The sequence below is a fragment of the Desulfoplanes formicivorans genome (genome assembly GCF_001748225.1).
Taxonomy (GTDB): domain Bacteria; phylum Desulfobacterota; class Desulfovibrionia; order Desulfovibrionales; family Desulfomicrobiaceae; genus Desulfoplanes; species Desulfoplanes formicivorans.
The window spans coordinates 303,941-361,447 of record NZ_BDFE01000020.1; the positions used below are offsets into that span (position 1 = coordinate 303,941).

54 protein-coding genes and 1 pseudogene (2 of these 55 only partly in view) are annotated in these 57,507 nt (G+C 54.9%); 32 read left to right on the forward strand and 23 right to left on the reverse strand.

Going from position 1 to position 57,507, the window contains the following annotated elements; all coding sequences use genetic code 11:
- A protein-coding gene (locus DPF_RS12940; protein WP_069860080.1) for a hydrogenase small subunit crosses the window boundary here: on the reverse strand, window positions 1-228 show its start. Its footprint begins 726 nt before the window's first position; 228 of the gene's 954 nt are visible here — the first part of the coding sequence; its start codon is at window positions 226-228; the stop codon falls past the left edge of the window.
- Window positions 229-1,086: 858 nt separating this feature from the next.
- Between DPF_RS12940 and DPF_RS12945 the strand changes: the two genes are divergently transcribed.
- On the forward strand, window positions 1,087-1,713 hold the full coding sequence (locus DPF_RS12945) for an OmpA family protein (protein ID WP_176724268.1): 627 nt from the start codon (window positions 1,087-1,089) through the stop codon (window positions 1,711-1,713).
- Between the two features lie 83 nt (window positions 1,714-1,796).
- On the opposite strand, the gene DPF_RS12950 is transcribed toward DPF_RS12945, so the two are convergent.
- Window positions 1,797-3,113, reverse strand: coding sequence for an IS5 family transposase (locus DPF_RS12950; RefSeq protein WP_069860082.1), 1,317 nt, complete (start codon window positions 3,111-3,113; stop codon window positions 1,797-1,799).
- Between the two features lie 602 nt (window positions 3,114-3,715).
- On the opposite strand from DPF_RS12950, the gene DPF_RS12955 reads away from it, so the two are divergent.
- From DPF_RS12955 to DPF_RS12975, 5 genes are all read left to right on the forward strand, one after another.
- Complete coding sequence (locus tag DPF_RS12955) at window positions 3,716-4,579, forward strand: substrate-binding periplasmic protein (protein ID WP_176724269.1); 864 nt, start codon at window positions 3,716-3,718, stop codon at window positions 4,577-4,579.
- 66 nt (window positions 4,580-4,645) lie between these two features.
- Complete coding sequence (locus DPF_RS12960; RefSeq protein WP_069860084.1) at window positions 4,646-7,165, forward strand: PAS domain-containing hybrid sensor histidine kinase/response regulator; 2,520 nt, start codon at window positions 4,646-4,648, stop codon at window positions 7,163-7,165.
- Between the two features lie 435 nt (window positions 7,166-7,600).
- Entirely contained in the window at window positions 7,601-8,005 is a 405-nt protein-coding gene (locus DPF_RS12965) for a DUF4332 domain-containing protein (RefSeq protein ID WP_069860085.1), read from the forward strand.
- Between the two features lie 797 nt (window positions 8,006-8,802).
- On the forward strand, window positions 8,803-9,765 hold the full coding sequence (locus DPF_RS12970) for a nuclease-related domain-containing protein (protein WP_069860086.1): 963 nt from the start codon (window positions 8,803-8,805) through the stop codon (window positions 9,763-9,765).
- A 103-nt stretch (window positions 9,766-9,868) separates the two neighbouring features.
- Window positions 9,869-10,564, forward strand: coding sequence for a hypothetical protein (locus tag DPF_RS12975; RefSeq protein ID WP_141721137.1), 696 nt, complete (start codon window positions 9,869-9,871; stop codon window positions 10,562-10,564).
- A gap of 389 nt (window positions 10,565-10,953) precedes the next feature.
- On the opposite strand, the gene DPF_RS12980 is transcribed toward DPF_RS12975, so the two are convergent.
- The 3 genes from DPF_RS12980 to DPF_RS12990 all read right to left on the reverse strand — a co-directional run bounded on the left by DPF_RS12980 (window position 10,954) and on the right by DPF_RS12990 (window position 13,036).
- Window positions 10,954-11,997 carry a fatty acid desaturase gene (locus DPF_RS12980; protein WP_069860088.1) on the reverse strand — a complete coding sequence of 348 codons (1,044 nt, stop codon included), beginning with the start codon at window positions 11,995-11,997 and terminating at the stop codon, window positions 10,954-10,956.
- 438 nt (window positions 11,998-12,435) lie between these two features.
- The gene (locus DPF_RS14175; RefSeq protein WP_176724270.1) at window positions 12,436-12,606 is read right to left on the reverse strand and encodes a hypothetical protein; all 171 of its coding nucleotides are present in this window, start codon (window positions 12,604-12,606) and stop codon (window positions 12,436-12,438) included.
- An 82-nt stretch (window positions 12,607-12,688) separates the two neighbouring features.
- Complete coding sequence (locus DPF_RS12990) at window positions 12,689-13,036, reverse strand: hypothetical protein (protein ID WP_069860090.1); 348 nt, start codon at window positions 13,034-13,036, stop codon at window positions 12,689-12,691.
- A gap of 137 nt (window positions 13,037-13,173) precedes the next feature.
- Between DPF_RS12990 and DPF_RS14180 the strand changes: the two genes are divergently transcribed.
- The 7 genes from DPF_RS14180 (at window position 13,174) to DPF_RS13020 (ending at window position 19,032) form a co-directional block, all read left to right on the forward strand.
- Window positions 13,174-13,347, forward strand: a complete 174-nt coding sequence (locus DPF_RS14180; protein WP_176724271.1) for a hypothetical protein — start codon at window positions 13,174-13,176, stop codon at window positions 13,345-13,347.
- Window positions 13,348-13,417: 70 nt separating this feature from the next.
- Window positions 13,418-14,170, forward strand: a complete 753-nt coding sequence (locus DPF_RS12995; protein ID WP_069860091.1) for a TerC family protein — start codon at window positions 13,418-13,420, stop codon at window positions 14,168-14,170.
- A 229-nt stretch (window positions 14,171-14,399) separates the two neighbouring features.
- A complete protein-coding gene (locus tag DPF_RS13000; RefSeq protein ID WP_069860092.1) occupies window positions 14,400-15,476 on the forward strand; it encodes an LPS O-antigen chain length determinant protein WzzB in 1,077 nt (358 codons plus the stop codon).
- 298 nt (window positions 15,477-15,774) lie between these two features.
- Window positions 15,775-16,467: a Crp/Fnr family transcriptional regulator gene (locus DPF_RS13005; protein WP_069860093.1), complete on the forward strand. Its 693-nt coding sequence runs from the start codon at window positions 15,775-15,777 to the stop codon at window positions 16,465-16,467.
- Between the two features lie 162 nt (window positions 16,468-16,629).
- The gene (locus DPF_RS13010) at window positions 16,630-16,947 is read left to right on the forward strand and encodes a DUF190 domain-containing protein (RefSeq protein ID WP_069860094.1); all 318 of its coding nucleotides are present in this window, start codon (window positions 16,630-16,632) and stop codon (window positions 16,945-16,947) included.
- A 138-nt stretch (window positions 16,948-17,085) separates the two neighbouring features.
- Window positions 17,086-17,799, forward strand: a complete 714-nt coding sequence (locus tag DPF_RS13015; RefSeq protein WP_069860095.1) for a DUF554 domain-containing protein — start codon at window positions 17,086-17,088, stop codon at window positions 17,797-17,799.
- A 117-nt stretch (window positions 17,800-17,916) separates the two neighbouring features.
- The gene (locus tag DPF_RS13020) at window positions 17,917-19,032 is read left to right on the forward strand and encodes a class I SAM-dependent methyltransferase (RefSeq protein ID WP_069860176.1); all 1,116 of its coding nucleotides are present in this window, start codon (window positions 17,917-17,919) and stop codon (window positions 19,030-19,032) included.
- A gap of 44 nt (window positions 19,033-19,076) precedes the next feature.
- Here DPF_RS13020 and DPF_RS13025 read toward each other — a convergent pair whose 3' ends face one another.
- From DPF_RS13025 to DPF_RS13040, 4 genes are all read right to left on the reverse strand, one after another.
- On the reverse strand, window positions 19,077-19,841 hold the full coding sequence (locus tag DPF_RS13025) for a phosphate ABC transporter ATP-binding protein (RefSeq protein ID WP_069860096.1): 765 nt from the start codon (window positions 19,839-19,841) through the stop codon (window positions 19,077-19,079).
- Window positions 19,838-20,704, reverse strand: a complete 867-nt coding sequence (pstA, locus tag DPF_RS13030) for a phosphate ABC transporter permease PstA (RefSeq protein WP_069860097.1) — start codon at window positions 20,702-20,704, stop codon at window positions 19,838-19,840. The genes DPF_RS13025 and pstA overlap by 4 nt, the downstream gene beginning before the upstream one ends.
- 2 nt (window positions 20,705-20,706) lie before the next feature.
- Window positions 20,707-21,603, reverse strand: a complete 897-nt coding sequence (locus DPF_RS13035; protein ID WP_083254721.1) for a PstC family ABC transporter permease — start codon at window positions 21,601-21,603, stop codon at window positions 20,707-20,709.
- An 89-nt stretch (window positions 21,604-21,692) separates the two neighbouring features.
- Window positions 21,693-22,523, reverse strand: coding sequence for a phosphate ABC transporter substrate-binding protein (locus DPF_RS13040; protein ID WP_069860098.1), 831 nt, complete (start codon window positions 22,521-22,523; stop codon window positions 21,693-21,695).
- Between the two features lie 472 nt (window positions 22,524-22,995).
- On the opposite strand from DPF_RS13040, the pseudogene DPF_RS13045 reads away from it, so the two are divergent.
- Both DPF_RS13045 and DPF_RS14340 read left to right on the forward strand, forming a co-directional pair.
- A pseudogene (locus tag DPF_RS13045) lies at window positions 22,996-23,100 on the forward strand (desulfoferrodoxin FeS4 iron-binding domain-containing protein); the annotation flags it as partial.
- Between the two features lie 585 nt (window positions 23,101-23,685).
- Complete coding sequence (locus tag DPF_RS14340; protein WP_141721138.1) at window positions 23,686-26,178, forward strand: methyl-accepting chemotaxis protein; 2,493 nt, start codon at window positions 23,686-23,688, stop codon at window positions 26,176-26,178.
- Between the two features lie 167 nt (window positions 26,179-26,345).
- Here the strand turns inward: DPF_RS14340 and DPF_RS13055 are convergent, their stop codons facing one another.
- Window positions 26,346-27,698 carry a Na+/H+ antiporter NhaC family protein gene (locus DPF_RS13055; RefSeq protein WP_069860178.1) on the reverse strand — a complete coding sequence of 451 codons (1,353 nt, stop codon included), beginning with the start codon at window positions 27,696-27,698 and terminating at the stop codon, window positions 26,346-26,348.
- Window positions 27,699-28,039: 341 nt separating this feature from the next.
- On the opposite strand from DPF_RS13055, the gene DPF_RS13060 reads away from it, so the two are divergent.
- The 9 genes from DPF_RS13060 to DPF_RS13105 all read left to right on the forward strand — a co-directional run bounded on the left by DPF_RS13060 (window position 28,040) and on the right by DPF_RS13105 (window position 37,866).
- Window positions 28,040-29,326: an iron-containing alcohol dehydrogenase gene (locus tag DPF_RS13060; protein WP_069860179.1), complete on the forward strand. Its 1,287-nt coding sequence runs from the start codon at window positions 28,040-28,042 to the stop codon at window positions 29,324-29,326.
- A 244-nt stretch (window positions 29,327-29,570) separates the two neighbouring features.
- The gene (locus DPF_RS13065; RefSeq protein ID WP_069860101.1) at window positions 29,571-30,680 is read left to right on the forward strand and encodes a sigma-54 interaction domain-containing protein; all 1,110 of its coding nucleotides are present in this window, start codon (window positions 29,571-29,573) and stop codon (window positions 30,678-30,680) included.
- 379 nt (window positions 30,681-31,059) lie between these two features.
- A complete protein-coding gene (locus DPF_RS13070) occupies window positions 31,060-32,310 on the forward strand; it encodes a KamA family radical SAM protein (RefSeq protein WP_069860102.1) in 1,251 nt (416 codons plus the stop codon).
- On the forward strand, window positions 32,288-33,271 hold the full coding sequence (locus tag DPF_RS13075) for a D-alanine--D-alanine ligase family protein (RefSeq protein ID WP_069860103.1): 984 nt from the start codon (window positions 32,288-32,290) through the stop codon (window positions 33,269-33,271). Before DPF_RS13070 ends, DPF_RS13075 begins: the two co-directional genes overlap by 23 nt.
- Window positions 33,272-33,343: 72 nt before the next feature.
- Window positions 33,344-33,634, forward strand: coding sequence for a hypothetical protein (locus DPF_RS13080; protein WP_069860104.1), 291 nt, complete (start codon window positions 33,344-33,346; stop codon window positions 33,632-33,634).
- A 456-nt stretch (window positions 33,635-34,090) separates the two neighbouring features.
- Window positions 34,091-35,233, forward strand: coding sequence for a spermidine/putrescine ABC transporter ATP-binding protein PotA (potA, locus tag DPF_RS13090; RefSeq protein WP_069860106.1), 1,143 nt, complete (start codon window positions 34,091-34,093; stop codon window positions 35,231-35,233).
- Window positions 35,223-36,077, forward strand: a complete 855-nt coding sequence (potB, locus tag DPF_RS13095) for a spermidine/putrescine ABC transporter permease PotB (protein WP_069860107.1) — start codon at window positions 35,223-35,225, stop codon at window positions 36,075-36,077. Before potA ends, potB begins: the two co-directional genes overlap by 11 nt.
- Window positions 36,074-36,844: a spermidine/putrescine ABC transporter permease PotC gene (potC, locus tag DPF_RS13100; RefSeq protein ID WP_069860108.1), complete on the forward strand. Its 771-nt coding sequence runs from the start codon at window positions 36,074-36,076 to the stop codon at window positions 36,842-36,844. The genes potB and potC overlap by 4 nt, the downstream gene beginning before the upstream one ends.
- Entirely contained in the window at window positions 36,841-37,866 is a 1,026-nt protein-coding gene (locus tag DPF_RS13105) for an extracellular solute-binding protein (protein ID WP_069860109.1), read from the forward strand. Before potC ends, DPF_RS13105 begins: the two co-directional genes overlap by 4 nt.
- A 95-nt stretch (window positions 37,867-37,961) precedes the next feature.
- On the opposite strand, the gene DPF_RS13110 is transcribed toward DPF_RS13105, so the two are convergent.
- Both DPF_RS13110 and DPF_RS13115 read right to left on the reverse strand, forming a co-directional pair.
- Complete coding sequence (locus DPF_RS13110) at window positions 37,962-38,228, reverse strand: hypothetical protein (protein WP_069860110.1); 267 nt, start codon at window positions 38,226-38,228, stop codon at window positions 37,962-37,964.
- 259 nt (window positions 38,229-38,487) lie between these two features.
- A complete protein-coding gene (locus tag DPF_RS13115) occupies window positions 38,488-38,964 on the reverse strand; it encodes an EF-hand domain-containing protein (RefSeq protein ID WP_069860111.1) in 477 nt (158 codons plus the stop codon).
- A gap of 239 nt (window positions 38,965-39,203) precedes the next feature.
- Between DPF_RS13115 and DPF_RS13120 the strand changes: the two genes are divergently transcribed.
- On the forward strand, window positions 39,204-39,920 hold the full coding sequence (locus DPF_RS13120) for a response regulator transcription factor (protein ID WP_069860112.1): 717 nt from the start codon (window positions 39,204-39,206) through the stop codon (window positions 39,918-39,920).
- Window positions 39,917-41,446, forward strand: coding sequence for a sensor histidine kinase (locus DPF_RS13125; protein ID WP_069860113.1), 1,530 nt, complete (start codon window positions 39,917-39,919; stop codon window positions 41,444-41,446). Before DPF_RS13120 ends, DPF_RS13125 begins: the two co-directional genes overlap by 4 nt.
- Before the next feature lie 157 nt (window positions 41,447-41,603).
- Here DPF_RS13125 and DPF_RS13130 read toward each other — a convergent pair whose 3' ends face one another.
- The 8 genes from DPF_RS13130 to DPF_RS13165 form a co-directional block, all read right to left on the reverse strand.
- Complete coding sequence (locus tag DPF_RS13130) at window positions 41,604-42,305, reverse strand: DUF6515 family protein (protein WP_069860114.1); 702 nt, start codon at window positions 42,303-42,305, stop codon at window positions 41,604-41,606.
- A 19-nt stretch (window positions 42,306-42,324) separates the two neighbouring features.
- Entirely contained in the window at window positions 42,325-44,076 is a 1,752-nt protein-coding gene (locus tag DPF_RS13135; RefSeq protein ID WP_069860115.1) for an FAD-dependent oxidoreductase, read from the reverse strand.
- Between the two features lie 90 nt (window positions 44,077-44,166).
- Window positions 44,167-44,382 carry a 4Fe-4S dicluster domain-containing protein gene (locus tag DPF_RS13140; RefSeq protein ID WP_069860116.1) on the reverse strand — a complete coding sequence of 72 codons (216 nt, stop codon included), beginning with the start codon at window positions 44,380-44,382 and terminating at the stop codon, window positions 44,167-44,169.
- A 242-nt stretch (window positions 44,383-44,624) separates the two neighbouring features.
- Complete coding sequence (locus tag DPF_RS13145) at window positions 44,625-45,041, reverse strand: YidH family protein (RefSeq protein WP_176724273.1); 417 nt, start codon at window positions 45,039-45,041, stop codon at window positions 44,625-44,627.
- A gap of 194 nt (window positions 45,042-45,235) precedes the next feature.
- A complete protein-coding gene (gene nifS / locus DPF_RS13150) occupies window positions 45,236-46,390 on the reverse strand; it encodes a cysteine desulfurase NifS (RefSeq protein WP_069860118.1) in 1,155 nt (384 codons plus the stop codon).
- On the reverse strand, window positions 46,387-47,232 hold the full coding sequence (gene nifU / locus DPF_RS13155; protein ID WP_069860119.1) for a Fe-S cluster assembly protein NifU: 846 nt from the start codon (window positions 47,230-47,232) through the stop codon (window positions 46,387-46,389). The genes nifS and nifU overlap by 4 nt, the downstream gene beginning before the upstream one ends.
- Before the next feature lie 139 nt (window positions 47,233-47,371).
- Window positions 47,372-49,183 (reverse strand): SLC13 family permease, encoded by a 1,812-nt coding sequence (locus DPF_RS13160; protein WP_069860120.1) that lies wholly within the window; start codon window positions 49,181-49,183, stop codon window positions 47,372-47,374.
- A 13-nt stretch (window positions 49,184-49,196) separates the two neighbouring features.
- Window positions 49,197-49,763 carry a hypothetical protein gene (locus DPF_RS13165; protein WP_069860121.1) on the reverse strand — a complete coding sequence of 189 codons (567 nt, stop codon included), beginning with the start codon at window positions 49,761-49,763 and terminating at the stop codon, window positions 49,197-49,199.
- Window positions 49,764-50,464: 701 nt separating this feature from the next.
- On the opposite strand from DPF_RS13165, the gene DPF_RS13170 reads away from it, so the two are divergent.
- The 5 genes from DPF_RS13170 to rlmN all read left to right on the forward strand — a co-directional run bounded on the left by DPF_RS13170 (window position 50,465) and on the right by rlmN (window position 55,749).
- Window positions 50,465-50,758: a putative zinc-binding protein gene (locus tag DPF_RS13170; protein ID WP_269433419.1), complete on the forward strand. Its 294-nt coding sequence runs from the start codon at window positions 50,465-50,467 to the stop codon at window positions 50,756-50,758.
- A 538-nt stretch (window positions 50,759-51,296) separates the two neighbouring features.
- Window positions 51,297-52,964, forward strand: coding sequence for a PAS domain-containing sensor histidine kinase (locus DPF_RS13175; RefSeq protein WP_176724275.1), 1,668 nt, complete (start codon window positions 51,297-51,299; stop codon window positions 52,962-52,964).
- A gap of 70 nt (window positions 52,965-53,034) precedes the next feature.
- Window positions 53,035-53,424 carry a response regulator gene (locus DPF_RS13180; RefSeq protein WP_083254724.1) on the forward strand — a complete coding sequence of 130 codons (390 nt, stop codon included), beginning with the start codon at window positions 53,035-53,037 and terminating at the stop codon, window positions 53,422-53,424.
- 59 nt (window positions 53,425-53,483) lie between these two features.
- A complete protein-coding gene (locus tag DPF_RS13185; protein ID WP_069860181.1) occupies window positions 53,484-54,581 on the forward strand; it encodes a response regulator in 1,098 nt (365 codons plus the stop codon).
- A gap of 55 nt (window positions 54,582-54,636) precedes the next feature.
- Window positions 54,637-55,749 (forward strand): 23S rRNA (adenine(2503)-C(2))-methyltransferase RlmN, encoded by a 1,113-nt coding sequence (gene rlmN / locus DPF_RS13190; protein ID WP_069860124.1) that lies wholly within the window; start codon window positions 54,637-54,639, stop codon window positions 55,747-55,749.
- Here rlmN and DPF_RS14190 read toward each other — a convergent pair.
- On the reverse strand, window positions 55,733-55,894 hold the full coding sequence (locus DPF_RS14190; RefSeq protein WP_176724276.1) for a hypothetical protein: 162 nt from the start codon (window positions 55,892-55,894) through the stop codon (window positions 55,733-55,735). The genes rlmN and DPF_RS14190 overlap by 17 nt on opposite strands.
- 159 nt (window positions 55,895-56,053) lie before the next feature.
- Window positions 56,054-56,713: a LexA family transcriptional regulator gene (locus tag DPF_RS13195; protein ID WP_069860125.1), complete on the reverse strand. Its 660-nt coding sequence runs from the start codon at window positions 56,711-56,713 to the stop codon at window positions 56,054-56,056.
- Window positions 56,714-56,938: 225 nt separating this feature from the next.
- Between DPF_RS13195 and crcB the strand changes: the two genes are divergently transcribed.
- Window positions 56,939-57,310 carry a fluoride efflux transporter CrcB gene (gene crcB, locus DPF_RS13200; RefSeq protein WP_069860126.1) on the forward strand — a complete coding sequence of 124 codons (372 nt, stop codon included), beginning with the start codon at window positions 56,939-56,941 and terminating at the stop codon, window positions 57,308-57,310.
- Between the two features lie 89 nt (window positions 57,311-57,399).
- Here the strand turns inward: crcB and DPF_RS13205 are convergent, their stop codons facing one another.
- Window positions 57,400-57,507: the 3' portion of an HPr family phosphocarrier protein gene (locus DPF_RS13205; protein WP_069860127.1), read on the reverse strand. 195 nt of this gene lie beyond the right edge of the window; the window shows 108 of its 303 coding nt (coding positions 196-303); its start codon lies off the right edge, out of view; it ends in the stop codon at window positions 57,400-57,402.

A 57,507-nucleotide genomic window follows, 5' to 3' on the forward strand; every position in this document is an offset into this window, starting at 1 on the left:
GCGCAAAAGCGCTTCGGAACACCCGGTACATTCGGCGTTGTGCAGATAGACCACCGAAGGCCGTTTTTTCATGGTCAGCGCCTCGGCTACCTGTGGCGCAAAGGAAGCGTCCATTCCCATGACTGCGGCCACAGCGGCACAGAATTTCATGAAATCACGCCGTGAAACCTCTCCATTGGCAAGGTGTGCTTCGGCACATCCCTTTCCAAGCCCGTTGAGACACGTCATTTTTTCCCCCTTGTGTAAGAGTGAGAACATCCTGAAAACAACCGGTCAGAATGCATTGCCCTTTGGGTTGTCCTGTGGGCAAATGCTTCTGGAAACTGCAATAAATCGTGTTTATGACCGATTGTTATGTCAAAGAACACAAAAATGCAATGGGGAACGGCAAAATAAGCTCTGTCAATTGTACGATGCAAATGTATTTGCATTTCCTATGCGTGGTGCCGGCAATGCGTTGTATCCGCATCCCGCTTCTGCCGCATGGATGTCATACGGTGACCGTTTCGCCAGGCTGGAGGGGCTTCGGGATCTGCAGGCCTGGTCGTTGTCCGGAACGCAACAGATGGATCGGATCCACCATGGTATGCCTCTTCGGAATGTTCCGGCCAAGGGCATTGTTCAGTCGGTTGTCATGCCCAACACCGGAAAGTTGGCAGCCATGAGGGGTTCTCGTTGGTCCAGGTGATGCTGGTCAGGATTGGCGGATGCGCTGTTCCCGGGCAACATTGTTTCGAATTGCACAGTTGCATCCATGCGGTTTCCGGGAACCGGGTTCTTTTTTGCTGGTCAGAATATATTTGCTCGTGTACGATAGCAATGCATGACAATCTGCCATGGCATCAACAGATTCACGGGTATGCTTGTTCTTGCCATGTTAGATGGGATGATGGACGTGACAAGCCTTGATGCATGCCCTTGTCATGACGGCACGTGGTGGTGCTTGCGTGCAGGAGACAAATGAGGTGTTTTCTGTTGCTTGTAAAATGCGGAAACGTTCATGGCGGAACATTTTTTGAAAAACTCCGGGATATTGTCCTGTGCTGGCAGGTAGTCATGAGATCCCGGGATCATCCTGAGGTTGGCATGAAATGGTTTGTGCGCATGATGGTCCTGTTGTGGACTCTGCCTGTGTGGGCTTCGGGAGACTATTTTGCCTCGGACAGGCAGGCCATAGTGGAGGGATTGACGGCAGCGCCCCGGGTTGATTCCCGCGGTCACGAAGCATTGCGCAATGTCCGGACCCTGCGTGTGTGTCCGTCAGACAAGGGAACCGAGATGGTCGAGATCAATGTGTCTGATCAGGTTCCCCGGGTTCAGATGCGCATCCAGTTCGCCACCAATGCCGACGTGCTCGACAGGTCGTCCCTGCCCATGTTGCGAGAACTTGGGGCGGCCCTGCATGATTCCCTGCTGGAGGGAAAGCCTGTGCGCATTGCCGGGCATACCGATAGTGACGGGGATGCCGGGTACAACCTCGAGCTCAGTTTGCGTCGGGCCCGACGGGTTGCCGACTGGCTGGCAACCCATGCCAACATTGATGCCCGCAATTTCCAGATCGTGGCTTTGGCGAAGGGGTTCCCCTGGTTCCCAATACCAGTGCAGCCAACAAGCGGAAAAACAGGCGGATGGAGATCAGTGTACTGTCATCCGGCTTTGAGAAGAATATGTCCGAAACAGAGCTGTCTCCATCGCTGTCCCCGGAAGGCATAGCCTGGTGAGGATTGCGTCGACATGAGTCCGGAAGTTCTGCCTGATGATACCTAGTCGAACCTGAAAAATTTAATTTTTTGAATTTAAGAACACAATCGCGTATTAAAAGAGTTCTGAAATGTTATAATTTTTATCAAATTGGAACAAAAAAAATACAACATCCGGATAAATTTCCGGAAATTGAATGCTGCACAGGCCATGAAAAGGTTTATAGAGTCACCAATCTTGCCCTTGAGATAATTTCTCAACATTCTGTGATCGCTTTTAAGATGCCCTATTATTGGTTCAATAGCGGCCCTTCGTCTGAAACGCTTTCGTGCTTTATGTTTATCACTTGCTTTTCCTGAAACTTTTCCAGCTTCAGGAATTTCAATGCATGTTTCTCCGACCCAGCGCTTTCCGCGGTATCCGCGATCACATATAGCTGTGGCGGGACGTTTGCCAACGATATCTTCGACCTGGTCAAGAACATCCGGTAACGTATGACCATCAAAGGAATTTCCTTGAAAAGACAGCGCTCCAACAATGATGCCGGAGGACTTGGTCACGGTCACGGAGGCCTTGGCTCCAAACTCGTATTTTTTATGTGCTTTGCCTTTACAGATACAGGAAACATCCGGCTCATGAAGGCTATAAATCTTTTTGGAATCAGTGCGTTGCTGACGTTGAACCCGGTCGTAAAGATCCAAGGATTCCTTGTTGGCTTCCAGTGCTTTTGGCGAAAGTTTACGGTTTAGTTCACGGATCAAGATCCCTGCGATGGTGCGTAATCGCTTAATCGCCCGGCGGGCATCATCCTTGTTGCGACCTCTTGATTTGAAACGGATGGTTCGCAGCAGGCTTTTGGTTTCCCTCTGATAACTGCGGCGGAGCTTTACGTTTTCAACCTTGGCCAATTTGCGACAACGTTCCACGATTTTAATCAACAATTTCGAATCAGTGGAAAAGGTGATATTCTTCTCTTGGACGGTAGAGTCAACGACTACTTCTGACTCCTTGGCGTTATCACCGTGCAAAGAGACAGACACCTCAAAAATCTTGCGCACACCGTCTTCGCCTATACGACGTCGAAAATACGTCAACTCAGACGGATTGCACGGCAGTTTCCAAGTGAATCGCTGCTGTCCGCAAAATGCCTGGAAATAAGGATTCTGTGTCCAAATCTCGACAACACGCTCGTCACTTAGATTCTCAAGTTGCTTCAGGATGAGAAGGCCGACCATCAGACGAATAGGTTTTGCGGGACGACCGGATGTCGCATAAAGCGGTTGAAAACTTTCTTCGAAAATCTGCCACGGAATGACCTTGGCCAAGCCAAGCAGATAATTTCGGGGATCAAGTTGATCAATCAAATCTGGACAGAGAAAACTGCGCTGACGGTTCGGACTTTTGGACTTCATCGTAGGTTGACCTCGGAAGAATTTCGACCAGAAAAAATACAGTAGCACTACATTATCTGGTTATTTGAAATACATTATTTCCGAGTAATTATCAATTAATTTCAGCATATTATTTGTTTTTCAGGACCGACTACCTAGAAGCATGGCCCGACAACAAGCATGAAACACCCCTGCCATCCTACGTGGTCATGAAAATGGACTACGGGTTTTTCCCGGTTGTTCTCCAGGGAGCTGGGAGGGTGAACCGTCCGAGATGTAGCATTATGTATTGATTGTTTTTTAAAAGGAAATATATTTCGGCATGTTGTAGATAAATAGATGGCATTGTCGCCTCCGGGAGGTGCCATCTTTTTGTTTCGGGCCCGAAGGGTGCATTAAGGGGTGATGGTAGGGTGTTATGGTAGGGTGTGGCATACTGATTGCGCGGTTAACATAATGCATGGAGTGTGCTAGCATCTCCCCTTCGCATTGACTGGATGATGAAGGTGGTGGCTCGAAGCTGGGCAGGATGTGTGGGCATCACCTTGGAATTGCTGCTATGTTGTTGCCTCTTGGGGGGCCATCCCATGCCGGGGTCTTGGCCCATGATCGGAAAGGATTTTATGAAACGTACCAAGCGTGTCCTGGTGGGCAAGAGAGTCTGCAACGGACAACGCGTCGCGTTTGCTTTGGCCTGTGTGACGGTGCTTTTTTGTTGTGTGCTGTTTGCCGGGACCGTGATGGGCGCGACCTGTCAAACCGATTTGTCGGACAGAGACACAAGGGAGCTGATTTTTGCCACGCCCGTCAACCAATCCGTTTTTACCCGCTATCTGCGGGACGTGTTCCGGGAAATCAGCAGGCGGACGGGCCTGGCCTGTCGGATTGTCGAGCTTCCCGGAGCACGCTGCCTTGTGGAAGCGAACAGGGGAGATGTGGACGGGGTGCCGGCACGGATCGCCGGGTTGGCTTCGGACGGCTATGCACATCTTCTTCGTCTGCATACCCCCATTTACACGGTTGAGCATATTGTTTTTCTGAATCGGGAGCATGTCCCAAATGTGCATGATCTGCAGACATTGTTGCAGGTTGTCCGCAACAAGAATCTTGTGGTGGCGTACAGTCGTGGAAGTATGAAGGCGTCTTCCCTGCTGGCTGAGCTTCCGGAAAAAAACAGGGTTCCCCTGGAAGCCCCGGAGCAGGCCTTCATGATGCTTTCCAGGAACAGAATTGCCGCCTACCTTGCCGGACCGGGACTGGTCAGCAAGGTCCTTCTCAACTCCTTGCAGAACAAGCCAGAGTGTCGTGAAAGCATGAAACATATCGTTCCTGCATTTGTTGTTTCAAGAACGCAACTGTTTCCATACGTGAACAAGAAAAACAGGGACCTGGTCAATACCCTTGAAGGGGCAATGTGTTCCATGCAAGCTGATGGAACACTCAAACGTTTGCAGATGAAATGTTTTGAGACAGTGTGCGGGGAATGAATCGTGAAGCCTATCAGTAGGACATTGTCTTTATGCCTTTCGATTGTCATTATATCTGCATCGATCTTGATTTCTGTATGCTATTCATATTTTCTTATTTCAAAGGAAAAAAATCACTATATCGCTCAGATCAACGAGGAAGCTGATTTTTTCGCCGACAAACTCGCATTGAGCTTGTGGAAATACGATGTCACGTCCATGAACTATCTGGGCAACATGGCCATGGGGCTTGGCCATGTCCAGTCGATCAGCATATTTGATGAGTCATCAACGCTTTTGTCTTCCCACGAGAATGTTCAAGGCAGGGATCACATCACCCTGCACAGGGATATCTCCTATCAGGGCCACCAGGTCGGTTCTCTGGACGTGACCTTTGCACCGTTTGATGCCGGCCCCATATGGGTGCGCACCATGCTGGCCGCAGGTGGCCTTCTTGTGCCCATTCTGGTTCTCTCGGTTCTGGTCGTCATGTTCATTGTCCACCACTACCTTTCTCTCCCCCTCAATGAATTGCTCGCATACATTCAGTCGGTTTCGGAAGGACATTACGGCCGTGTTCTTTCCCTCAAGGGGGGGCTGGAAATGGTTTCCATTGGCAGATCCATGCAGAATCTGTCCAGGGAACTGCAATGTCGGGAAGAGCGACTTCACGAGCAGGAACGTGAGCTCAAGGAAAATCTTCTGAAATACAAGACCCTTTTTTCAACCATCCCCATGGGCATTGTTGTTACCGATCCCCAGGGAAAGATCCTGGAGCTCAATCCGCATTATGAGAAGATTTTCGGCATTGCACGCAACGAGCACGTGCCCCGGGCCAAGGCTGACAAACGGTTGGAGGTCCTGCGTTCCGATGGCACGCCGGTTCCTCCGGAAGAGTGCACCGAAGTGAAGGCCTTGCGGGAAAACAGGATCATTGCCGGTCGGGATGTGATGCACAGGGATGCGAATGGCAACATCTTCTGGCTGGATGTCACGGCAGCGCCCATTCCCCTGGAGGATTACGGGGTTGTGGTCGTCATCTCGGATGTCACCGAGCGCAAAATCCTTGAAGAGGATTTGCAGGCCTACAAGTATATGGTTTCGTCCTCCAACGATCTCATGCTGCTGATAGATGCGGATCACAGATACCGCATTGTCAATGATACCTTTGCCGCCTACAGGAAAAGGGATGTCCTGGATTTCATCGGCATCCGCGTGCAGGATGTCAACAAAAGATTCGACCATGAGGGTATCACCGACAAGGACATTGACAGATGCCTGCAGGGTGAGTCTTTTCGATGTCAGTCGTGGATCGAATATCCGGACAAGGGCAAACGGTACATGGATATATCGTTTCAGCCGTACACGGATCGGGAAACCATCAGGGGCGTTGTGGTCGAGGGCCGGGACATCACCGATGTCATGCAGGAGAGAGAGGAACGGGAAAAACTGCGCAAGCAGCTCGTGCAGGCTCAGAAGATGGAGTCCATTGGCACCCTTGCCGGAGGTATTGCCCATGACTTCAACAATATCCTTGCTTCCATCCTGGGATATGCGGAGTTGAGCCTGCACTCGGTCGAACCGGGGTCTAACCTGGAGAAATATCTGAATATGGTCTATTCCGCGGCCATTCGCGCCAAGGATCTGGTCAGTCAGATTCTGGTCTTTGCCCGCAAGAGTGATGAGGAACTCCGCCCCATTCGGGTGGCGAGTCTGGCCAAGGAAGTGCTCAAGCTCATTCGTTCCTCGGTGCCTTCAACTATCGAGATCAGATCCCGTATTACCAGTGATTTTTTGGTCAAGGGCGATGCGACTCGCATCCATCAGGTCCTCATGAATCTGCTCACCAATGCCTACCAAGCCATGGAAGATGATGGTGGCATCATGGAAATGAACCTGAGCGACGAACATCTGGCTGAGGATGCAGCCGCGTCCCGGGGATTGCGTCCCGGGGATTACGTCCGGATCACGGTATCGGATACCGGGCAGGGCATTCCGCCGGAGATCATGGACAACATTTTTGAACCCTATTTCACGACCAAGAAACAGGGTGGCGGAACAGGGATGGGCCTTGCCCTGACCCACAGCATCGTCAAGAACCATGGCGGAACAGTCGAGGTGCAGAGCAGGCAGGGGCAGGGAACCGTTTTTACCGTGTTTCTGCCTGCCATGGAAACGCGGGTTGCGGAAAAATCCTCCAAGCCCGTTCCTCTTGAGGGCGGGTCCGAGCGGATTCTCTTTGTGGATGACGAGCCAGCCATCACGACCATGGTCCGTGATTTTCTGGAAAAGCTCGGCTACACGATCATGGTCACCAATTCCAGCCTTGAAGCCCTGAATATGTTCACCTCCAGGCCCGAGGCGTTTGATCTGGTCATCTCTGACGTGACCATGCCCGAGATGACCGGGGACAAACTCATCCGCCGTCTCCTGGAAATCCGACCGGACATCCCCGTTATCCTGTGTACCGGATACAGCAGCAAGGTCCTTGGCAAATCCGTTTCGGAGCTCGGGGCCAGAGCCCTCATGAACAAACCGTTTGTCAACGCCGATCTGGCCGGGACCATTCGCAAGGTCCTGGACGAGCACGGTTCAAGCAGGGGATGAGATCCGGGGCTTGGATTCCCGCAAGTTCATGATCCGTTGTGGGCAGCCCTGCCTGCATGAGGATTCATGAAATTCAGGCACGGTTCCCAGACGTCAGTTTCCTTTTCCGACCCGGTCCAGAGGTCATGGCAACGGCGAGGACGCCCTGATACCTCTACCTTCAAGTTGTCTCCCCCTTTTTCTGCCTTCCCGTCTCTTTCGCCCCGTCTTCTTGCATACATAAACTGTCCGCTTTTGTCCGATTTCGTCCACGCCTTCCTGGAGAGAAGTCCCGGAGAACGGGATTGCAACTGTTTTTGCAGGAGGCGAGGATCACCTTTCCTGGCGGTATATGGACCCTTTTCATATCTGGTCCAATACTGGAATGAAACTTCCCTGTCTTGCAACAGCAATGGCATGATTTTCCAACATCAAAGAAGACAGGGAGGTACAGGCATGACCAAATTGAGCTCCATCGAAGGGATAGGCAGCGTTTATATGGCAAAACTTGAAGCCGGCGGTATTGATTCCGTGGAAGAGCTTCTTGAAAAGGCCGGACCAAGAAAGGGAAGAAAAGAACTGGCTGAACATGCAGGCATTTCCGAAAAACTGATCCTTGCCTGGGTCAACCGGGCGGATTTGTCCCGGGTACGGGGCATCAGCACCCAGTATGCCGACCTTCTGGAATGTGCCGGGGTGGATACCGTACCCGAGCTTGCCCGGAGAAATCCGGAAAATCTTGTGGAAGCCATGGCCAAGGCAAATGAGGACAAAAATCTCGTGCGCAAGCTGCCGGCTCCCTCGCAGGTGGAGGATTGGATTGCCCAGTCCAAGGAACTGCCGCGTATGGTTCATTACTGAATGGTTGCATCCGGGTTCCGGGCGTGTTTGCTGATCCGGGACCCTTATTTTTCCTTGCAATGACTGCCAACGAACGGCTAAATTTTTTTACCCCGTCTCCTGTTTTTCCTCATCCTTGCCAGCCAAGGACGGCTCCCCAAAGGGTCTTGTGATCCAGGTTGTAGCCTGACCCCATTTTTGGTTTTTTCTTCCTTTCCATTTCCACTACGTGATTTTACCCATCAGAATACGTGTTTTTACTGACTGGCATACGCCAAATGCGATAAAGATATTCTTATGACATTTTTTCAATAGAGATATGTATTGTATGGAATATTGCGTTGTTGAAACCGTTTTGTTTTCAGGCATGAGGATAACTGCTCGGGTTTATTCATTTCTTGTTGAAAGAACCACGCTGGGTAGGGTTGTATGGTAGGGTCCATAGAAAATCCTCGTGAAATGACGTGTTAACAATGGCTTGGGGATGTGATATTTGGATGTGTGTTTTTTGGACATTCGTTTTGTTCGAAAATGTAAGACAAAGGTGAACGACAATTATTTTTTCATGTGTTGCCTAAGGCTCTGATGGATTTAAGCAGATTAAAACATGATACTTTCCAGACAGTTCGATGTTGATAGCCGGGGCATCGAGAACGGTCTTGTTCAAGGGACGATTGGCTTCTTTGGGGAGTTGGCATTCTAAGCTGCCTGAAATAGATCATCTATTGTAGCCAGCAAAGAACTTGTAATTTTCTCCTTATTCAATCCCAATGTTTTGGGTTGTTTTGTATTGGAACTGTCTCCAATAGGGAAAAACCATGATCATTAAGAGAAAAGACTCGATTGAGCCTCATATTACTACTCTGACATCATTTTTGAAAGCCCCTGGTATCCCGGAAGAAACGAAACAACGCATTCGGAATGAAATCGCCAGGATGCAACAAGGATTCAAAGGTGAAAGGGCCTGTGCATTTTTCCTGGAAGGATTTGTCAAAGACCATCCCAACCGGGTTCTTATCCATGATTTGCGAATCAAGGACAATGGGGATGTCGCCCAGATCGATCATTTGTTGATTAACCGAAATCTTGGCATGTTTGTTCTTGAATCCAAAAATTATTCTCATGGGTTCAAAATAAAGGAAAATGGAGAGTTTGAATACTGGAATGGTAAATTCTACTGCGGGATGGCCTCGCCTGTGGAACAGGCCAAAAGGCAGATGGAAATTTTACAGCGTTATCTGGTATCTCGCGATTTTTTTCCCAAACGCTTGGGGATTACCCTGCGCCCCCAACTGGATTTTTTTGTACTTTGTGCTCCTAACTCGCGGATTATCCGTCCGAAACACGAAACGGACGTTTCCAGAAAAGTGGTTAAGGCTGATCTTTTTAAAAATGTGTATACAGAGACCACAGCGTCTTTGTCCTTTGTGAGGGATCTTAAAGGGGCTGTTAATCTTGTCTCCAAAAAAACGCTGATCAAGATAGCTCAAAAAATTGTTCAAGGGCATATTCCGCAGCAAATTGATTATCGTGCCCGGTTCGGCATTACCGATGAACAGCTTTTAGGTGTTCAAAATGTTTATGAAAAACAAGCAGATTATGGGAAAATATCGTTAAAACAAAACCATTGTGATCCCCCTTCATGCCCCAAATGTGGCCGGCCCATGGTTCTCAGGAAAGCCACAAGGGGCGCAAATGCTGGCAATTTGTTTTGGGGGTGTAGCGCGTTTCCCCAATGCCGGGGGATTATAAATGTTACGTCTGATTCGGCAACGCCCTGAGTTCGGGATATTATTGGGGAATTTTAAGGGAGTGCGGAGTTTTGTCATGACGGATATGAAAAAGATAATCTGTCCGAATTGTGGGTGCAAATATGAAGTAGGCATGGATACCTATGATCCCCAAAAATGTGAATGTCCGTTGTGTGGATGCCTGTATTCCTGGGCTCTAAAAAAGTTAAATAAGGAAAAAATCAAAAATAATAAAAAGTTATTTGCCCAACGTTCAATATACCAGAGTAGAAGACTCAATCAAAAAAATAAAAAAAATCATATCGGAATTTTAATTGGATTTTTGGTTTTAATCATTTTTGTTGGACTTTGCATGTCAATTATTTCTGTTGCAAAACAAGATCTAATGACATCAGCAAAGTTGAATATGAGTATACCTGTTGTTACGACTTCTTTGAAAAGAGTAGATTTTCCAGACAATGGGTATGTGTTATATTCATCAGAGATGGCAGTGGCACCTTTTACATTTGAAGCAAATAATAACGAAAATAACGTTATCATGCTTTTTGATGTCGATACGGGAAAACGAATTTTTCAGGCATTTGTAAATGCGGGGACCACTTTCAAGAGCAAAATACCATTGGGTGCCTATCGCATGGTTATTGTCCATGGTGGCAAAAATTGGTATGGATTTGAGAAAAAGTTCGGTGACAATACAAAATATTCTAAAGCTACCAAGATGCTTGAATTTTATAAACAAGACGGCAGAATTATGGGAAACATTGTTAAAATGAGTGCGGTTAATGGTAATTTCAAACTTGAAAAAACAGAACCAGTTGATATTATTTGAAAGAATATTTGTTGTAACTATAGATTGATGTAATGGCGTTGATAGATGTTTTTTATTTCTATATTAAAATTATTAAAAAATACTTTCTGTGTATGTTATATAAACCGAAACACGGTAGAAGTAACATGATTGAAAGCATGGTGTTACTTCTACCGTGTTTCGGTAAATGGATGTACCCATTGCGTCCATACAATAGTCCCATTTGGGGATCAATGAGGAACTGATTTGATCCATCCCTTCGATGGGAAAAGCCGGGCGCTCAATCAAGGTGCTCCATAACGTTGCTGTCTCATTCAACCCGCGAAATCTCACATCCATGTTCCGGCCTGTCCAAGGCAGGCTCACATTCCATGAAATAGCACAAGGCCCCTGTGATCTTGGCTGATCTCTTAGCCAGCTCTCAGGGGTTTCCCTTGTTCTGATTCCTTTTTCGCCCTGCTGAAACCGACCAGCTGTTGGTTGGCCTCATCCCACAAGCGCATGCGCAGGCAATGGAAACTTTTGCGTAGGGTTAGGTGGGGAACTTCCTGCAGGGGTTTGATGGCTTCATAACATTCCTGAAGATTGTAATTGGGGATTCTGGGATACATGTGATGGATATGGTGCAGACCGATGTTTCCCGTGATCCATTGCAGGGGGGCTGGGAGTTTGTAGTGGGAGCTCCCCTGCAGGGCCACCTTGATCTGATCCCTGTCCTCATGTCTGGCCCAGTAGACGCCTTGGAACTGGTGCTGGACATAAAAGAGCCAGATTCCGATGGTTCCGGCCACAAGCAAGACCGGGATCTGAATTTTTACATAGGTCCAAAACCCGATGGCCCAGCTTGCGACGAGAATCAGGACCAGCAGGGAAATATTGGTGATAAGAACGCTGCGGCGTTCCTTTTTCCCGGCATGCTTGTGCGGAATTCTATTGGATACCAGAAACATGTAGGCAGGTCCCAGGCCAAAGAGGATCAGGGGATTCCTGTAGAGGCGGTAGGCCAGGCGTCGGGTCCAGGGGGCGGATTCATATTCCTCCACGGTCATTGTCCAGACATCCCCGGAGCCACGGTTGTCCAGATCCCCGGCTGTTCCGTGGTGTTTGAGATGGGATTTCTGCCAATCCCTGAACGGGGTGAATGTGAGAACGCCTGCGATGTACCCCAGGATCCGGTTGGCTTTGGCAGATGCAAAAAAGGATGAGTGGCATGCATCGTGGAAAAAAATGAATATGCGGACCAGCAAGCCGCCCGCAATGGCTGCCAGGGCAAGGGTTATCCCATAATGGTACCCGTGCTGAACCGTCAGGATCATGAGCACCCACAGGGCGATATACGGAATAAAGGTGTTTGCCAGTTGCCACAGGGACTTGTGTACATCCGGTTTGGCAAACCGGGATAGTTCCCTGAACCATTCCGGACGTGCAGCGGGTTGGGGGCGGGATGTCTGCATGGTGTTGCTCCTCCGGTGGATGGTCTCCACGGCATGGGGACCAATGACGAGAGAAATTGAAACTACATTACCACCCCCTGCGGGGTGAGTCAATGATCTTGCTGGAAAAAGGAACAGGCTGTCGGGAAAAGTCTTGGCTTGCAGGCAGGTATGGGGGCAACTGCCCATGCGAGGAAGAGATGAAGGGGGAGATGGCTGCCCCGGTATGGTCCAAGCAGCAGCCAATGGGGGTCCGTCCGGGTTGCCTTGCCAGGTGGACTCCAGCAGTCTGCTCTTTGGGGGTTCAAGGGATGGTCGGTCAATGCCTTGCACAAGAGAGCAGGATGACGTGCAGGGGCATTTTTCCCTTTTTTGTTTCCCTGAATGCCAACGCCTTTGAAAAAGAATCCTTTTTCAAAGGCGTTGGCCAGTATCATGGGTATGAATTGTCTGGGTTGTCTAACTTTCAAGGAGCCAGATCGCCAGCAGGAACAGGGCGGCAATGGTGATCATTTTCAGACCGGCAATGAACTGTTCCCTGTTGGTGAGGCGTTTGTCAGCAATGTGGGCTTCAGGGGCTGAAGCACGCGTCTGTTCGTCATTGGACGAAACACAATGAGCTTTGCTCATGCATCCTCCATTTTTTCATGGGCGTTTCTGATTCACCCCGTGGCAGTAACTGCCCGGGTTCAAGGATCAATGACGGGCGATATCATGCCATGAAATGGGGAGGAGCCCTGATTGTGAGGGAGCGTGTCTCCGGATCCGGGACAAGGTCGTGATGGTTTTGTCTGCCGGGGATTTCCAGGTATCCAGGGGGATCCAGCAGGATTGTTGCCGGGAGGAGGGCGGTTGTGGCCGAGGAGGAGTTGGAATGCGGGCAGGACGCGTCAAGCCGGGAAGATTCTTCGGCAAGACCGGGAAAAAGATCGACCGGACCCGGATGATGGCGCAAAGAGTGGCGGTTTGCCGGCGCAAGGTCCGGGTCTGGCGGCATGAGCAACAAGACCAGCAGCAGAACAATCACGGGGCGAAAGATATGATTGTCCTGAGCTGACATGTTGTCGTATCCTTATGGGGATGGGGTATGTTTTTGCCGGGCGGCAGTGTGGTCTGATACCGTGGCTGCAAAAAAGTCGGGGCCTGGGTGGCCAGCGCAAAGGGGGAGTGATATCCACAAGTGGTCAGTTGTCAAGCATGGCCAGGCTTCTTCATTCAGGTGAGCCCGGGTGTCGCGGTCCGGGCATTGGCGTTCGACAAAAAACCATTGCTCGGGCATGCAGGGTGAGGCGAACCCGTGATCGCGGATTCCTGTCCCTGGTTTTTGCCTGGCAGACCGGGTTCATGGTTGGCGCTGCGGTTGGCTGGTGATCCGGTCAACCCGTTGCAGGACCAGGGTTTTTCCTGATCCGACAAGCACAACATCATATGGGAGGGGCTCATGCTTGATGCGCTCAGTCTTCTCGCCCTGCTCGTGGGGCTGGAACTGGTTCTCGGCGTTGACAATGTTCTGGTCATCGCCATTCTGGTGGAACGGTTGCCCAGGTCCATGCAGCAGCGGGCCCGGGTGGGAGGTTTGGCCCTGGCCATGGTCGCTCGGCTGGTCATGCTCGGGGTGGTTCTGGCCTTGACCGGGTTGACCCATCCGGTTTTTCTCTCGTTTTCCGTGCGCGATATGGTGCTCATGGGCGGAGGATTTTTCCTTCTTTTCAAGGCGGTTCACGAGATTCACAAAACCGTTGAGCTGCGCGACGAGTACGAGGTTGAGGATACGGTCGGGGCGGATGGCGGGAGTGGTTTTCTTTCCGTGATTTTCCAGATCGCTCTGCTGGACATGGTTTTTTCCATTGATTCGGTGATCACCGCACTGGGGTTGACCTCACACGTCTGGATCATTGTGGCGGCGGTTGTGCTTTCCTTTGTAATCATCCTTGTTTTTGCCCGACCCATTGGTGATTTCATCCTGCACAATCCGGCTCTGAAGATTCTTGCCCTTTCCTTTCTGATTACCATTGGCGTGACCATCTTTCTGGAAGGGATGCACAAACATGTTCCCAAGGGGTATATCTATCTTCCCATGGGATTTGCCCTGGGCGTGGAAATCCTGCAGATGCGTTTTGAAAAAAACAGACGGTCGAAAATGGCGGCACAAGCCACTGCGCCAGCCTCGGAGCAGGATAACCGCTTGCAATAGGGGAACGCTCTGGGTGACCCCCTTGAATTGCAAGGTGGCAGTATTGACATCCCTTTTGTTTTATGGATGCTTGTGACACAAACTCTTGGTGCCCAGGAAGCATACCTTGTTTTACGTTTCGTACACGAACCAGCCACGCATACGCGTGGTTGTGAAGTTTGGTGCGTTTTCCTGGCCATGTGCCCAAGGTTGAACAAGTAAACCGTAAATTTTGAATAAGGAGCAACAGGTGAGCGACACGCACAAGACGGAACAGGTTCAGTATGTGCCTGTGCAGATGATGTCTACGGGAATGGATGACGATGAGATCGATCTGCTGGACCTGTGGCGGGTCCTGGTGGCAGGCAAATGGATCGTCCTGGGGGTGACCTTGTGCTGCGTGTTGGCCGGAGTGGGATATGCTTTTTTGGTAACGCCAGTATTCCAGGTGCAAACCTATTTTTTGCCCCCAACGATCAAGGACATCGCCGAGCTGAATCGTGCAGTTGACATGGGGGGTGACGGCGTGCCGCTTACTGATAATTCGACGAGGTATACTCCTGAATATGTGTATGATTTTTTTCTTCGTAATCTTCGTTCCAGGGATCTTCGTCAGTCGTTTGCCGAAAAAGCAGGACCGTTGAATGTCGGGGAGCTACATTTGGAAAAAGTAGGTGGCAAACGTTCCAAAGACAAAGCTTTTTATGTCCTTTCCTGTACTAGCCATGATCCAGAAAAGGCTGCTCAAGGGGTAAATGGTTTTGTGGCCCATGTCATGGAGCATACCCGGCAAACTTTGATCGGCGATGTCTTGTCCATGAGAAATGATCGTATCACCTTTCTCAAAAACAGTATTGCGGCGAAGCGTAAGTACGGCAAGGAGAAACGCGAGGACCAGATTGCCCGACTCAATGAATCCCTTGAGATTGCCAGAGCCTTGCATATTACTGAAGACAAATTTTCGGGAAGCAATATCAGCTCGGCGGCCATATATGACCTCGGGGTTGCTTATCTGCGGGGGACAAAAGCCCTTGAGGCTGAGATTGCTGCTCTGCAAAACCGCAAGACAGATGATCCCTTTATCGAGGGGCTCAGAGAGCTGCAGGAGCAACTGGATGCGGTTTCCAAGATTGCTATTCGTCCCGATAATGTCAGGGTAGCTCAAGTCGACCAGCCTGCACTTGTCCCGAGCAAACCAATCAAGCCCAAAAAACAGTTGATCGTTGCCTTGAGCGGTGTGGGCGGACTGTTTCTTGGTTTTTTTGCGGTGTTCTTCTTGAATTTTTTGAAGAAGGCCAAAGGTGAAGGAGAGAGCGCTGCAGCCTGATGGTATTGGTCTTATGGGAGAAAGTGAAAAAGGGGGGATGGCCTTGGGGCCATCCCCCCTTTTTCGGTATGATGCCCGGGCAATCCGGAAGAGGGAGCACATCTGATGCAAAGAGAGCTTTCCGTTTCCAGCATCCGGCTTGTCATGTGTCCGGAGGTGCGAATCTGATCGGTGAAGCAGCCGAGGCTGCGTTGGTCAGCGTATTCCCGGGTTGTCCGGGAGATCTTTATCCTGTCACCATGCCCGTGTCTGCCCCATGACGGGGTGCGCGGATAACCGTTTGTAACAGAGTGAGTACATGCAAAAAAAGTCCATGCAGGAAACCATCGAGGCGTTGCAACTTGACATCAATCTGAACCGGGCAAGTACTTCGGCCCTTGTCGAGCTGGCCCAAAGCGCACGTCGCCAGCATTTTGAAAGGGGTGAATACGTATTTACAGCCGGCGATGCTTCCACTGATTTCTATCTGGTGGCAAGCGGTCGGGTCATCCTGGCCAAGGAGGCGCCCTCGGGAAAGATTTTCACGTCTCTGGTGGCGGTACGGGGGACGCCCTTGAACGCCGTGACCTGTTTTCAGTCCCGGCCCCGTTTCTTTTCCGCTCGGGTGGTGGAGCGAACCGTTGTGCTGGCCATTCCTTCCCCAACCTTCAGACGATGGGTCCTGAGCAATCCCGAGGTGGCCGAAGGTATCATGAGTACCATGGGGGATCTGCTGGACGCCGCCTATACCCGTATCCTGGACCTGGTTGATGCACGCGCCGAAACCAGGATTCTGAATGTCCTTGGCATGCTTTCCTCGCGGATGGGTTTGAGCCTGCCCCTGACCAACAATGATGTTGCGGAAATGGTCGGGGTTTCGCGGGAAACAGCGGCCCGGGTCATTTCCCGTCTGCAGGAAATCGGTCTGATCTTCAAAGTACGGGGAACCCTGCAGATCATTGACAAACCCAGACTTGACGAGCTGTCCTCGGGTGCCTTTTTCATGCTTTGACATGCGGCACCACGTTCAGTGATCCAGGTCATTGTCCGATATGAAGGCGCGGGGTAAACGCCCTTTTCAGGAATACACCGGGAGCGGCTGGTCTGCCATATGGTGTGCGGCCGGTGATCCGCACCCGGTTTTGAGTCGTCAATCAACAAGGGCGGAAGCGCAATGGAAGGATATCTTGTCACGTTTTTTACCCAGCAGAATCGTACCCATGACGACATGCCCCTGGGCGACTGGATTGTCAGGGAAGCGAAACAACTTGGTGTGCGCGGAGCCACAATGACCTCGGGAAGGACAGGATTCGGCCACGATGGCCGTTTCCATTCCGAAAGCTATTTCGATCTGGAAGACACGCCCCTGCAGGTCACCATGGCCCTGACCTTTGACGAATGCGACAAACTGATGGCCCGGCTCAGGGAAAGTCAGGTCCGCATTTTTTTCACCAGATCCAGGATTCAGTTCGGTTTTACCTGCGAGGACTGATCAGTCCCCTGCCAGCATTTTCCCCTCACGTCATGAACATCCGGCTGCCGGGAATCTCCGGTCTGGCCTTCTTGTACCTGTCCCTTCCCTTTCTCCCTTCAAACTGCGGCACGCCAGTGGTGCCCAAAAGGAATTCATATGATCGGTCCTTATGTTAACGGAGCCGCATTGCTCGTTGGAACGGCTGCCGGAGCCCTTATGGGTTCAAAACTCACTCCCAACCTTAAACATCGTCTCCCCCTGGTCTTTGGGTGCGCGTCCATTGGCCTTGGTGTGGTCATGATCGCCAAGGTCAGATTTCTTGCGCCAGTGGTTCTGGCCCTGGTGGCAGGATCTGTTTGCGGGGAACTGATGCAACTGGAGATCGGAATCCAGAAGGGTGCGTCCAGGGCGCGCACATGGATCGAAAAAATCACACGTCCTTCCGGCAACCTGAGTCAGGAGGAATTTCTGGATACCTTTACCGCCCTTTTGGTGCTTTTCTGCATGAGCGGCACAGGGGTGTACGGCTCCATGAGCGAGGGCATGACCGGCGATCCCACCCTGCTCATCGTCAAATCCATCCTGGATCTCTTTACGGCCCCCGTGTTTGCGGCAACTCTGGGGTTGAGCGTGGCCCTTCTGGTCATTCCGCAGTTTGCTGTCCAGGCATTGCTGTATCTTGGGGCCTCACAGCTCATGCCCCTGATGACTCCGGCCATGCTGGCGGATTTTTCCGCCTGCGGCGGGCTCATCATGCTGGCCACCGGCTTTCGCATCTGCGGCATGAAACAGTTTCCCGTTGCAAGCATGATCCCTGCACTGCTTCTGGTCATGCCCCTGTCCTGGCTCTGGTCCGTGTATATGTCCTGAATCCGTCCGGGCAAGGGGATTGCCTCGTGCATCCATTGGGGATACATGACCCGCAGCATTCAGGTTGACCGTATACTTTATCAGAAAAGTGACATGACCAACAGGGCGGAGAAAGACATGGCAGAAAGATCCGAGGAAAAACAACAGGATTTTGCAAGAAAGATGACGGATATCCTGAATTACGGGGCCCTGAATCTGGCCATGGGCATCGGCTATACAACCGGATTGTTCGAGGTTCTTGATGCCATGGACACGCCCGCAACGGTTCAGGAAATCGCAAAGGATGCCCGTCTTGATGAGCGATATATCCGGGAATGGCTCGGGGTGATGGTGACAGGCGGCATTGTGGAGCTGGAAAAAAATGAACGCGGGGAGGATATGTATCTGCTTCCCCGGGAACATGGCGCCCTGATCACCCGCCGTGCGGGCAATGACAACCTGGGCGTGTATACCCGGGAGATCCCCCTGCTGACCCGGTGTGCCCTGGATGAGGTCATAAGCGGATTTGCAACGGGCCAGGGGGTGACCTATGATCATTATCCCCAATTTCAGGCCTTCATGGGACAGCTTGCCGATGCCAAGCATTGTCACGTGCTGGTGGACACCTTTTTGCCGTGGGTTGCTCATGGCGAGATGGTCCGCCGCATGCGGCAGGGCATCCGCGTGTGTGACCTGGGCTGTGCCCAGGGGTTGGCCCTTATTCTCATGGCCGAGGCCTTTCCCCGGAGTTCTTTTGTGGGGTTTGACATTTCCCGACAGGCCATAGAGGTCGCCCGCCAGGCAGCAGCTTCACGGGGACTGACCAACGTGTCCTTCCAGGTGCGGGATTGCGCCCTCCTGGCCGGGGAAGATGATCTCAGGGAAACCTTTGACTATGTTCTGGCCTTTGATGCCATCCACGATCAGACCCGACCCCGACAGGCCCTTCAAGGGGCGTATGCCCTGTTGACCCCGGGAGGCATGTTTTCCATGGTGGACATTGCCGCCTCGAGTCGCCTTGAGGCCAACCAGGATCATTCCATGGGGCCGTTTCTCTATACGGTCAGCCTCATGCACTGCATGCCCGTGGGTCTGGTGGACGGAGGTGAAGGCCTGGGCATGATGTGGGGAAGGGAGAAGGCCGAGGCCATGCTCCGCGAGGCAGGGTTCGACCGGGTCGAGGTCGCAGAAATTCCCAATGACCCCTTTAACCTGCATTTCTTGTGCATCAAATCCCATTCAAACGGATCCTGAAGGGGATCAGGCCATGGCGATGCCATTGAACATTTTGCTTTGGTCTAGAACCATTCTTCCATGACCTGGGACATGTCCTGTTCCAGGAATTCCTGACGTGAAAACAGGGCCTGCATCCCGCCTTCTCGGAATACCGTGATGAGGTCTCCGATTCTTCGGGTCTGTCGCAGACTGTGGGAGACCACCATGAGGGAATATCTGTCCCGCAAACCCAGAATGAGTTCTTCAATGCCTCGGGCTGCCTTGTGGTCCAGGGAGGACGTTGGCTCGTCCAGGAGGAGAATTTCCGGTTCCAGGGCCAGGGCCCGGGCCAGACAGAGACGCTGCTGCTGGCCGCCCGACAGGATGGTTGCGGGTTTGTCCAGTCTGTCTTTGACCTCTTCCCATAATCGGGCCTCTCTGAGGGCCTGTTCCATGCGCATGAACCGCTGTTCCCGATCATGACCTGCCACGATTTTGAGGGGCAGGGTCATGTTTTTCCTGATGCTCATGGGCAGGACATTGGGGGACTGGAAGACCATGCCCACCTGGTGTCGCAATTTTTCCACCCGTACCCCGGGGTCATGGATATCAACCCATTGTTGGTCAAGATGCAGGCGGATGGTGCCCGAGTGGGTGCAGGTGAGTATGGTATCGTTGAGGCGGTTGATGGATCGCAAAAACGTGCTCTTGCCGGATCCGGAACGTCCGATGATCACGCTGATCCTGTGGGCCGGACATTGGAGGGTGATATCCCGGAGAATGGTTGTCCCACCAATGGCAAGGCTGAAATTGCGGACGTCAACGGCGTGTTGGGATGTGGGTTTCATTGTTTCTCAAGTCGGTTGCTGATGAGGCCGGTGGCCATGAACAGGATGCTGGTCAGGCACAGCAGGATCAGGGCCGTGCCAAAAGCCTGGGCCAGCTCGTCCTGGTTCTGGTATTCTGCAGCAAGATAAAAGATGTGAAAGGGCAGGGCCTCGAATTTGTCCGTGAGCCCGTGGGGAACACCGGCATTGGCCACCACTCCGGTGAGCAGAATAACGGCGGTATCTTCGGCTGCCCGGCCCACGGCCAGAATGATGCCGCTTGCAATGCCCGTGGCCGCCCGGGGAAGCATCACATGGATGATGGCCTGGGACCTGGTCATGCCAAGGGCCAGGGCGGTGGTGCGCAGATCGCCTGGAACGGATTCAAGGGCCGTCTGGGTGGCCCGGACTATGTAGGGGAGTACCAGAAAGCCCACGCACAGGGAGGCCGTGAGCAGGCTGGTGCGGGCCTGCAGATCAAAGAGCCGGCGCACGAACAAAATGGCTGCAAAACCGAGCAGTCCCATGAGAATGGAAGGTGTGCCCGCCAGAAGGTCCACGAGAAAGGCAAGGATGCGTTTGCCATTGCCCTGTGCGTATTCCCCAAGATAGATGCCTGCCCCCACACCAAGGGGGATGGCCGTGGCCGCGGCCAGGCCGACAAGAAGAAGGGTGCCCACGCAGGCCGGCCATATGCCGTCCCATACGGGAAGCCGTCCTGTCAAAGCGTCCCATATCGGCGTGTCCCCGAAGAAAAGGGACGTGTTGATGGTCGGGCCTCCCTTGAAGGCGAGAAAGCCAAGCAGATACCCGATGACAAGAACAAGGATCAGGGTGCACAACCAGGACATGAAGGTGCAGGCGCGGTAAACAAAAGGATTCATGATCAGGTCCTGACGGAGGTTGAAGACTCCAGCCATCGAAGTCCCAGATTGACGGCAAAGGTGGTCAGGAAAAGGATGATGCCGCAGGCGAACAGGGAATAATAGGCTGCGTCCTGGCTGTCGGTGGCCACCACCAGGGCGATGTGCGCCGTCATGGTCCGCATGGAGGCAAGAGGCGACCCGGGCATGATGGGGGCGTTGCCCGAGAGCATGAGGGGGATCATTGTATCTCCCATGGCCCTGCCGAATCCGAGGATGCCTCCGGCCAAAAGTCCCCGGCGGGAAAGGGGCAGGGTGACCGCCAGCAGTCTTTGGGTGTCGGACATGCCCAGTGCCTGGGTTGTGCGGGTGACTTGGGGTTCCACAAGGGAAAAGTGGGTGTGGATGAACAGCACAATGGTGGGCAGGACAAGTACGGTCAGGGTGAGCATGGCCGCGAGCCAGGAGAACCCGCTTCCCCGGGCAAAGGTTGCGCGCAGTAGGGGGATGAGCAGAAACACGGCTGCAAAACCATAAACCACCGTGGGAATGCTGGTCATGAAATGGACAAGGGTCAGCACGGCTTTTCCCGGCAGTCTGGGCCCCAGTCCATGGGCAAACAGGGTGATCCCCAGGGCCATGGGAAAGGCCAGGAGCATGGCCGGGATGGCCAGACTCAGGGAGCCGGCAATCATGGGCAGGATGCCGAACTGGCCATGAAAGGGTCGCCATGCCAGGGAGACGATGGTTGCGATTTTTCCCTGGGCCAACAGGGGCCAGGAGAACCAGAGGAGAAAGGCGAAGATGGTGACCACAATGGCCGCACAGATCAGTCCGCAGATCCGGGTTGTTTCTCGAAACAGGGTTTCGCGCAGGAAGCGGTGCAAGGGCATGTCTCTGGATGTCGTATGTGATTGCATGAAAAAAGGGGACGTGCATGCCCCCTTTTTTCCTTTGTTCGGAACAGATGCAAAGGGGATTGTCCTCCTTTGCATCTGTTGGGGGCAGACTATTTCTGCATGGGGATGAACCCGGATTTGGTAATGATGGCTGCGCCCGAAGGACTGTACACGTACTCGATGAATGCGCTGGTCAGGGCGGACGGGTTGGGTCGGGTATTCATGTAGAGTTTGCGCACCACCTTGTAGGTGCCGTTTTTGGCGTTTTCCTGGTTGGGCTCGATGCCGTCGAGCAGGGGAGCCTTGACGGTATTGTCCAGGTGCCCGATGCTCACATACCCGATGCCAAAGGGATCTCTGGACAGGGCGGTCTTCATGGCTCCGTTGGAGGGAACCACATTGGCGTTGGCAACGACGTCACCCTTGTTGAGCAGCTTTTTCCAGTACACGGCCCGGGTTCCGCTGGCCTCGTCCCTGACATACACATTGATGGGGCCGTCCTGACCGCCCACCTGGTTCCAATTGGTGATGGTTCCGGCAAAAATGTCCCTGACCTGTTGGGAGGACAGCTCGGACACGGGATTGTCCTTGTGTAGGACCGTGCACACGCCGTCAATGGCAAAGGGGTAGGATACCAGATCATATTTTGCCTTTTCCTTGGCGGAAAGGGCCCGTCCCGTGTTGCCGATATCCACGAGCCCTTCGCCCACCTTCTGGGCTCCGATGCCGGAACCACCGCCGGCAATGGTGATCCTGATTTCCGGATAGGCCTGCATGATGTTGCGGGCACAATCTTTCATGACCGGAATATGGGCGGTTCCCCCTGCAATGTTGATGGTTCCCTTGAGGTTTGCAAAGGCGTCCAGTTCACTTGCCCCTGCAGGGCAGGTCACGGCAAGGATGCAGCCGATGGCGATCAATGCGGTCAGAATGCGTTTCATGGGTGGGTCTCCTTTCTGTGCCGAGCAACGTCGTGTTGCAGGCGTTTGAGGTTTCGGGATGGTCGGTTGCACGTGCAACCGATTGACTGCCGGAATGGTTTGCTGCTGACCATCAGGTCATTGCAGACGGTCGCATCCTTTCTTTCGGATAAATATGATCGTTGGTTCCCATAGAACAGAATGCTTTACCGAGACAAATAGATAATTGCTTACAAAATACTGGAAAACCATCGACATAATCTATAGTTGTCGTCTGGTTGGAAGCCGGAAACACTTTTTTCACGTTTACTTCGGGGTTATTTTTATTGTATTGAAAAAGTCCAGCGAGATTTTTGGAATGTTTTCGGGTCAGGCGGCGTACTGCCGCTGCTGGCCGTGCCCGGGCGGGCGATGCTGTGCCGTGTGCTGGTTTGGTACGCCCGTGAATGGGTGAGTCGCTTGTGATGTAACCACCTTAACAGGGAGGATTGTCATGACTCAGGTTGGAGAAATCTACAAATGTGACGTGTGCGGGAATGTTGTCGAGGTTAAGGAAGCAGGTGACGGTGAATTGATCTGTTGCGGTGAGCCCATGAAAAAGCAGGACAAGCCATCGTGACCCATGGGGTCATGTCCATGGCAGCGTGACTCGCACGACCTTGAGCATGGCCGGATGTGCCGCTTGCTCCGATGGAAAGACCCATATACGCAAGGGGCTTCGTGTGACAGCGAAGCCCCTTGCGTATATGGCCCGACAGCCTGGTGCGTGAACCTTTCGCGCCTTGTTGCGCTGGTGTCTGTCCATCGGGGATGTCTGGGCCTGAATGCTTATGCTGCGTGAGAAACGGTTCAAGATCCTGTTCGTCCTTGAAATCCCTTGCACAAATCCCTAACAAGTTGTTTTGCCGTGTTATTCTGCCCCGTGCACGCTGCAGTCGGCGGGTTTTTGTCTGGCGATCGTATGACATCGTTGCCAGCATATCCTGTATGCACGTAACAATCAGCCAGGTATTCGGGGCCATGTCCGCCAGGTCGTGTCTCCGTCTAATCAAGGGCCTCCCTGGAAGGGCCCCGCAAGAGTCTGGGAGCCTGTCCTGCCCATGATGGCGCGGTAACTTGCTTTGTTGTCCTGCAGCCCGGTTGCATCCATGACGTATTCCACATCATCCTTTTGGGAGGGAACGTGAGTTTTTTCGGTAAGATGCGAATATTTCAACGCTATATGGTCTTGCTTGTCGTGACGACCATCCTGCTTGTTTGTGTGGTCTTCATCGGCCACAGGGGGTTTGTCATCTTGGGCAATCAGATGGACACCTATGTCAGCTGGTCCGACATGGACATGGTCATGAACGAGGACATTACCCAGAATATTCTCATGTCTGGGAACGCCTTTCGTCTCTACCAGGCGGATCCTTCGGAGAAAAACCACGCTGAAGTGGAAACGCATCTGGCTGCGGCGACAAAGGGCGTGCAGGACTGGATGGGCATGCTGGGCGAGCAGCCGAATATTCGCAAGATGGCCGCGTCCGTTGCATCCGATCTGGACGGGATTGCCAAGACCATGCAATCGTATCGCACGGCCCGGGAAGAGCACAGCCAGGTGCTGGCTCAAGTTCGCAAGCTTGCTGGTGACATGGTGGAACAGGCAACACGGCTTCACGGTGATGTCATTGTTCCGGCCTCGGAGCAGGCTGCTTCCCGGGAAGACATGTCCGGGGTGGTGTACTGGAATGACCTCGGCATGACCTTGCATGACCTTGTCATTGCCCGAATCCTGCAGCTTGCGGCCGCTGTGCACGAGTATGGTGGTGCATCCGATGCGGCACACCAGGCATCTCTTGAGGCCAGCCTTCAGGCGGCCCGAAAGGGCGTGGCCCAATGGGGAGACACTGCCAGAAAGAAGGCCGCCCTGCAGGAGGCCTCCGGTTTCATGGAACGCTCTTGTGACGCCTTGCAAGGGGAGGTGAACACCCTGATCGCGCTGAACAGGACCATTGCCTCCCTTGAGACATCCATGGAAACCGTGATGCACACGATGATCATGACGGCCGGGACCATCATGAACGAGCATATCGACCCGGCCAAACAGGCGGCTGCTGTTGCCGCCGGAAACCTGAGAACCGGGATCCTGGGTCAACTTCTGCTGGTGGGCACGATTGCCCTGACCCTGCTTGTGGTCCTTGTACTGGCCTTTGCGGTGCACGAATCCTCTGCGGTCAAACAACTCAGCACCCTGGCCCATGCCATGGCCAGGGGAGATTTCAAGACGGATATTTCCCTGGATCAGAAGAACGAACTGGGTGAGATCGGAAGGGCGCTTGCGAGTATCAAGGTGTCCATTACCGGGGTTGTCAATGAATGTGAGCAGCTCACGGACATGGCAGAATCCGGCAGGCTGGACAGGCGAGCCGATGTTGCCGCGTTCCAGGGCGCCTATGCCTACATGATTCACAATATCAATGCCATTGTGGATGTTTTTGAGGTGCTTTTGGACAATCTTCCCCTCGGGGTTATGATCCGGTCCGGGAATCGGGATGTGTTGTACATGAACGATATGGCCAAAACCCTGGTGGGAACCAAAGAGATCAAGGGCAGGAAATGCGAGGAACTGATCCGGACCGACGACTGCACCAATGGACGATGTGCATCGGATCGTTGTTTGCAAACCGCTCGTGTAGAAACTTCGGAAACCACGGCTCGACCGGTGACAGGGGAATATGAAATCGCCTACTCGGCCGTACCCATGGTATCGCGTTCGGGTGAGGTCAAGGGCGTGTGCGAGGTCGTTGTGGATCAAAGTGCCATCAAGGCCGCGCACAAGACCATGCTCCAGGTGGCCGAGCAGGCCGGCATCATTTCGGACCGGGTGGCCTCGGCCGCCGAGGAACTGTCCGCCCAGGTGGAGCAGGTCACTCGGGGGGCCGAGATACAACAGGAGCGGGTTGCTGAAACAGCCACCTCCATGGAAGAGATGAACGCAACCGTCCTGGAGGTGGCCAGAAATGCCTCCGAGGCCACCAAGCAGTCCGACAACGCCAGGGTCAAGGCAACGGAAGGAGCCGCCCTGGTGGACAGGGTGATACAGGCCATCAACAAGGTGAATACCGTGGCCAAGAGCCTGCAAGGCGATATGAATCTGTTGAGCGAGCGGGCCGAAGCCATTGGCGGGGTGATGACCGTGATCACCGATATTGCGGATCAGACCAATTTGCTGGCACTCAACGCTGCCATTGAAGCGGCCCGTGCCGGAGAAGCCGGACGGGGGTTTGCCGTTGTGGCCGATGAAGTGCGCAAACTGGCCGAAAAAACCATGTCCGCCACTAATGAGGTGGGCAATTCCATCAGGGCCATCCAGCAGGCTGCGGAAACCAATGCCGGTCATGTCAAAGGCGCTGCCAAAAGCGTTGCAGAGGCTACCGAACTGGTGAGCGAATCCGGAGAAGCCCTGACGGAAATCGTTACCCTGTCCACCGAGAGTTCTCATCTGATTTCCGGCATTGCCATTGCTGCGGAACAGCAATCCGCCACCAGCGAGGAAATAAACCGGGCCATTGAGGCCGTGAATACCATTGTGACCGAAACCACTGACGGTATGGTGCAATCTGCCGAGGCCATCCAGGAACTGGCCCGCATGGCCGTGGAATTGAAGACCCTTCTGGACAGCCTCAAAGGGTAGCCGTGCAGGGGGGGAACGTGCAGGGATGATGTAATCGGTGGATTGGCGCGATGTTCAAGAATCCGGCCAGGGATATCTTGAATCGTGGCAGCCATGGGATGATGGCCTTGCAAATGCAAAAAGCTCCCCGGAAGTAACTTCCGGGGAGCTTTTTGGTGCGCGCGGATTCAGGAGGCGCTTGGTGAGCGATGTCTGGTAAGGGCGGGCCATCCGGTCATGATGGAAAGACAGGACATGCCGGCCAGGAGCATGCAGTACCAGTTCCCGGAGATGACGCTTAAGGGTGAAATGCCCGCAATGGAGCCCACCAGCAGGACCTGTGCGCCGTAGGGAATGAGTCCCTGAACCACGCAGGAAAAAATGTCGAGCAGGCTCGCGCTGCGCCGGGGATCGACATCGGTTTCCGTTGCGATGTCCTTGGCCAGTTTACCTGTCAGGATGATGGCCACGGTATTGTTGGCAATGCAGATGTTGGCCAGGGAGACCAGTGCGGCAATACCTGCCTCGCCCGAGGCCCTGGAGGAGGCATGTCCGGTCTTGCAGGCAAAGGCCTTGACCCTTTCCAGGAGCCACTGCAACCCGCCATTGTACCGGATGAGTTCGCCAAGCCCTCCCACGAACATGGACAGCACCAGAATTTCATGCATACTCAGAAATCCCGAGTAGATATCCTTGGACAGGGTCAGCAGGGAATAGTCGGGGATGCAGACAAGACCTGTTCCCCCGGCCAGAATGATGCCCAGGGCCAGGACGACAAAGACGTTCACACCGGCAACCGCCAATCCCAGAATGGTCAGATAGGGAAGAATCTTGAAGAGCTGCCAGTCTCCCGTGGTGGCCGAAGGCCCGGTCGTGCCCATGAATACAAGCAACAGGATGGTGAGCAGGGCCACGGGCATGACAATACGTACGTTCATCTTGAACTTGTCACTCATGGCGCAGTTCTGGGTTTTGGTTGCCGCAATGGTTGTATCGGAAATCATGGACAGGTTGTCCCCGAACATGGCTCCGCCCAGAATGGTCCCCATGAGCAGGGCCATGGAAATATCGGTTTGCTGGCCCACCTGGGCGGCAATGGGTGCTATGGCCGCAATGGTTCCCATGGATGTACCCATGGCCGTGGCAACAAACGCCGCGATGATGAACAGTCCTGGAAGAACAAGCTGGGTGGGAATAAAGGCCAGTCCGAGATTGACCGTTGCCTCGACGCCGCCAATAGATTTGGCCACGGCCGCAAACCCGCCGGCAAGAAGATAGATCATGCACATGGTGATGATATTGATCTCGCCGACACCCGTCAGGAAAATGTTGATCTTTTGTCCCATTCGTCCCTGGCCCATGCCAATGGCCAGTGCAATGGCCGGAAGAATGGCCACGGCAGCGGACAATTGGTAAAAACCCATGGATACTCCCTGGAGGGTCTGAAAAATGCCTGTTCCGATAAACAGGACAAGAAACAGAAGCAGGGGAAGCAGTGCCCCTGCCCGGGCCTGGGGTTGGTTATCAGCGTGTTGATGCATGGATATGGCTCCTTTGCCGCACCCGTTTCTGGTGGCCCGAAACAGATGCATGAATGGATGGAAATAGGTGACAGGGGATTGCGTGTAGTGCATGTCCTGCTGGCTGTCCAGGATCGGCAGTGCGGCAGGGGGCGGTTTGATGGTTTGTAGCCGGTGACAGAACATCCCGGCATGGATCAGAAATGGCATGGCATTGGACAACCCTCCCTGTGGATGGGGAGCAGCGCCCCCGAGGAGAGGCGTCATGGGTTCTGAGCGGCAAAAAGGGCTTGAAGTGTCGTCCGGTTCAATGAGAGAAGATGCTGGTCAGTATGTTTTGCAACCCAGAGAGGATGAAAAAGATGGAACAAAGTGAACACAAGGCGCAAGAGCTTCTCCAGCAATTCAGGGGCAATGACTATATATTTGGTTCCGGCGTGCTGGATCGACTTGGTGATCAGGTTGCCTTGCTGGGCCAACGGGTACTGCTTGTTGGCCGGTTCAAAAGTGCCTGGTTCAGGCCCATTGGCGAGCGGGTAACAAGGATCCTGCACCAGGCCGGCGTGGAAATTGCGGGCACCTGCCAGGGCGCGGCTCCCAATGCCCCTTTTGAGGATGTGTACCGCATCCACAGCCATCTGGTGCACACCCGGCCGGATGCTGTTGTGGTGGTGGATGCCGGATCGGGCATTGATGCGGTCAAGGCCGCTGTCGCCCTGGCCACCTTTGGGGATGTGTCTCCGGAGGTGGAGGCGTATCTTGGGGTCGGCAGGATTTCTTCCCTGTGCCAGCAATTTGATCGGACCCTGACGCCCGTGGTGGCAGTCATGCTCGCGGCCAGTTCCGCAGCCCATCTGACCAAGTACGCCAATGTCACGGACATGCGGGCCGGACAGAAAAGTCTGATTGTTGACCCGGCTGTTGTTCCCACCAGGGCGCTGTTTGATTACGATCTAACCACAAGCCAGCCCTTGAGTCTGACCCTGGACGGGGCTTTTGACGGCATTGTCCATGTTGTCGAGGTCTATTTCGGAGCCGGACCCGAGATGGAAGATCTTGCCGGGGACATTTGTGAAACAGCCCTTGATCTGATCCTTCCCGGGGTGCAAACGGTTGCCAGGCAGGGGGATGCGAGCCGGGTGAGGACCCGCCTGGGGCTTGGCACGGACCTGGGCGGGTATGCCATCATGGTGGGCGGGACCAGCGGGCCCCACCTGAACAGTTTTTCCCTGGTCGATGTTCTGGCCCACGGCCGGGCCTGCGCCTTGCTGCATCCTTATTATACGGTGTTTTTTGCTCCGGCCATCCAGGCCAAGCTGCGGCGTGTGGGCGCGGTGTACAAGCGTCACGGCCTCATCAAAACGGATCTTGACAGGCTGTCCGGCCGGGATCTCGGATTGGCCGTGGCCGCGGGGATGCTGGAACTGTTGCAAAGGACCGGACTCCCCACCACCCTGCAGGATCTGCCCACCATCACCCGTGATCATATTGCCCGGTGTCTGCACGCAGCCAAGGACCCGGCCCTGGCCTCCAAACTGGAGAACATGCCGGTTGCGCTCCATGCGGGCAATGTGGATCGGTACATGGGGGCTGTTCTGGATGCGGCCTGGACCGGTGATTTCAGCCTGATTCATACCATGGAGACGTAGAAGCAAAAGGGGCTGCAGGGGACCGGGACGGTGAGGATTTCTGTTCCTGCGCCTTCCTGACGGTTGACCGCAGGCACCGCATCCCGGGCAGCCTGCATTTTCCTCGTCCTTGCGTAAAAAGGTGTTCCTGCCAGATCCCCAGTATTCCTGGTGGACAAGGTGGGGGATCGACCTTATTGCGCCCTGGCAGCAACAACGCAGGGAGTAGCAACGACCGGCGTGATCCGGCCGGATAGAGGAAAGCATGAGCGAAATCATTGCCTTCATGCCCCGGGGCAGGGACATGGATGTGTTGCAACAAAGTGTGCCCGGGGACGTCCGCTGGCAGGACACGGTGCGCGACGTGGTGGGAACGGCCAGTGCGGCCATGCGGGAGGTGTTCAGCAAGGTCCGTCATGTGGCCCCGACAGGTACCACCGTGCTTTTGACCGGGGAAACAGGAACCGGCAAGAGCCTCATTGCCAGGATCCTCCACAACCACAGCGCGCGCAGGGATCGTCCCTTTGTCAGTGTGCATTGCGGCGCCATCCCCGATACCCTGACGGAAAGCGAATTGTTCGGCCATGAAAAGGGCGCCTTTACCGGTGCGGTCCGTCGAAAACCCGGCAAGTTCGAACTTGCCCAGGGCGGAACCATCTTTCTGGACGAGATCGGAACCATCAGCCCGTCCGTGCAGATCAAGCTGCTGGATGTGGTGCAGGAACGGGTTTTCCAGCGGGTGGGTGGAGATCGTGACATCAGGATCGATGTCCGAATCATTGCGGCGACCAACGAGGACCTGCGCCAACTGAGTGCAGGGGGGCTGTTTCGCAAGGACCTGTACTACCGGCTGAACGTGTTTCCCATCCATGTTCCCCCCTTGCGGGAACGACAGGAAGACATCCCCAGGTTGGTCGAGCTGTTCATCAGGCGGTGCAATATCCAGCTTAGGAAAAAGATCCAGGGGGTGCATCCCGATGTGGTACGAGGGTTCATGCAGTATGATTGGCCCGGCAATGTGCGGGAACTGGAGAATCTTATCGAGCGGGCATGCATCCTCGAAGACGGCCATATCCTGAGTCCGGACCGATTTCCCGAGGAGTGTTTCCAGGGATCCCCCTCAACCAGGCCTGCGGCCGTGGATGCCTCGTTGCCCATTGCCACGGCCCGTCGGCTGGTGGTGGATCGATTTGAACGCGCCTATCTGGACCGACTTCTTTTGGAGTGCGCCGGGGCTGTTACCCCTGCGGCAAAGCGGGCCGGCATCACGACCCGTCAATTGCGCAAGTTGATGGTCCGCCATGGGGTGGACAGAAAAAAATACGCACGGGGCCATGACCTGGTTGTTCAGGAGATGGGCAAGGAGAACCCGTGATTCCCCTTTTGCGGGCAAGGGGAACAGAAAGTTCCCCTGCCCGTGCCACCCGGCCCTGATGGCCTGGACCATGTTGGCTGGTTGTTCGTTGGGAAGACCCTTTCGGTTTGTGTGCCGGAAGGGTCTTTTTTTGTGCTGCACACGGGAACCGGTGGTTCCCTTCATGATAACTGCGCTTTTTATTTATCCTTATAAAACAGTGTGTTGCATTTGTGGCACACGGTGTGCTCTGGCGTCACGTCCATGATCGCCTTGGGCATACAGATCTTCAAGGATCAATGGCCCGGGAAGCGGTGATCATGGAGGCTGCGATCAGGAAGCATCTGAACATGCATTGCGATCCTGTTCGAGGATTGACAACGATAACAAGGAAACAACCATGCACGTTTTGGACGAGTTGGAAGACGAACCCCCGGATTGTGCCTCCTCCAACCTGCAAAGGGGGATGCCACGGGAGGTAACCGAAGATCGGTTTATGAAAACCTGGTTTCCGGGAACCGGAGACCGGCAATGGAACGATTGGCACTGGCAGATTCGCAACCGGATCACTGATGCCGCCCGATTGCATGCCATTCTCGGACTTTGCAAGGAAGAGATGGCTGCGAGCAGAGAGGTGGCAAACATGCCCCTTGCCGTGACCCCCTATTATTTGCGGGTCATTGTGGAGAATGCCCATTCTCCCCTGCGCAAATGCGTTGTTCCCTCGTCATGGGAACATCTCATTTCTCCCCACGAGCTCACAGATCCCCTAGGGGAGGATACCCATTCGCCAGTCCCCGGCATTGTGCACAGATATCCGGACCGTGTCCTGCTATTGGCAACGGATTTTTGTTCCACCTATTGCCGGTACTGTACCCGTTCCCGTCTGGTCGGCCGCAGGCGGGCGTCATGCTTCGGGAACAGTTGGAAGCAAGGTGTGGAGTACATCCGCAGTCGACCTGAAATCCGTGATGTTCTGATCTCCGGCGGCGATCCGCTGACCATGTGTGACGAACACATCGAGCGGCTCCTTTTGGAACTCCGTTCCATTCCCCATGTGGAGATCGTACGTCTGGGAACCAAGGTCCCGGCTGTCCTGCCCCAGCGCATCACGCCGTCACTTGTCCGGATACTGCGCAAGGCCCATCCCCTTTATCTGAGCCTCCATTTCACCCATCCCCACGAGCTGACTCCGGCATGCAAGAGGGCCTGCGAACTGCTGGCCGACGGGGGCATTCCCCTTGGGAGCCAGACGGTTCTTCTTGCCGGGGTGAATGACGATGTAACTACCATGAAGAGGCTCATGCAGGGGCTGCTCAGGTTCCGGGTCCGCCCGTATTATCTCTACCAGTGCGATCCCATTCCCGGATCTTCGCATTTCAGGACTCCCGTGGCCACGGGTCTGGAGATCATCAGGGGACTTCGGGGGCATACCAGCGGGTATGCCGTGCCCCAGTACGTTATAGACGCTCCTGGCGGCGGGGGAAAGATTCCGCTTTTGCCCAAGAGCGAACAGGGACTCGACGCCTTGGGCAATCTGGTGCTCAAGAATTACGAGGGAAAGCTGTTTACCTATCCGGAAGCTTGCGGACCCATGACCAGAAGTATCTTTTGTCCGGAGGATGCCCATGAAAGTCGGCCTGACCTTTGATCTGAAAGACGCCTATCTTGCCCGGGGATTTACCCCTGAGGATGCGGCCGAGTTTGATTCGGAAACAACCGTGACCGCCATTCAGGACATTCTGCGCACCCATGGCCATAAGGTGGAGCTGATAGGCTCGGTGGATCGTCTGGTTGCCTGTCTGGCTGCAGGAGAGCGGTGGGACATGGTCTTCAATATTGCCGAGGGCGTGCGGGGAAGAGGTCGTGAGGCCCAGATTCCGGCGCTGCTGGATGCCTGGAACATCCCGTACACCTTTTCCGGTCCGGATGTTCTTGCTCTGACCCTGAACAAGGCCTGGACCCATGCTGTTGTTCGTTCAGTCGGCATCCCCACACCGGATTTCGTGGTGGTTCATAAGGGTAGTGAGGTCCATGATCTTGATCTCGATTTTCCCCTGTTTGTCAAACCCGTGGCCGAAGGCACCAGCAAGGGCATTGGGCCGCGTTCCCTGGTGGAAAACGGTCCCGATCTCAAGGCCGCATGCGAGGATATCCTGGAACGATTTGCCCAGCCGGCCCTTGTGGAAACCTATCTTCCCGGTCGTGAATTCACCGTGGGCATCCTGGGACATCATGCCTCGGCCCAATGTGTCGGTGTCATGGAAATCATGTCCCGAAAAGATGGGGACCGATCGGCCTATACCTATGGCAACAAGATGAACTGGCAGCAGCGTGTGTCCTATGCCCTGGCCGGTGATGCCACGGCCCTGGCCGTACGGGATCTGGCCCTCAAGGCCTGGAAGGGACTCGGGTGTCTGGATGCGGGTCGGGTGGACGTTCGTCTGGATGCCAGGGGGGCTCCCTGTTTCATGGAGGTCAATCCCTTGCCCGGATTGGACCCTGACTGTTCGGATCTGCCCATCCTCCAGGGATTGTCTGGCGGGCGTTACGAGGATCTGATCCGGTCGATCATGGATTCTGCCGTGCTCCGGGCCGACAAACAGAGGTGATTCTGTCCCATTGACCGGGCAGACACGCCCGCGAGCTCATTTTGACCATATATGCAGCAAAAAGGTGAACCAATGAAGAAAAGCGAAACAGCACTTTGTGTTTCTGGGCAGGTGGTGCCCTATGAATGGAACGGTGATCTGGTGACCAGGGTCATGCTCATTGATGACAACCATCGCGAATACCGGATTGATCCCTGTGGCCGGGGCCGTCAGCTCCTGGAATATGCGGACTATTGGGTCGAGGTGGAAGGAACGGTCCGGCGCAGGAACGGTGAGAATTTCATGACCGTGACCTGGTTCCGTCTCGAGGACGAGTTCGACGAATACGCCGACGTATGGGATGGTGAACTTGATGAGTTCTGATCAGGAGCAAGGGACGCCTTGTGGGGATGATCCCTTGCAGGCGAATGCAGGGAGGGGGTTCACGTCCACCTGGTACAAGGGCTGAAACCCTTGCGAGCATCCTGCAAACGGGCATGGCGATGGGACAGACATCTGTTTGCCATGCCCTTGTTTTTACGCATAACATGATGGTATTCTTGTATTTTTTGTGTTGTTATTTTTCTGTTGATTTTTCCGGGATATTCTTCCATAAGCCCCGGAACTTCATGGTCCCCAGGAATGATTTGTGTGCGGGATCCATGTTGCGGCCTGTTGCAACCGGAACGCTGCCCTGGGTATTTTTCCTCAAACCCTGCAGCACATCTCTTTCCGGTATCCGTTTCCCCTGGATACATTCCCATTCTGCCATAGTGCGCCAACCCATGCAGCCTGTCCTCATTGATTGCGGACACGGGGCTCAAGAGGATTATTCAGCCCATGACGCACCAGTACCCAACGCCGTGTTCCGGTCTGATCGAACTTCGGGCCGTCAACAAACTTTTTGGTAAGGATGTTGCCTTGAGCGACATCGATCTGACCATTGGACAAGGAGAATTCCTGACCATTCTTGGTCCGTCCGGATGCGGCAAGACAACGCTTTTGCGCCTTCTGGCGGGTTTTGAGGCACCCACCTCCGGAGAGATCCTTCTGGATGGTTCCAGCCTTGTGGATGTTCCCCCGGAGAATCGTCCCATCAACACGGTGTTCCAGAGTTATGCCCTGTTTCCGCACATGAGCGTGTTCGACAATGTGGCCTTTGGCCTGCGCATGAAAGGCATATCCCCCAAGGACATTCCTTCCCGGGTGAACGAGGCCCTGGGATTGGTGAAGCTCCGGGGATTTGCCGGACGCAGACCCCATGAACTTTCGGGGGGACAGCAGCAGCGGGTGGCCATTGCCCGGGCCATTGTCAATGATCCCCTTCTTCTGCTTTTGGATGAACCCCTGTCTGCCCTTGATTCCCGACTTCGCAAAAATTTGCAGCTGGAACTCAAGCATCTGCAGCGCAAGCTGGGCATCACGTTTGTGTTGGTCACCCATGATCAGGAAGAGGCGTTTTCCATGTCTGACCGCATTGTCGTCATGAATGCGGGAAAGATTATTCAGCAGGGAACCCCCCGGGAAATCTACGAAGATCCCGCCAGCATGTTCACAGCCCGGTTTGTGGGGGAAATCAACGTCTTTTCCGGAACGGTCATCAAAAGCGACAGGCACGGCCTGGGGATTGATGTGGGCGGAACCGTCTGCACCACCGGCAACCAGGGAGCGTTGGCTTGCGGGCAGAAGGTCCATGTGCTGCTGCGGCCCGAAGACATGCGTGTGGAGACCGTGCATGACCTGGCCGCCGACCCCGAGCTGCGCAAGGATTTCATGATCGGGGGCTTTTTTCGGGGAAGGGTGGACGAAACCGTGTACAAGGGTGCCACCTATGATGTGTACATAACACTGACTTCGGGAACATCCATCGTGGCCACGGAGTTCTTTAACGAGGACGATGAGGATGTTTATTTCCAGCCTGGCGATGAGGTGGCCGTCAGCTGGGTCCGAGGATGGGAAGTGGTCCTGCCCCATGAAAACTGATTGCTCTTTCAGATCCTTTTCCATCGGGCTGGTGGTTGCCTGGCTGGTGATTTTTGCCGTCATCCCCCAGATTTTGGTCCTGGGAGCCAGCTTTTTGAGCACCTCGGAGCAGGGTTTTCTCTCCCTTCCCCTGACTCTGGAAAACTACAGGCAGCTCTTTGATTCGGTCATCCTCGGCATTGTGGGCCGTTCCCTGGGTTTGGCCGGTATGGTCACCCTTGTCTGTCTGATCCTTGGCTACCCCTTTGCCTGGATTTTGGCACGGGCTCCCCGCAACTACCGAAGTCTCTTGCTGCTCCTGCTTGTCATTCCCTTTTGGACCAATTCCCTGATCCGGACCTATGCCCTGATTGCCATCCTGAATACCAGGGGACTGCTGAACACCTTTCTGCTGGCAACCGGGATCATTCAGACCCCGTTGCGCATCCTGTACACCCAGGGCGCAGTCCTCATCGGGCTGACCTATACCCTGCTCCCCTTTATGGTGCTTCCCCTGTATTCGGCCATTGAAAAACTGGACCCGGGCCTCAGGGAAGCGGCCAGGGATCTGGGTGCCTCCAGATGGGCAACCTTTGTACGCGTGGATCTTCCCCTGACCCAGGGAGGAATCATCGCCGGATGCATGCTTGTGTTTCTTCCGGCCCTGGGCATGTTCTACATTCCGGACATCCTGGGCGGAGCACGATCCCTGCTCCTGGGCAATTTTATCCGGGATCAGTTCATGATTGCGAGAAACTGGCCTTTTGGATCGGCGGCCAGCGTTTTCCTGACCGTGATCATGACGCTGCTTCTTTGCCTGTACGCATGGCGCAAGACAACAACCAGGCAGGAGGACCGGGCATGAAAACCTTCATCAAGGCTGCCTATGCCGCGGTCATATATCTGTTTTTGTATTTTCCCCTGGTGGTCCTGGGGGCCTATTCCTTTAACGCGTCCAGGTATTCCCTGGGCTGGAAGGGGTTCACCACGGCGTGGTACGCCAAGCTCATGAACAATGCGCAGCTCATGGATGCGGCCGTGCATTCCCTGACCATTGCCTGTTGTTCGGCAACCCTGGCAACATTTTTGGGAACACTGGCCGCCCTGGCCCTGCACCGTTACCGGTTTCCCGGGCGCAAGATCCTGTCCGGATGTGTCTATGTGCTGATCATGTCCCCGGACATCATCATGGGCATCTCCCTGCTGGTTCTCTATCTTGTCCTGGCAATTCCCCTGGGGTTCTGGACCCTGCTCTTGTCCCACATTACCCTGTGTTTGCCCTTTGTCACGGTGACCGTCCTGTCCCGGCTGCAGGAGTTCGACCCCCATGTCATTGAGGCGGCCCGGGATCTGGGGGCCAGGGAATTTGCCCTTTTCAGGCATGTCATCCTGCCCATGGTCATGCCTTCGGTTATGGCGGGGTGGCTTCTTTGCTTCACCCTTTCTCTGGATGACGTCATGATCAGTTTCTTCACCACCGGGCCGGGTTACGAGATTCTTCCCCTGAAGATCTATTCCATGGTTCGTCTTGGTGTGAAACCCGAAGTCAACGCCCTGTGTGTCATCATGATGGGCATCACCCTTTTGGCCGTTCCCACGGCACAATGGCTTGTCAAGGATAAAAAGCGATGAAAAAACTGTTCATTCTTCTGGCGCTGCTGATCATGGCGGCGCCTGCATCGGCAGCGCCCAACGAATTGTTTCTGTTTATCTGGTCGGAATATCTTCCGGATCAGGTGGTTGAGCAGTTCACCCGGGAAACAGGGATCAAAGTCAATATTTCCACCTACGACAGCAACGAGGCCATGTACGCCAAGGTCAAGATGGTGGGGGGCAAGGGGTATGATCTCATCGTGCCTTCCTCGGACTACGTGGCCCGTATGATGCGCGAGGACATGCTTGTGCCTCTGGATCATTCCCTGCTTCCCAATCTGTGTAATCTGGACCAGGATCTTGTGACCAAAATGGTTGATCCGGAGAGCACATACAGTGTCCCCTACATGTGGGGCTCCACGGCCATTGCCGTGAACACCAATGATATTGATCCGGCAACCGTGACCTCCATCAACGACCTCTGGCGACCCGAGTTCGCCGACAAGCTGGTTCTGCCCAACGACATGCGTGGTGTGCTGGGCCTCGGTCTCAAGAGTCTCGGGTATTCCCTGAACGACACCGACCCACAGCATCTGCACCAGGCCTTTGAGAAACTGAAGACCCTTATTCCTCATGTACGGGTTTTTGATTCGGATTCTCCCAAGCAGGCCCTGCTCAACGGCGAGGTCCAGCTTGGTGCGGTCTGGAACGGCGAGGCCTATATCGCCAACAGCGAAGATCCGGCCATTGTTTACGTCTATCCCAGGGAAGGGTACAGTTTGTGGGTGGACAGCTTTGCCATTCCCCGGGGAGCGGCCAACATCCCCCAGGCCCATGCGTTCATCAATTTTCTTTTGCGTCCGGATATGGCGAAAATCATTTGTGAGGAACTGGGGTATTCATCCCCCAATGTCGAGGCGGTCAAATCCCTGTCCCGGGAAGTTCGGAACAATCCCATTGTTTATCCCTCCAGAGAAGACCTTTCCCGGGGAGAATTTGAAACGGATTTGGGAGAAGCCACCCGGTTGTACAACGAATTGTGGATGCGGTTGAAAAAATAGATGCAGGATGCCTGGCTGCTTGTTGTCCAGTCAGGCATCCTGCACTCAATGGGCTTGTTGCTGCGCCGGGTGGCTTACAGGCTCATGCGTCAGGTTTACTTTTGGGGCGGATTGTCCGGACGGAGAACCAGACGATCTCCCTGGCGGTCCTTTACGCAGATGCCCTGGATGGTGTCGCCCCGAGGGCTTGTAAAGGATGCCTTTTCACCTTTGTTCTTGTCCTTGCAGGCCGTATATGCCTCCGGGGGCGGTCCGTCGTGTTTGCCCTGGGGACGGCCGTTGGAGGAACCGAATCCAAGGGCATTGACTGCGCATAAAGCCAGAATGAGGCACGTCAGGATACCTGTTTTCAGGTTGTTCATACTTTCCTTCCTTCATGGTTCTGGGTTGATAGGCTGTTTGTTGCCTTGCGGGGGCGTCATCCCCCGGAAGACCATCCCCACACGTTATGAATGCAGGCTATCAGTGAACAGTCAAGGGATTGTGTGCTTGTGGTCCTGGCGGGTAAAGATCATGTAAAGTTTCCTGGCATGCTCCTTCTTTGGGAGCGACGTGAACTCCGGCCGGATTTCCGGCGGGGCGATCCCTGGACCGCCCCGCATCCCGGATGAGGCAGCGTGTCTACACGTTGACATCAATGCCAAAGACGGATTGGCTGCTGGTTGCTCCCGTCAGGATATCCATAAGCTGGCTGATCTGGTCATCTTCCGCATTGGTGGTATAGGCTGACAGGGCTGTTGCAGTCGATACCTGGGCGGATTGCATGTTCATGATCGTGTCGGTTTCATTGTCGACCCTGCCTGAGGGGGCAAGGCCGAACGAGTCCATCATTCCCTTCAGTTCCTGCCCACTGAGAGCTCCGTCTTCGTCGGAGTCGAAACTCGCCAGGGCGTCCTCCGTGTCAATGCTGGTTCCCGTGGTCTCCTCCAGGGCCTGGGTCAGGGTTTCGAGTTCGCTTTCCGAGACAAGTCCGTCACCGTCTGAATCCGAGACCTGAAAGACGTCCTGGTCGGGTGGTGGCGGAGGTTGCTGGCGTCCCATGGCGCTGGTTCCGTACATGGTGGTCATGCTGCTCGTACTACCGATGCTGCTGATCATGGTTTCCTCCGTGCATGGTTGAGGTTGAAACATGGATGTCATGCATCTGCCTTGGATCAAGGGAGGCCTGTGTGAAGATCCTCCCCCGTCAAGGATGATAGATGGACAATGTAAAGATTGTGTTGTGCCCGGGCGGGTGATTGTAAATATTTTGTAAAAGCCGGCATTTCAGAAAGATCTGACGAGAAAATATGGTAGGGGCTCAGTGCAAGGTAATATCTGTCAATGGGGAGGAGTGAATGGCCGACATGCAGATTCTGATCATTGATGACGATGAAAAACTGTGCGCCCTTGTGGCCGAGTATCTGGCACCCATGGGCTATGTCGTTGATATGGCTCATGATGGGCTGCAGGGATTGCAGAAGGTCCGCGCCAACGAGTACAGAGCCGTCATTCTGGATGTGATGATGCCTCACATTGACGGACTGGAGGTCTTAAAGCGTTTGCGCAAGGAGTCCGATATTCCGGTGCTCATGCTCACTGCGCGGGGAGATGAAACCGACAGAATCGTGGGCCTTGAGATGGGGGCTGATGATTATCTGCCCAAGACATTTTCGCCTCGCGAGCTTCTGGCCCGACTGCGGGCCGTGACCAGGCGCTACGACATGGCTCAATATCAGGCAGCTTCACCGTCGGACGAACGGATTTTACAATTCGGTCCCCTTCACATTGAGCGGGATTCCCGTACGGTGCGTTTGAAAGATGAAGTGGTGAATCTGACTCCCCTGGAGTATGATCTGCTGACGACTTTGGCCGAGTCGGCAGGCAGGGTTCTGACGCGGGAACAATTGCTGGATGCGGTTTCCGGAAGGAATTACGAGGTGTTTGATCGGTCCGTGGACGTTCATATTTCCTCGTTGCGGCGCAAACTGGGGGAAGATCCCAGAAATCCGGGTTTCATCCAGACGGTGCGCAAGGTCGGTTATCTGTTCAAAAAAGCGGAAGAATCCCGATGATACGACCAGCATCGTCGCTTTTCACCAGGATACTGTGCTGGTTTTTCCTGAATCTGATCCTGGTGGGGGCGGCATTGGGCACGTTCATTTTCTTTCAACCCCAGCTTGATCTGCATGCGTTTTTCGGGATGCAGAGGTGGAACCGCTTGCGGGTTGCCGCTGCCTTGATGGTGCATGATCTGTATAATGCCCCTCGCAAGGAGTGGTCGGCCATCCTCGCCCGACATGCCCGGGTCAATCAGGTGGATTTTGTCCTGGTTTTTGGGGACGGGACCAGGTTTTCCTCCCGGCCCGTGGAACTTCCCGATACTGTTCGTGTTCGGGTGGAGCATGCCTTCAAGGGCCCCTTTTCGGACAGGCGTCCGGCACCGCCGCCACCGGCCAGGAATCCGGTATTGCCGGGGTCCGGCCCGGATCAGGACATACTGTCTCCCTCGGGTGAACAACCTCCGGGTCTTGGGGAAGGGCTTGAGGGGCTGGACCTGATCCCCGGACGGCCAGTCCTGAGGATGCACACCTCGGATCCTGATTTGTACTGGACCGGGATCATGCTGCCTCCCCCGCCCAAACCACGTGATTTTCCAACGCCCTTTGTGCTCATGGTGGTGTCGGATTCTGCTTCGGGCAATGGATTCTTTTTTGATGCCCGTCCCTGGGTGCTGGTGGCCGCGGTGGTGCTGCTCATTTCCGTGCTCTTCTGGATTCCCATGGTCCGCAACATTACCCGACCCCTTTCCCGCATGACCAGGGCAACCGAAGAGATCGCCAGTGGCCGTTTCGACGTGGTCCTTGATGAACCCCGGCGTGATGAAATCGGACGTCTGGCTCGGGCCATCAACCACATGACCACGCGGCTGGCGGCTTTTGTCACGGGCCAGAAACGGTTTCTGGGCGACATTTCCCATGAATTGGGATCTCCCCTTGCCCGCATTCAGTTTGGTTTGGGAGTGCTTGACCAACGGCTGGATGGAGCCAACAGACAGCGGTTGCAAAACGTGATGGATGATGTTGCCCATCTTTCCCAGCTGGTGGGCGAACTCCTTGCCTTTTCCCGGGCGGACCTGAGTGCTCAATCCGTGGCCTTGGAACCGGTGGATCTGCTCTGGGTGGTGCGTGAAGCGGTTCGGCGGGAAAAGGCCCCTGATTCGGAGGTGATCATTGATGTTGATCCCGACCTGCGGGTTCTGGCCTCTCCGGATCTGTTGACCCGGGCCCTGGCCAATCTCGTGCGCAACGGGGTCAAGTATGCTGGCAAGGCAGGACCCATTCATATTGTCGCTCACAAGGACAAGGGATGGGTGAACCTGGAGGTCAAGGACTCCGGACCTGGCGTGCCCGAGGAGTATCTGGATCAGCTTTTTGAACCTTTTTTTCGCCCCGAGCCTTCCCGCAACCGTTCTTTGGGAGGGGTGGGACTGGGGCTGTCCATTGTGAAAACCTGTGTCGAGTCCTGCAAGGGACGTGTTTTTGCCCGCAACCAAAAGCCCCACGGATTTGTGGTGACCATTATCCTTGGCAGGTGCTAGGGGGATTGTCCGGCAGAAGAATGTTCGGACGGATCTGTGGGGTGCATGGCTCACAGAGCATGAAAGGGACAGGGAGTGAAAACTCCCTGTCCCTTTCTGTATGCAAACCGTTGGCATTGCCGGTCTTGCAGATGCCGGCATGAAACCGATATCTGCCTTATCCCACGGGTTGGGCTGCAACCCGCGTGGTGTATTTGATCATCACCCATCCCGGGGTGCCGTCTTTCAGCAGTACATAGTACCAATGGTCGTTGGCTGCCTGAACCCTGAGGAGGTCTCCCCGTCTTACCTGGCTTACAATGTCGTGCTTTTTGCCGGGACCGGATCGGACATTGAGGGCTGTCGCAGTCACCCTGACTAGATCGCCTTCCCGGGCAATGACGGGATCATCCCTGACCGTGGTTGTTGCCTGGACAACGGTTTCAAGCGTCCCTTCAGGTTTGGCTACCACCATGTATCCTCCGTCCACTTTCTGGTAGTAGACCCCGGCATAGGTATAATAGATGGTGTCACCATGGGTGAAGTATGTGGCATTGGCTGGCAGGGTGGTGACCCTTGCGCCCACAGGGGCCGGAACCACGACATATCCGTTCACATCGGGCCGATAAAAGATGCCGTCCAGGAAGAAGTAGGTCAGGGCTCCCACCTGCAGGGTCAGGTACGCCCTGGGAAGGACATGGATGCGAAATCCCGGCCGGGGATAGACGGGAGCAGGGCCATGGTGTTTGAATCCGTGTTTGTGCGGTCCGGGAAAGGGTTGTGCCTGGACCAGGGACGGAAGGGCCAGGCTTGCCAGCAGCACGAAGACGAGGGCACGGACAGACCGGGATATATCCTGTTTCGGTTTGGTTGCAGACATGGTTCAATCTCCTTTGCCTTTACGCAGGCCACGTTCCAAAGGGTTGTTTTTCAAGTTGCATGCTTCCATCCTTTCCCCGGTAGATATTGATCCAGGCATTCCAGTTTTTGGTATCCATTTGGGGATAATCCAGGCGGAAATGGGAACATCTGCTTTCCTTGCGCATGAGGGAGGCCCGCAGTTTCATTTCCGCATTGAGGATCATGTTGGCGGTTTCATGGGCTAGCCTGAGTTCATGCAGATCCGCCGCCTTGAGCATGGGCTGGTGGTGGTCCCTGAGTTCTTCAACATAGGTCAGGGCCGCCTTGAGCAGAGACTCCTTTTTGATGTACAGGACAAAATTGGGGATCATGACGGACTGGAGTGTCTGGGTGATCCAGGCCGGACTGTAGCCCCGATCTCGTCTGAGGGGCGCAAGCATTTCCGCTTGGATCTTTGTGCGCTGGGCAGATGAGAGGGACGGCATGGTTCCTGTTTGAGCGTATCGGGCTGCAGCCTCGCCTGCGATGGCTCCCTGCACGGCAGATCCGGCCAGAGAAGACCCAATTTGTGTGTAAATGCCCCCTGCCATGTGCGATCCCAGGGCATCGCCTGCGGCATAGAGCCCGGGGATATTGGATGCGCCTTGGGAATTGAAGGGAACCAGACCTTCGGATTTGTGGATGGACAAGCCGGCTGACGCACCTCCCGAAGGTATGCCACCCATGCCCGGAGGCGGTCCCTGGTGATCTCTGCCGCCGGGATTTTTCTCCCTGGCGTGATCCCCGGGACGTTCTCCATCTGGTGGTCCCTGATGCAACCCGGCAGGGCGTATGGGGCCGCCGGAAATCTGCATGGTGTGGTCGGGTGGTGGGCCGTCAGGCTGTTCCCCACCGGGTCCCTGTCTGTATACCTGGTAGTTCATATCCATACCCAGGTCATGGCGGATACCGACGCCCACCTTGTTGGGTGGTTCCTGGAGCATGGGACCCCATTGCCCAAAGACATCAGCCGGATGTTTCAGATTGGCCCCGTGACCGTCGTTCCATTCCTTGCCGGTTATTTTGGCGCCGATGCGGTAGGCCATCATGGACCCGTCATGGGTCAGATCGCAGATGGGGAACCCATTGGGCTTGAACCCCCCGGCTCCGGTACACAAAACGACTGTTTTGGCCCTGAAAAAATGGATCTTGGGTTCGTCCAGGCTGAACCCGGCCGCACCGGCGATGACGCCTTTTTCCCGGACAAGATGGGTGAGCATGATCCTTTCCATGACGGGAATTTTTCGTTCTTGTATGGGTATCGCGAATGATTTGGCATACAGGGGGGATTTGAAGAATCCCCAGGATTCAAGTTCTTTGACCCGGGCCAGGGAGTGCTCGGCCATCTGGCGGGTGAACACCGGGTTGTTGGTGCCCATGGCCGAATGGGAGACCTGGGAGGTAAAGGTGTCCAGGTCCATGGTGGCGGTTGCCGGATCATAGGCAAAGATGCCCCTGGCAAAGGGGGTCTGACCGGAAGAACCGAGTCTTCCCTTGGAAACCATGATCACGTCGGCCCCGGCATCATGGGCCTTGACCGCGGCAAACAGGCCCGCAATACCGCTCCCCACCACCAGGACATGGGTCTGATGATCCGTGGTGGTCATTTTCCGGAAGTCGATTTCCGGGATATTGGCGGTGCATTCCGTGGAAAATCCCAGGGCAGCCAGGGCGGCCAGTCCTGCTGCGCCCCCGGCCAGGGTCATGAAATTTCTGCGAGACATTCCGCATGATGGTCGGGTGGTGTCCATGTATGATCTCCTGATTCATTTTCTGATTGGGTCAGGTAGCAAAGGCCAGGACTGATCGACACAGAAATGTGTCTTTTTCGAGGTGGCATGCTACCCCCATGCAACAATGACCGGAATGGATTTGTCCGGATTGATGGTAATGGCGTCCACGGGACAGTACATCTGGCACAAATGGCAGAGTTGGCAGTCGGCCGAATACTTGATGAACGCCTTTCCGGTCTGCGAGTTCTGACGGATAACGTCCGTGGGACAGGTGCTCACGCAGGTCCCGCAGCCGATACATCCCTTGATACTTTGTATGGTCATGATGTTTGAAAAGGGTTGGGAGTTGTTGCCTGATTGCTGCTACCCGATGCGTTGCGCGTACAATCTTTCCTACCGCGTGGGTGTAAAGATTTTTTGTGCGTTAGGTGGGCGTGTGTAATGGTTTGGTAAAGTGATGGATGGAATGGGGACCCCAACAAGACGATGCCATGGCAGGGGATGGAGGATGCGGCCGAAAGACTAGCAGAAATGAAACAGAGGTTTTTATGCGGCAAGGCCCGGGATCAGGGCGTGGCGGGGGGAATGGCCAGGGCTTTCATGGAATACACGAAGCATGCGATCATGATGGCCGCCAGAGCAAGGACAAGCACGAACTCGGTACGATAGGCATTGGTTGACTGTCTGAAGGCCAGTCGTCTGGTCGTTTGGACCATGCGGATGCCCTCCAGGAGAATGATCAGCCCTCCGGAACAGAAGGCAAAAAGGCTGAGCATGCCTGTTTCGTGAATGGCCTGGCTCAGCTGAATGCCTGCCTCTCTTTGTACGTACCAGATGGTTTTTTCCAGGATGAATCCGAACCCCATGAGGGCCATGGCTGTCCGGCACCAGGCAAGAAAGGTCCGTTTGGCCGCCATGAGGGTGCGCATGGCGGCGAGTTCGTTGCGGGTGAGACGTTGGTACGGGCGTTTGGGATCGGGCATGAGACAGAACACATTCCGTATGGGGGTTATCCCGGAGTCAAAGGAATGCATGACCGGGAATGATCAGGCCTTGTCCTGTTGCATTCCCGGTACGTCTCGTCAAGACCCGGGTGTGTTTTTCCAAGGGCGGTCTCGCAAGGGACCGCCCTTGCTGGAACAGGAAGCATCAGCCTGCACCCGGTGTTGGCTGATGATCAACAAAAAGGTGATAGTTCCCGGAGCCGGGCGATGATGGGGGGAAGCTCGCGGATGACCGTGTCCACTTCCTGGTCCGTGGTGTACCGACTCAGGCTGAAACGGATGGAGCCATGGGCATAGGTGAAGGGGATCCCCATGGCCCGCAGGACATGCGAGGGTTCAAGACTTCCTGATGTACAGGCTGATCCCGAGCTGGCACAGATGCCCAGTTCGTTCATGAGCAGCAGGATGGCTTCGCCTTCCACGAATTCAAAGGCGATACTCGTTGTATTGGGCAACCGATTGTTTTGGTCGCCGTTAAGCTGGGAGTGATCAATGGACGAGAGCAGGCCCTCTTCCAGTCGGTCCCGCAGTTTTCCGACCCGAATGGTTTCCTCGTCCAGGTGCCGGGCCGCCAGCTGGCAGGCCTTGCCCAACCCCACGATGCCGGGGATGTTCTCGGTGCCGGCACGCCGGCCGTGCTCCTGATGGCCGCCGATAATAAACGGCTTGAACCTGACTCCCTTGCGGACGTACAGGGCGCCCACACCCTTGGGACCGTGAATCTTGTGGCTGGAAAGGGAGAGGAAATCCACGGGAATGTCCTGTACGGAAAAGGGGAGCTTGCCCATGATCTGTACGGCATCTGTATGCAGGAGAACATCCTTTTCCCGGGTGATGGCAGCGATCTTGTCGATGGGAAAGAGCACCCCTGTCTCGTTGTTGGCGGCCATGACCGAAACAATGGCCGTATCCTTGCGCACGGCCTTGCGCACGGCATCCGGATTCAGGTGTCCCTTGCGGTCCACACCAAGCCAGGTCACGGTATAGCCCCGTTCCTCGAGATCCTTGACCAGACTGAGTACGGCCGGATGTTCGACCCGGGTGGTGACGATGTGCCGTTTGTGGGGTTGGCTTGCCAGGGCCGCAAGGATGGCGGTGTTGTCGCTTTCGGTGCCTCCCGAGGTGAATACGATTTCTCCCGGATCGGCCTGCAGCAAATCAGCCACCTGCTTTCTGGCCTGGTCAAGACGTTTTCCGACTGCGCCTCCAAATCCGTGCATGCTTGAGGGGTTGCCGTACCAGGTTTCAAGGACAGGGAGCATTTCCCGGATCACCTGCGGGGCGACCCTGGTTGTGGCGTTGTTGTCCATGTAGATGACCTTGTTCATGAGACCACCTCCTCGACCTGAATATCCGGTTCTACCTGTTCCCTGAGTTTGGCCTCGACAAATCCCTTGAGCGTGGCCTTGCTTGCCGGACAATGACTGCACGTGCCCTGCAGACGCACCAGAACCTTCTTGGCTATGATATCCACCAGTTCGATATTACCGCCGTCCTGCTTGAGGCTGGGACGAATTTCATCCTCCAGTGTCTTCATGACCAGCTGCATCCGCTGCACGTTGCTCAAACCGGCGGGTTGTTTTTCGACCGGGGGGCGCTTTTTCATCTCGGCCCGCACCTTGTCCAGAAGTTCCCCGATGTCTTCCAGACATTCCCCGCATCCGCCTCCGGCTTTGGTGAAACTGGTCACGTCCTCCACCGTGGTCAGGTTGTTCTCCATGATTGCCTGGCGGATCTTTTCTTCGGTCACCCCGAAACAATGGCAGAGGATCTCGCCTTCGAGTTCTTCCTTGGGTCTGCTGATGCCCTTGTAGTTGTCGATGGCCGCATCAAGGGCCTCGCGGCCCATGACCGAACAGTGCATTTTCTGTCGGGGGAGACCGCCGAGAAAGTCGGCGATGTCCTTGTTGGAAATGGCTTTGGCCTCTTCCAGTGTCTTGCCCTTGATAAGCTCGGTCAGCGCCGAGCTGGAAGCAATGGCGCTGGCACATCCAAAGGTCTGAAACGAGGCTTCAACAATGCGTTCGTTCTCATCCACCTTGAGGTAGAGCTTGAGGGCATCACCACAGGCCAGGCTTCCCACCTCGCCCACAGCGTCGGCATCCTCCATGGCCCCGGCGTTTTTGGGATGCAGAAAATGTTCCTTGACCTTGTCCGTGTAGTCCCACATGCAGGCCTCCTTGGTTTGCTGTTGCCGGGGTTGTTCCAACTGGCTGTATTCTGACAGGACAACCCATTTGTTTGGGCGAACAGTAACAGATTTCGTGCATGCGTGGAAGCCGAAAAAATATTTGCCAGGGTGTGGAAGGCTACAATCCGTAGAAAAGGGCCGTGGCTCCGATCATTACGGCCAGATAGATGAGAGTCATGCCTGTGCCGGCACGCACGAAATCCCCAGTTGTGAAATGGCCTGGTCGCATGACCAGTGCGTTGACCTGGTGGGTTGGAAGGATGAACGTGTTGGACGCAGCCAGAGCCACGGTCAGCGCGGCCACGCGCGGGTCCATGCCCACCTGGTTGGCCATGTTCATGGCCAGGGGCACCAGGAGTACGGTCGCCCCGACATTGGAAGCGAACAACGTGAAAAACGAGGTCAGCAGGGCGATGACCAGAGTCAGAACAAGGGGTTCAGGGGTTCCCAGGGTGTTCATGATGGCCGTGGCAATGAATCGGGCTGTTCCGGTATTTTCAAAGGCCATGCCCAGGGGAATGAGTCCGGCCAGCAGGAATATGGTCATCCAATCCACCGAGGCGTAAGCCTCGTCAACGCTGAGCACCTTGGTCAGGATCATGCCCACGGCACCTGTGAGCAGGGCAATGGACAACTGGACATGAAATCCGAGGATCATGGTCAGGGAGAGTCCCAGCCAGAACACGGCTGTTGTTGCCTTGTCCTTGCGCAAGATCTCCCCCTTGATTTTTTCCGTGAACACGAGATCGGGCTTGTCCTTGAGAAGATGGAACATTTTCCACTGGCCGTGCAGGAGCAGCGCGTCCCCTGCCTGCAGGACGATTTCGCTGAGACCGCTGACCACGATGGCATTATTGTGGAAAATGGCCAACGGCGTGATGTGGAACCTTCGCCTGGCCCCGAATTGAGCAAGGGTCTTGCCGCGAAGCTGGGAGCGCGGCGTGACAATGGCCTCCATGATTCCGACGTTGTTGGGCGAGAGGTCTTCAGCAAAGTGGGACAGTTCGGGAAGGAGGATCCAATTGAGATCCTTGATCAGCAAACGGACATGTTCCTCGCTGCCGACAACGGCAAGATGGTCGCCCGCATACACATGTTCGTCCTGGCCCGGAGCCATGATGCGTTGCTTGCCTTTGCCCCGCCTGATGGCAACGACCGAGCAGAAATAGAGGGGGCGGATGCGCAGGGCGGCCAGGGATTGGGGACCCTTGTACTGGTCGGGGATTTTGATTTCAAAGAGGGTACCGACCCCTGCGTAGGTGTTGGCAAGGAGCTTGGACATGGGGCCATGGGCATCTTCGTCCGTGACGGCTCCGGAAGGCAGGATCAGCTTGCCGAAAATAAGGAAATAGGCAAGCCCGGCAGCCACGAGACACAGACCTATGGGCGTTACGCTGAACAGACCAAAATGTTCGTAATGCTCGCCTCCGACAACCATGAGATCGTTGAGGAGGATGAGAGGGCTTGATCCGACCAGGGTCAGACAACCTCCGATGATGGCCAGAAATGCCATGGGCATGAGGATGCGTCCGGGCGGGATGTGTGTCTGGTTGGCAATGCGTTTGGCCGCTGGAAGGAACAGGGCTGCGGCTCCGATATTCTGTACCAGCCCGGAAATGAGGGCCACGGTTCCGGCGATACAGGTGACGATGCGGCCTTCGTTGTTGCCGGCAAAGCGCAGGATGACCCGTGACAGGGTGTTCATGGCCCCTGTTTTGTCCAGTCCGGCTCCGATGATGATCACCGCGATGATGGAAACCACCGCGTTGCTGCTCAGACCGCTGATGGCCTGTTCCGGGGTGACCAGCCCGAGCAGGGGAAGAACGATCATCATGATCAGGCCCACCACATCCACTCGAACCCAATCCACGACAAAAAGAATAATGGTCATGACCAGTACCGCCATGACCATCTCCATTGCAGGTGTCATTGCTTTCTTCCTTTTATTTGCATTGGATATAGACGGGAATGGCGTGATCGGCTCCGCAAAGGGCCGGGACATCGTCCATGACAAAATCCGGCTCCCCCACCACCCTGGAGACGTGCTCGATTGCCGTTCGCTCGGGACCATCGCAAACCATGTGGGAAAAACGGATGCCGGCCTTGTTGGCCTTTTCCATGAACATGACCGCGTTTGACCTGGCCTTGTCCTGAAACGCATTGAAATCCCGTTCGCACTCGTCCAGATTGAGGGCCATGATCTCGGCATTGCGCTTGGACGCCATGTCCAGGGAATAGTTTATCATGTCCCTGGAGAATCGTGCTTTCCTGCTGATGACGAGAATTCTGGTAGCCTGGTTGGCAGGGGAAGGAACCGTGGAGTGTATGGGCTCCTGGTTGTCGGTCTTGAGCAGGGTCAGGTGGCGCTGGACAGGAGCAACCCTGGGCTCGTGAGCGTACCATCCCGTGTTGATGGCCCAGCGTGCAGGATTGCATGTGTTGCAGTTTATGGTTGCGAGATGATCGTAATAGAGTTCGATAGCCCGTTTGAGGCCACTGATGAGTAACACGGCTGTCCTTCCTTGGCTTGATGATTCCCGGGGGTAGCTGCCCGCGTCATGCGTGGCATGCCCCTTGTTCTTCCTGTTCGACGTGTTGCGCCGTCATGGTCCCGGATTCCTTGTTCGTGAAAATTATCAACCACATACCATGTTGGACAATTCCCGCAATGGTTGTGAAAAAATGAGCTTGTCTCCGTAAGGATCCGGCTCATGAGCCTGGCTTGAGGGAACTCCTGGCCGGTCTGGACTGTACGCATGCAAAGCCGTTCGGGACACAGATATTTGGCGTCTGCCAGACTGTTGTCTGCTGTTCTGGCCCCTGGTTGCGTGTTGACAGGCGGGTGCGCGGTCATTAGTTGGCCAAAAGTGCAAATACAGACCGTCAGAGATGGGGGCGTTACCTTGTTGGCAAGGTGCTATCATGCCTCCTTTACGGGTCATTCATCCGGATGCTCATTGCGGAACGTCCTTAGACCATGTCTTATGGCCGTATCCGTGGTGGTCACGTGCATCCTGTTTACCGGTTTCTTTTCTCCATGATCATCAGAGAGCCGGAATCGTCTTGCAAGGAATATTACCATGTTCGGAAAAAAGAAAACACCAACCGGACCGACGCTGGTGGTCGGATGCGCCGGTTGTGAGGAAGACAACGGCCTGGCCGGGAAAATAGCCGCAGCCATTGCCCGGGACGGCTTTCCAGGCACCTGGAACTGTCGGCTGTTGAACACGGTGAGAAGCGTGCTGTGTGGCGCGCCCGTCACAGTTCGGGAATCATGGTCATTGATGGCTGTGACAAGGCGTGTGCCCGCAGGATCATGGAACAACGCCTTGGTCCCATGACCCATGTTTTTGTGCTCACGGATGAGCAATGGCGCATGACTGGTCGTGATGGTGCCAACGAAGAAGATGCCTTGGCGGATCTTAAACGTCGCATCAAGATCACCTACGCACAGAACCGGATGCTCATGACTTCCATGTGTGACTGCGGGTGCGTGCGCGGATGAGGGCGTTCTTGTGACAGGTGCGGGACGGTCCCCAGCAATTGCGCACTCCTGCTGGCAACCCGGTTTGATGGCATGCTGACTGTACACATGTCGCGTTCCTTTCCGTGGTGTTGATGGGCGGGTGGTTTGGGTATGGGAGGATCCCGTCAGCAAAATCCTGGCGGAACACAACGCTGCTTCGGGTTTTGGGGAACATGATGGCATCCCTTGCTGTTCGTTCGAGTCTGCCTTTGATCCCAAAAAGTGCCCTGCGTGGTTTTCGTGAAGATTCGACATTGTGCCATGGCCATGCAAACAGGGAGGCGCGGAGGGCTTGTCTTGGTTGGTCAGAACAGGGGGAAAGCACATGGCGGCGGGCTCTTTTGGGCGTGTTCACGCGCATGCCTGCTTGACATACCTGTTGGTGATGATTTCAAAGAAGCAATTGTGATGACCGGCTTACAAGCCATACCCAGGGAGAGGGGAACATATGGTCCGATCAAGGTCCAATACAAAAACGGGGTCCGTGGAATCTCGGTTGAGCAAGGATGGCAAAGCGTTGTGCGATTTGGATGACAAGCGCGAACAGCAAAGGCAGTTGCTTGAGAGCATTTATTACGGGGCCAGCACGGCCATGTTCGTCATTGAGGTGACAGAAGATGGAGATTTTCGGTATGCCGGTCTCAATCCTGCCCACACGCGGATATCCGGTCTGAGCGAGGCGCAGGTTGTCGGCAGAACTCCCGAAGAGCTTGTTCCGCTCATCACGCCGGATATAGCAGCAGGCCTTCGGGCAAACTACGAACGTTGCCTGTCGGCAGGTACGATCATCGAATACGAGGAGTGCCTTCCCCTTCAGGGCAGGGAAATCTGGTGGCTGACCCGTCTGAATCCCCTGGTGGACGAGTCGGGATCCATTTACCGGATTATCGGGTGCAGCACGGACATCACCCGGCAGAAGAAGACCGAAAAGGAACTGGCTGAACATCGCGGGCAACTTCAGAAACGGACCGCTGACGAAGTGCGCAAATTATTGCGTGCGGTGGAAGAAAGCCCGGCTTCGGTGGTGATCACCGACAGTCATGGTAATATAGAATATGTAAATCCCAAATTTTGCACGGTCACGGGATACCAGGCAGAGGAGGTGCTCGGCCAGAATCCGCGCATTCTCAAGGCCGGTATCCAGGATGGTGACCTGTACCAGGATATGTGGCTGGCCATATCAAGCGGTCGGGAGTGGAAAGGCGAGTTCTGCAACCGGAAGAAAAACGGGGAACTGTATTGGGAACGGGCGTCCATTTCCCCCTTGCAGGATCCGGACGGTACCATCACCCACTACGTGGCCGTGAAAGAGGATATTACCGAGGAAAAGCGCATGGCCCAGGAGTTGGAACGGGCCATGGAAATGGCCCAGGTTGCCAGCAGGGCCAAGAGCGATTTTCTGGCCAGCATGTCCCATGAGCTGCGTACGCCCCTCAACTCCATCATCGGCTTTTCCGAAGTGCTGCGGGAGCAGTATTTCGGTCCCCTGAACGCCAAGCAACTCGAATATGTGGAGGACGTTCTTTCCAGCGGCCGGCATCTGTTGGCTTTGATTAACGATATCCTGGATATCGCAAAGATTGAATCCGGCAAGCAGGTGCTCCAGCAGGAAGTTGTGGACATCGTCAACATCGTGGAAACGGGCATGGTCATGATCCGGGAAAAGGCAGCGCATCATGCCATCCGTATTCAGACGAGATTTTGCAAAAAGTGTCGGGAACAGGGGTTGTACGCGGACAAGAGAAAACTCAAGCAGGCCCTGTTCAATATTTTATCCAATGCCGTGAAATTCACGCCGGATGGTGGGTCCATTGAAATCGCCGTGGATTTTGTCGATCCGGACGCCGGGGACGTTGCGTTTCCTGCGTGGTTTTCACCGGACATGGCCTCGGCCGTCACCCGGCCAAGCATTGTCATCAGTGTGTCCGACACGGGCGTTGGCATTGCAGCCGAAGACCTTGCTCATGTTTTCGAGCCCTTTTACCAGACGCGGGAAGGAGCTCTGGTCAAAACGCCTTCCTCGGGATTGGGGTTGCCCATTACCCGTGAAATCATGATCCTGCACGGTGGCAATGCGTGGGCCATGAGCGATGGACCGGGCAGGGGAAGCCGGTTTGTCCTGCAGCTGCCCTTTGTTCCCGAAGATCGGCAGGAATGTGAATGTCCGGATAATGGTGGGCAGTGATGACAGTGAATCCGGTCCGCAGGGTTCGTGGCCTTGTAACAACAAGTAATTCCCGGGAGGAATGTGAATCATGAGCATGAAGGTCGTTCTGGTTGTCGAAGACGACGAACTCAACCTCAAACTGGTCAGGGAGCTGTTGGAATTCAGTGGATTCGAGACCCTGGAAGCCACCAATGGTCTCGAGGCCCTGGCAATGATACGCAAGGAACGGCCTTCTCTTGTTCTCATGGATATCCAGATGCCGACCATGGACGGCCTTGAGGCCACCAGGCGCATCAAGGCTGATGCCCAGACCCGGGACATCCCGGTCGTTGCTCTGACTTCCTCGGCCATGAAGGGAGACAGGGAAGCCATTCTGGCGGCAGGATGCGATGCGTATATGAGCAAGCCCATTGATATCCATCGTTTGCTGGACCTGATCAAAGCCTTTTTATCGGGATCAGGGAACAATCCTGCATGAGCAAAAAGTCCGGGTTCTTTTTGGTGAAGGGACAGGTACGAAGTGGCTCCGGAGGAGTGATGAAAGATCGACCCGTGGTATTTGTTGTAGATGACGAGCCGCAGAATCTGCGCCTCATGGAAGCCATGCTCGTCCCGGAAGGGTATGAGGTTGTTTTGGCGGAAGATGGTCCCCGGGCCCTTGAAATGCTTGAGACCATTGATCCTGATGTGTGTTTGCTGGATGTGATGATGCCTGGCATGGACGGGTATGCCCTTGCCAGAGAGCTGCGAGCGCGTGAAGCCGCACGCACGGTGCCCATTGTCATGGTCACGGCCCTGAATGATGTCAGGGATAGGGTCAGGGCCCTGGAGGCCGGGGCGGACGATTTTCTGAGCAAGCCTGTTGACCGGTCGGAACTCACGGCCCGGGTGCGTTCACTGGTCAAGGTCAAGGCCTACAACGATCACATGAAGGAGTATCAGCAAAAACTCGAGGCGGCCGTTCAGGAGCGGACCCGTGAACTTCAAAAGGCCAATGCACGCATTGAGGCAGCCTCTTTGGATACCATTTATCGTCTTTCACGGGCAGCCGAGTACAAGGACGAGGAAACCGGTGGCCATATCAAGCGCATGAGCCATTATGCCGCAGCCGTGGCCCGGCAACTGGGCCTGGGCGAAGCTACCTGCAAACGGATTCTCTATGCCGCTCCCATGCATGATGTGGGGAAGATCGGTATCCCCGACCGCATTTTGCTCAAGCCCGGCAAACTGGATGCCGAGGAGTGGAAGGTCATGAAGCGGCATACGCTTATTGGCGGGGCCATCCTTGCCGGTTCGGATACACCGCACATTCGTCTGGCCCGGGTCATTGCCATGACCCATCACGAAAAATGGGATGGCAGCGGTTATCCCAACCAGCTTGCTGGCGAGCAGATTCCCCTTGTGGGGCAGATTACGGCCATTGCCGACGTGTTCGATGCCCTGACATCGCGCCGTCCCTACAAGGAGCCGTTTTCCCTGGAAAGGTCCTATGACATCATTCGACAGGGACGGGGGACCCATTTCGCCCCTGATGTTGTTGATGCGTTTTTTCGTGTGCAGGAGGAAATTCTGGAGATCAAGAAACGGTTTCAGGATGAGGATGAAAGTTTGCTGGTGGCGATGAACGCATTCTGATCCCGGTGGGATCGGTATCCGGGCAATATGTTGCAAGATTTTAACCGGAATTTTCATGGAAGAACAGCAGGATTGCACAACAACGACAGTGCCGGTTTTCCAGTTGACCTGTGATGAGCTTACCCGGGAGTTGCGCACCCGGTTCAACAAGGGCGCCTATCACGGACAGGCCCTGTATCGCCACGTCATGCAGCACGGGCAAAGGGACGTGACAACGATTGATGCCTTCAAACGGTCCGGTGATCTGGCCGACAGGGTGCAGGCCGTACTCGGCTGGGCAACGGGAAAGATCACCGATACGGTCAATGAAGGTGAGACCATAAAGTTTGTTACCACCCTGGATGACGGGGCCCGGATCGAGTCCGTGATCATTCCCATGCGGGGATACTCCACGGTGTGCGTATCCTCCCAGGTGGGGTGCAGACAGGGGTGTGTGTTTTGCGAGACCGCAGGCATGGGGTTTGTGCGGCAGCTGACCGCAGAGGAGATCGTGGCCCAGGTTTGGCGAACCCGGCACGTCATGGGACATCCGGTGCGCAACGTGGTGTTCATGGGTATGGGCGAACCGCTGGATAATCTCGACAATGTCATGCAGGCGATTCGGGTGATGCAGGATCAGCGGGGACTGGATATTCCGTTGCGGCGCATGACCCTGTCCACGTCCGGACGTGTGGACGGCCTCAAACGATTGGCCGAAGCCGGGCTGACATCCATCCGTCTGGCCATTTCCCTGAACGCAGCCAACAACGAGCTGCGTTCCCGCATCATGCCGGTGAACAAACGTTTTCCACTGGATCAGCTCCGACAGGCCCTGCGAACGTTTCCCCTGCCGCCCAACAGGGAATTTTTCATCGAATACGTGATTTTCAAGGGAGTCAATGGCAGCCGGGATCATGTCCGAGACCTGCTCGCGTTCATCCGTGATCTACCGGTGCGGGTGAACGTCATTGGCTACAACCCGGGGCGCAACGCCCGGTTCAAGGCCCCTGAGGACAGGGACCTGCTCGCTTTTGCCGGATATCTGCGTGAGCATGGGGTGCATACCCGCATCCGGTGGAGCAAGGGACGGTCCATTATGGCCGGGTGCGGGCAATTGGCTGCAGAACGGGGCACAGGAGAGCATGCCACCGGCACGCATGGCAATCAGCCGGTTATCGCAATTGATTGATGTCCAGTCTGCGTCCGCAATGGGGACAGGTGGATATGGTTTTGATGTCACCGATGCTGGGCCAGAAAAGCGGGATGAACAGGTTGTTCTGAAAAAGATATTGGACCCAGAACAGATATCCGCATTCACAGAATCTTTTTTGCATGATGTTTCCTCGACAGTCTTGTTAAATAATATTAACAGTGTGGACAAAAAAAACAAGGGCAAAGGGGCACCCACCCGGGACAAACAGCTGCTTGTGCTGGTGCACCGCAAGGGCGGGGCAAGTCCGGTACGCAACAGGGGAAGCCGCAGGGGTTTTGTTCTACCGGTATTCCCGGCAGACCCAGAGAATGCGACCCAGAACCCGCAGGGTTTCGAGTTCGTCCCCCTGAAGGACAAGCGGGGCATAGCTCGGATTGGTGCTGATCAGGGCTATGCTGCCGGGCTGGCGTTCGACCCGTTTGATAAGCAGGCTGTCCCCAACGCCCAGGGCGTAGATCGCTCCCGCATGCACGCTGGTCTGGGAGTGGTCGATGAGAACCGTGTCCCCGTCCCTGAGTTCGGGCTCCATGCTGTCCCCGATGATGTCCATGAGGACCATGGTCTCGGGATTGCCCTTGGTCCTGAGCCATGATCTGGAAAAAACCATGGTATCCCTGACCATGGCGCTGGTTTCAAAGGAACCCCCGCCTGCGCAGAGTTTGGCGGCAACCCTGGGGATGGCCATGGTTGTTGTGGCGTGTTCGCCACGCAGGTATTGTTCCCCTTGTCCCTTGAGCAGCCAGCGCGGGTTCAAACCATACAGCTCGGCCAGCTTGAGAGCCCATTTTTCCGGAACCCTGCCTTTTTTTTTGGCCATGCTGATGGCGGCCCTGTTCACGCGGAGGATCGATGCCAGGGCTATCTGGGTTTCGATTCCCGTAGCCGTGAAGGTTCGGTGGAGAAAGGCCTCCACGGGAGTTGGAGCGGAAAGGGTGGGCATGACAGGTCCTTGATGGTTGTTGTGTTCAATTTGTTTAACAAGCGCGGCACAGGTCGTCAAGGGTTTGTTGACACGTCCTGTTTCCTGACTACATTGTCACGGCTGCATCAGGTCCATGGTCAGGTCCGTATTTCCCATCAAACGGCCCACCAATTGTTTTCCGCGCGTTGCACCAGGATATCGCCTGGTTGATGGCCCCACCGGCCTACAAGGAATCCCGTGTTGATGAAATTTCTGTTCATTGCCCTGGCCGGAGGCCTGGGGGCGCTTTGCCGGTATGTTCTGGCCGGAGTCGTTCAAGAAATGGCTGGACAGTCTTTTCCGTTGGGAACGGCGATTGTCAATATTCTCGGGTGCTTTTTGTTCGGATTCATTGTGACCCTGATTGATGAGCGCATGGCCCTGCCTCCCGGAATCAAGCCCTATGTGCTTACGGGATTCATGGGGGCTTTTACCACCTTTTCCACCTATGCCTTTGAAACGGCATCCCTGATCCGGTATTCCCAATGGCTGCTTGCCACGGCCAATGTGCTCGGACAAACCGTTCTCGGGCTTGTCTTTCTTTTTGTGGGCATGTTTGTGGCCCGGGCCATCTGAGAAAGGTTTGTCCCGTTATCGCATGTTCGGGATCAGAAGGTTGTTGGATCAGGTCGCTTGAGACGCCCGGCGTGGTGTCGGTTCAGCCCTCATTCCTGGGAAGCGATGTCCTCGCAGTAGCGCTCAAACAGCGCGTCGAGTGTGTCCATGGCCTCCACGGCATCCTGCCCGCACACCTTGATGGTGATGGCTGCCTT

Bases quoted from the DNA above. Each gene is read 5' to 3' on its own strand.
- DPF_RS12945 (WP_176724268.1), top strand. From the start codon at position 1,087: ATGAAATGGTTTGTGCGCATGATGGTCCTGTTGTGGACTCTGCCTGTG.
- DPF_RS12950 (WP_069860082.1), bottom strand. From the start codon at position 3,113: ATGAAGTCCAAAAGTCCGAACCGTCAGCGCAGTTTTCTCTGTCCAGAT.
- DPF_RS12955 (WP_176724269.1), top strand. From the start codon at position 3,716: ATGAAACGTACCAAGCGTGTCCTGGTGGGCAAGAGAGTCTGCAACGGA.
- DPF_RS12965 (WP_069860085.1), top strand. From the start codon at position 7,601: ATGACCAAATTGAGCTCCATCGAAGGGATAGGCAGCGTTTATATGGCA.
- DPF_RS12970 (WP_069860086.1), top strand. From the start codon at position 8,803: ATGATCATTAAGAGAAAAGACTCGATTGAGCCTCATATTACTACTCTG.
- DPF_RS12975 (WP_141721137.1), top strand. From the start codon at position 9,869: ATGGATACCTATGATCCCCAAAAATGTGAATGTCCGTTGTGTGGATGC.
- DPF_RS12980 (WP_069860088.1), bottom strand. From the start codon at position 11,997: ATGCAGACATCCCGCCCCCAACCCGCTGCACGTCCGGAATGGTTCAGG.
- DPF_RS14175 (WP_176724270.1), bottom strand. From the start codon at position 12,606: ATGAGCAAAGCTCATTGTGTTTCGTCCAATGACGAACAGACGCGTGCT.
- DPF_RS12990 (WP_069860090.1), bottom strand. From the start codon at position 13,036: ATGTCAGCTCAGGACAATCATATCTTTCGCCCCGTGATTGTTCTGCTG.
- DPF_RS14180 (WP_176724271.1), top strand. From the start codon at position 13,174: ATGGCCAGGCTTCTTCATTCAGGTGAGCCCGGGTGTCGCGGTCCGGGC.
- DPF_RS12995 (WP_069860091.1), top strand. From the start codon at position 13,418: ATGCTTGATGCGCTCAGTCTTCTCGCCCTGCTCGTGGGGCTGGAACTG.
- DPF_RS13005 (WP_069860093.1), top strand. From the start codon at position 15,775: ATGCAAAAAAAGTCCATGCAGGAAACCATCGAGGCGTTGCAACTTGAC.
- DPF_RS13010 (WP_069860094.1), top strand. From the start codon at position 16,630: ATGGAAGGATATCTTGTCACGTTTTTTACCCAGCAGAATCGTACCCAT.
- DPF_RS13015 (WP_069860095.1), top strand. From the start codon at position 17,086: ATGATCGGTCCTTATGTTAACGGAGCCGCATTGCTCGTTGGAACGGCT.
- DPF_RS13020 (WP_069860176.1), top strand. From the start codon at position 17,917: ATGGCAGAAAGATCCGAGGAAAAACAACAGGATTTTGCAAGAAAGATG.
- DPF_RS13025 (WP_069860096.1), bottom strand. From the start codon at position 19,841: ATGAAACCCACATCCCAACACGCCGTTGACGTCCGCAATTTCAGCCTT.
- pstA (WP_069860097.1), bottom strand. From the start codon at position 20,704: ATGAATCCTTTTGTTTACCGCGCCTGCACCTTCATGTCCTGGTTGTGC.
- DPF_RS13035 (WP_083254721.1), bottom strand. From the start codon at position 21,603: ATGCAATCACATACGACATCCAGAGACATGCCCTTGCACCGCTTCCTG.
- DPF_RS13040 (WP_069860098.1), bottom strand. From the start codon at position 22,523: ATGAAACGCATTCTGACCGCATTGATCGCCATCGGCTGCATCCTTGCC.
- DPF_RS13055 (WP_069860178.1), bottom strand. From the start codon at position 27,698: ATGCATCAACACGCTGATAACCAACCCCAGGCCCGGGCAGGGGCACTG.
- DPF_RS13060 (WP_069860179.1), top strand. From the start codon at position 28,040: ATGGAACAAAGTGAACACAAGGCGCAAGAGCTTCTCCAGCAATTCAGG.
- DPF_RS13065 (WP_069860101.1), top strand. From the start codon at position 29,571: ATGAGCGAAATCATTGCCTTCATGCCCCGGGGCAGGGACATGGATGTG.
- DPF_RS13070 (WP_069860102.1), top strand. From the start codon at position 31,060: ATGCACGTTTTGGACGAGTTGGAAGACGAACCCCCGGATTGTGCCTCC.
- DPF_RS13075 (WP_069860103.1), top strand. From the start codon at position 32,288: ATGAAAGTCGGCCTGACCTTTGATCTGAAAGACGCCTATCTTGCCCGG.
- DPF_RS13080 (WP_069860104.1), top strand. From the start codon at position 33,344: ATGAAGAAAAGCGAAACAGCACTTTGTGTTTCTGGGCAGGTGGTGCCC.
- potA (WP_069860106.1), top strand. From the start codon at position 34,091: ATGACGCACCAGTACCCAACGCCGTGTTCCGGTCTGATCGAACTTCGG.
- potB (WP_069860107.1), top strand. From the start codon at position 35,223: ATGAAAACTGATTGCTCTTTCAGATCCTTTTCCATCGGGCTGGTGGTT.
- potC (WP_069860108.1), top strand. From the start codon at position 36,074: ATGAAAACCTTCATCAAGGCTGCCTATGCCGCGGTCATATATCTGTTT.
- DPF_RS13105 (WP_069860109.1), top strand. From the start codon at position 36,841: ATGAAAAAACTGTTCATTCTTCTGGCGCTGCTGATCATGGCGGCGCCT.
- DPF_RS13110 (WP_069860110.1), bottom strand. From the start codon at position 38,228: ATGAACAACCTGAAAACAGGTATCCTGACGTGCCTCATTCTGGCTTTA.
- DPF_RS13115 (WP_069860111.1), bottom strand. From the start codon at position 38,964: ATGATCAGCAGCATCGGTAGTACGAGCAGCATGACCACCATGTACGGA.
- DPF_RS13120 (WP_069860112.1), top strand. From the start codon at position 39,204: ATGGCCGACATGCAGATTCTGATCATTGATGACGATGAAAAACTGTGC.
- DPF_RS13125 (WP_069860113.1), top strand. From the start codon at position 39,917: ATGATACGACCAGCATCGTCGCTTTTCACCAGGATACTGTGCTGGTTT.
- DPF_RS13130 (WP_069860114.1), bottom strand. From the start codon at position 42,305: ATGTCTGCAACCAAACCGAAACAGGATATATCCCGGTCTGTCCGTGCC.
- DPF_RS13135 (WP_069860115.1), bottom strand. From the start codon at position 44,076: ATGGACACCACCCGACCATCATGCGGAATGTCTCGCAGAAATTTCATG.
- DPF_RS13140 (WP_069860116.1), bottom strand. From the start codon at position 44,382: ATGACCATACAAAGTATCAAGGGATGTATCGGCTGCGGGACCTGCGTG.
- DPF_RS13145 (WP_176724273.1), bottom strand. From the start codon at position 45,041: ATGCCCGATCCCAAACGCCCGTACCAACGTCTCACCCGCAACGAACTC.
- nifS (WP_069860118.1), bottom strand. From the start codon at position 46,390: ATGAACAAGGTCATCTACATGGACAACAACGCCACAACCAGGGTCGCC.
- nifU (WP_069860119.1), bottom strand. From the start codon at position 47,232: ATGTGGGACTACACGGACAAGGTCAAGGAACATTTTCTGCATCCCAAA.
- DPF_RS13160 (WP_069860120.1), bottom strand. From the start codon at position 49,183: ATGACACCTGCAATGGAGATGGTCATGGCGGTACTGGTCATGACCATT.
- DPF_RS13180 (WP_083254724.1), top strand. From the start codon at position 53,035: ATGAGCATGAAGGTCGTTCTGGTTGTCGAAGACGACGAACTCAACCTC.
- DPF_RS13185 (WP_069860181.1), top strand. From the start codon at position 53,484: ATGAAAGATCGACCCGTGGTATTTGTTGTAGATGACGAGCCGCAGAAT.
- rlmN (WP_069860124.1), top strand. From the start codon at position 54,637: ATGGAAGAACAGCAGGATTGCACAACAACGACAGTGCCGGTTTTCCAG.
- DPF_RS14190 (WP_176724276.1), bottom strand. From the start codon at position 55,894: ATGCAAAAAAGATTCTGTGAATGCGGATATCTGTTCTGGGTCCAATAT.
- DPF_RS13195 (WP_069860125.1), bottom strand. From the start codon at position 56,713: ATGCCCACCCTTTCCGCTCCAACTCCCGTGGAGGCCTTTCTCCACCGA.
- crcB (WP_069860126.1), top strand. From the start codon at position 56,939: ATGAAATTTCTGTTCATTGCCCTGGCCGGAGGCCTGGGGGCGCTTTGC.